Raw genomic sequence first — 54,381 nt, 5'->3', positions numbered from 1 at the left:
AAAAGGTCAACAGACCCTAAACAAAGCCTGTATGGTGTTGTTTTTATCAACAGCTAATAGCGCCGTATAAATATCAGTCCCCTCACAATTTTGAAGGAGTAAAAAATGGCAGATTACAGAGCATGGCTAAGCGATTTAACCGATTGGTTAAAAGATGTAAAAGAGCATGAAGTTAAAGCAGCAGTAAAGCGATTTATTGAATCCGAGCAGGCACTTAAAGATTTAGGTGAAGAAAAATATTATCTTTATCGTAATTACCTAATGCGTGACATTTCTCATCTACAAGAAAATAACAACTACTATAATTCGCTTGCATGGCAGGAGCTTAAAGAGTCATTGTGGTTTGAGCTTTCTCATATTGAAGACAAAACACAGCTTGAATGGCAGTCATTAAGTGAAGATTTTAAGCATAATGGTGTTTATCACGCAGGTGAATGGATAGCCATGGGCACATTAGTATGTAAGAATTGCAACCATAGTTACGATGTTTATCATGCAACGCAAATTATTCCGTGTACACAGTGTGATGGCATCTATTTTAGCCGCCAGGCTTTACAACCTTAAATATGAATATTGAGTGGCTTATATTGCCACTCAATACGTCCAAAACCTAGCAAATATGCTGGTAAAAAAAGAAGTTAGAATGACGAAAAAATTGCTGCCACTACCCGTATCAAATCTTGCACCGAGTATTTCATCGAGCCATGTAAACACTTGTATGAGTAATCCATACCCTGAGCAACTTACCTTTATAGGCCAACAACGTGCGCAAAGTGCATTGGACTTTTCTTTAGGAATGGACCTACCCGGTTATAATGTTTATGTAATGGGAGAGGCGGCACACGGGCGTTTTACTTTAGTAAAAGACAAATTAAAACAATACGCTAAAGAGCGCACAACACCGCATGAATGGTTATATGTTAATAACTACGACGATCACCGTGAGCCTATTGCCTTATTTATGCATGCAGGGCAAAGCAAACAACTAGCCGATGATATTGACTCATTTATTGATGAAGTACTCGACACTTTTCCTGCTGCATTTGATAACCCAGCCTATCAGCGCAAGAAAAAATCGATAGATCGTGAATTTAACGATGCTTACGACGGCGCAATTACCGCAGTAGAAATAGCAGCACTTGAACAAAGTGTGGCACTAATTGAAGAAAAAGGCGTAGTCGGCTTTGCACCGCTGATTGATGGTAAACAACTTACCGATAATGAGTTTTCTGATCTTGAAGATGACTTACGCGAGATGTTTTTTGAGCGTATAGAAAAATTAGAAGATGCCCTCATTGAGGCGCTTATTGAGTTACCGCGCTGGAAACGCGAGTCGAAAGAAAAGCTCCGCAACCTTAAAAAGTCTACTGCTGAGCAAGCCACTAAACCGTTATTAAAAGATTTAGAACATAAATATGCCAGCCATATTGGTGTACTGCGTTATTTAAAAGATATACGTGTAGAAATTATTGATGCCGTCCTTGAATGGCTTGATGATGAAGGTGAAAGCGAAGAAAACAAAGAAGACTTTGATCGTAAAGGCATGCTTACCGACTTTTTTGCGCCTAATATTTTGGTCGAATATAAAGAAGGCGATGCGGCACCGGTTGTTTACGAGCCAAACCCAACCTTTGGTAATATTTTTGGCAAAATTGAATATGCCACATCGCAAGGGTCGTTAATTACCAGCTATCGATCAATTCAACCTGGTGCATTGCACCGCGCGAATGGCGGCTATTTAATTATGGATGCTGAAAAAGTAATGGCTCAACCCCAAGTGTGGGATGGGCTAAAGCTGTCGCTAAAAACCCATCAAATTAAAAATGACTTACCTTATCAAGACAGTGTCGTTGGTAGTAGCTTTACGCTTCGACCGCAGTTAATACCGCTTGATGTGAAAATTATTTTACTCGGCTCACGTGAACTTTATTACACCATCGGTGAATACGACGAGGAATTTGCTGAGTTATTTAGAGTACTTGCCGATTTTGATTATTACTTACCAAGCAGCGATAAGCTGCAGTATCAGTTTATTACTAAAGTCAGTGATTACTGTGAGCAAACATTAAAGTGCACGTTAAACGAATCAGCAATGGTGCGATTGCTTAAGTTTAGTTATCGCCAAGCTGAGCACCATAATAAACTCTCAGCCCGTTTTGCTGATGTACTAGAGCTTGTGGCTGAGGCTAGTTTTTACGCTAAGCAAGATAAGCTGACGGTGATTGATGCTCGCCATATTGACGAAGCGATTGAAGGCAAACAATACCGTACAGGGCAAATTAGTGAAAATATGCTCAGCGATATAAAAGAAGGCCACACCTTAATTGCGACCGACGGGCAAGCCGTAGGTAAAGTAAACGGTTTAACGGTACTGCACATTGGTGATACTTCGTTTGGTACACCTGCACGCATTACCGCCACTGTTTATGCGGGTGCTGATGGCGTTATTGATGTGGAACGCGAAGCTGAGCTGGGTAAAGCAATTCACTCAAAAGGGGTAATGTTGCTTACCGGTTATTTAGGTAACAAATATGCGCAACACTTTAGCTTAACACTCAGTGCGAATATCGCTATTGAACAAAGCTATGGCTATATAGATGGTGATAGCGCCTCTCTTGCTGAACTTTGTGCGCTAATTTCGGCGATCACCAGTTTACCAATAAGCCAATCTATTGCACTAACCGGCTCTATTAATCAGCATGGTGATGTGCAAGCAATCGGTGGCGTAAATGAAAAAATAGAAGGCTTCTTTAAGCTATGTAAAATGCGTGGTTTAACGGGCGAGCAAGGCGTCATTATTCCAAAATCAAACCAAGTTAACTTAGTACTTGATGATGAAATACTGAATGCGGTTGAACTGGGTAAATTTAATATTTTCGCCGTTGAAACAGTTGACCAAGCGCTAAACTTACTAATGGATATTGACGCGGGTGACATGATTGATGAGCAGTACCCAGAAGATTCAGTGAATGGCATTGCATTAGCACGATTAAAAGATATTGCTGATATTGTTAACGGCGATAACAGCGACGATAAAGACGACTCAGAAGATGAAAAAGGGGAGTTATGATCAATATTATTTTATTGATTGTTATCGCTATTTTTTGCGTTTTGATTTTTAAAAACAGTAAAAAAGCCAAGCAGCAAGCAATCGCTAATGCGCAAATTGAAAGTGATTACTTAATTGCCAATGCAAAGGTAGAAGGCGTTCAAGAAACCGCGTCTGGCTTGCAATATAAAATAATCCATAAAGGGGATAGCGAAAATACACCTAGCCCAACGAGTATGGTGAAAGTGCATTATCACGGCACTTTAATCGACGGCACTGTATTTGACAGCTCAGTGGAGCGTAAAACTCCGATTAGCTTTGGCTTGCACCAAGTTATAAAAGGCTGGACTGAGGGTCTGCAACTGATGAGCCCGAGCGATAAATTTCAGTTTTATATACCGCACCAGCTTGCCTATGGTGAAAAGCGGGTAGGGAGTATACCTCCTGCGTCATTGCTTATTTTTGAGGTGGAATTACTGGCTATTGAGTCGTAATTTTAAGGTAAAAAATACTTTAAGCCCTACTTTAATCAAGTAGGGCTTTTTTATTTGCTCTTATTAGCCAATCCTACTCAAGAATTTAAATCGTCAGTCGATACCTAAAATAGTGACAAATTCATTTTAGGGATAAAATAATGAAGATTTCAACCGCCTCAATTCAATATCAAGCATCTAATTATAACAATCAGCCTTTAATAGAATCAGAACAGCAACACATTGATGATAAATCAGAGGAAGAGCCTGACTATGTTTTATCAGAGTTTTTAGATGCTAAGGTTCAAAAATACAGCGAAGATAACGCAACATTTGCTGAGCAATATCAAAATTTAGAAAAGGCATATAAATATTTCACCCAGCAAGTGGTTGCATTGCAAGAACAAGTAAATAAGCTTAAGCAGAGTACGGTACAACGCAGTTTAACCATTGATAATAGCCAATATGGGCCAGCTGAAGATGATAGTCGCTTAACTATGGATGCTGAGCATATGGGAGCTAAAAAGTATAAAACCGAGCAACAACAAGAAGAGATAAATAGATTGGAGCTGCAACTTAGTGAGGTACAGTCACAGCAGGCAGCAATAAAACAACAAATTATTGAGCTAGTAATCAACGAAATGAAAAGGCGAGGCGACGACTTTACTATTTAACCAAAGTCTAACTGTATTAGTTCAGGTTATTTAACCTTGTAATGTACGCAGAAAAGTTAGTTTTTAAACTCAATTTTTCCAACCTCAAGCCTAAATTCTCCCGCTTGTTTACCTGCAATCATAAACCCAAGCTGCTTTATATCTTTAAAGTTAATTGTAGGTTGTTGTTCAAGTAAGCGGCCGCGATAAGTAAGCTGAAAATCCTCAGGTAAAAACTCAATATTAAGCCACTCGCTCTTTGTGGTACTAAACGAGCGGGTATAAGCCGCCCCATCCATGTACTCATTGGTTCTTAAACGTAATTGATAGGTTTGACCATCGCCCTTAACACGTAGCATAATTTTAGTGATGTCTTGGCTTTGTAAATCCAATAGCGTTCGAATAGAAGCAAACCCTCCATTGTTTGCAAGCGATACATTGCCTGTAAACACTAAATTGTCGTTTTCATACAAAACCTGACTATTAGAAATGCCACCCATCACCGAATCATTCACTACATACCAGCGAGCATTGGCGTTTGCCTCGGTAGTGGCAAACAGTAAGTTAAAAACAAAAAGTGATGAGAGTTGTTTGGCGGTCATGAGTAATTCCTTAAAACCATTATTAATAATAATACGTTTTGATGTAATAATTGTTCACATAATTATTTTAATACTGGGATAAGGCAATCCTTGATTAAAATACTGACCAAATTAAAGACGTCATAAAATATAAGGATATTAATTTATATGACAAAAAAGCCTGTGATTCTCATTATCTTAGCATTTATTGTTATGATGATCGCGCCTGTTGGCCTATATGAGTGGTACACTTCAATCGACCCTTCGTTTATTCCTAACCGTTTTTATGACTTTTTAAGTCATTGGATTTTAAGCTTTATTACTATTTCTTTAGTGTGTGCCTTTCTATTTCATTTAATAAAAACGCCACATGCGAGAGAAGAGTTTAATACTTACTTTGATCAAGAGGGGATTATACTTAAGTATTTAAGCATCATTATGATACCCATTTTGCTTTATGCGTATCTTTGGGCTGTCATTTGTGCGCCGATTCAACTATGGGCGCATTATCATTTAGGCGATTATTGGTCTGAAGAATATACCTTAGTTGAGTCTGAAGCTTGTTATAGCGATTATGAGCCGAATTGCGTTCGTTTACTCTTTGAAGATACATCTACAAACAAACAGCACACCATCAGGTGGTATTTAGATAAGCATAAGCTTTTAAAACTTAAAAATACAAAAGTGAACTTAGTCGGTGAAAAAAGTTACTTTGGCTATGTTGTTAACGAAATACAATGGTAAAAACTAAAGGGAATTAAATGGACACTAATAATTTTAATGAGAGCATAAAGGGCTTTTTTTGGGGAGTTGGGTTTGTAATAGCAATGCTTGGTGGCATTAGTGTGTTCGCCCTAACAATCGCCGCTGATGTTGACAGTGGATTCAAAACAATGGTTTCAAATAAAGCATTAGAAACAAGTGATGAATTTAATAATGACTATAAACTTACTCTTTCTGAAATATACAAAGAAAATGGTCAAGTAAGAATAGCGGCTGAATTAAAAAATATTACTGATGAGAGCATTTATACGGGAACCGTTATTGCTTCTACATTTGACGAAAGTGGCAAGTTTATTGGTAACTGTGTAGGCAAAAGCACAGACAACTTTCTAGAGCCTAACCAAATTAGCTATATTGACATTAAATGCAATTTATTTAGATCACAAGCAAGTAAAGTTCACTCGACAAAGCTTAAAATTAAGTGGTTTTAGAGCATGTATTCGAGTTTTTTTAGAGTAATTATAGATGCCAAATAAGTTATTTAGTTGGGAACGTGGGCGACAAAAGTCAGGCTACGACAAAATGCTACTCTGCCGTATTTTCGCTCCGTTTAAGCTTGATGCCTACTTAATTAAATTCCCACAAGGGAGTGAAATAAAACCGCATACCGATAAAGTGAGAACTGGTAAGCACTTTAGACTTAACATTGTACTAAAACATGCGGTAGAAGGCGGTGAATTTATTTGTGAAAATCTGATAATAAATTACAGCCGTATTAAACTTTTTAGGCCTGATGTAGAACAGCACCAAGTATTAAAAATAAAAAAAGGGACTCGTTATATTTTAAGCATAGGCTGGATTAAAAAATAGATTTGCGTAGGTTGGTTAGATACCAGAGCAACCTTTCTCTTACTGATAGCTGACCACTAATAGCTATCAGCTATAATTTACTTCCTAAACCTAATCCCAAACCCAGCAACACCCAGCAGCAACACAAATCCCCATACAAACTTATTGCCGTATTGGCTGTATACGCTGTCTCCTTGTATGAGCTTTATATTGGCTTTAAGTGTTGTTGCTTCAAACTGTGGCATAGTTTGGCGTGTTTGGCTTATGGGGTCATATACACCGCTTATACCGTTGTTGGTAACACGTACTAGTGGACGTTGTAGTTCTAGGGCGCGCATGCGTGCAATTTGCATATGCTGGTGGGGGCCAATAGAATCACCAAACCAAGCATCGTTGCTTACGGTAAATAGTAAATCAGAGTCGCTTTTGTAGTTACCCCGCACTAAATCGGCAAAGACTATTTCATAGCAAATAGCGGGCAGTAGATTAAAGCCATTCGCGCGTAAGTTATTTTGCACTTTATCACCGCGAGAGAACGACGACATAGGCAAATCAAATAACGGAGCTATGGGGCGTAGTATGTCTTCAAAGGGGACAAATTCACCAATAGGCAATAACTGATGCTTTTGATAGCGGTTACTATCTAAGTAACGATAGTGGCCGTGTTCATCATTTTGCTCTTTATTTCCAACCACAATAAGTGTATTAAAAATGGTTCTTGTATCGCGTTGATAATCGACAATACCCGTTACTAGCGCGGTTTTATTAAATGAGGCGGCACTGTCTAAGCCCGCTAAGTATGAATCAGCGAGGGCTTCTATTTCAGGGACTGCGGCTTCAGGCCACACAATTAAATCGGCATCCCAATGTGGGCGTGTCATATCCTGATACTTACTCATGGTGGTCCAAAACTCACTGGGGTCAAAGCGCAAGTGTTGTTTTATATTACCTTGTACAAGCAGCACAGAAAGGTCTTTATTGGAGTAATGGGGTGCCTTTGTAAAATGTGCACCTGCAAAAGCTAAAACAACCACAGCAGCGGTAATAGCAGGCACTTTATATTGTTTTTGGGTTAAGCTGTACAATGCAAAACCAATGGCAATACATAATAGCGTGAGTCCAAATTCACCAATAAAAGGAGCAAGGGCATTAAGTGGACTGTCGGTTTGTGTATAGCCAAAGCTTAACCAAGGAAAACCGGTTAATAGCTTGGCTCGCAAATACTCACTAATCGCAAAACAAGGGAGTAGTAGCGCTGCAAAATTTATAGAGCCGTTTGAAAAACGAGTGGTTGCCCATAGTGCCAACGCAGGAAATAATGCAAGGTAGCTGCACAGCAATACCATTAACGAAATGGAAGCGATAAGTGGCATACCACCAAAGGTGGCAATAGATACATGCACCCAGCTAATGCCTGCACCAAACCAGCCTAGACCAAATATAAAGCCATATTTAGCCGCGGTTTTAGCGTGTTTTTTTCCAGTGAGGTTTGCAGGGATACAATAAAATAATGCGGCCAAGCTAAAAAATACAATTGGCCAAAGACCAAAAGGCGCGTAGCTAAAAGTCAAAACAAGGCCCGCAACCAGTGCGAGCCATGCTTTTTTATCTTTTGCTAGTAGGGTGAGGCTAGTTAGCAGTTTCTTCACTGTCGTTATCATCAGCCTTAGGAATGGTGACTTGCAGTTGTAATATACGACGGTTATCAGAATTAGTTACTTTAAACTGAAATCCGTCTATATCAATGGTTTCGCCACGACTCGGCATATGGCCAAAGGCATGTAATACGGTACCACCAATAGTATCGGCGTCTTGCGAACTATAGCCTGATTTAAAATGCTCGTTAAAGTCATCTACAGGGGTCAGTGCTTGCACAACGTAAACATGTTTAGCCAGTTGTCGAATATCTTGTTGTTCTTCTTCTTCATCGTGCTCATCTTCGATTTCGCCAACAATGATCTCAAGAATATCTTCAATGGTTACTAAACCCGATACACCGCCGTATTCGTCTATCACGATTGCCATATGGTAGCGTTGCTGACGAAATTCATTAAGCAGGGTATCCACCCGTTTACTTTCAGGCACTACCATGGCAGGGCGCAAATAGTCACGTAGCGATGGTAAATGCTCATCTTTATTTAAAATGAGAGGTAATAAGTCTTTTGCGAGTAAAATCCCTTCTACATGGTCTTTATCTTCACACACTACCGGAAAACGAGAGTGGGTAGAGTCAACCATCATAGGTATGTGCTCTTCAAGCGGGCTATCAATTTCCAAAGTGACCATTTGTGAGCGCGGGATCATAATATCTCGCACTTTGAGCTCAGACACGCCAAGCACACCTTCAATCATTTCTTTAGTTTCAGGATCGATTACATCCCGCTCTTGGGCATCGGCAATTACCTCAACCAGCTCTTCTCTATTCTGGGGTTCCCCTTGCAACATCTGGGTTATACGACCCAGCCAAGTTTTGCCAGAAGAACCCTGGCTAGATTGCGAGTTATCGTCGCTCATTACGTCTAATTGCTCCGTTTATTTAAATATCGTCCCGATATGGGTCTGCTATGTTTAGTTCAGCAAGTAATTGCTTTTCTATGCTTTCCATCTCTAACGCGTCTTCACTCTTTATATGGTCAAATCCAAGTAAATGCAAGCATCCATGAATAACCATATGAGCAAAGTGGTCATGAAATGACTTTTCTTGCTCTTGTGCCTCAGCCAAAACAATGGCAGGACAAATAATTAAGTCGCCCACAAGTGGGATATCAATACCCGGTGGCGCTTCAAATTCAAATGATAATACGTTGGTAGGCTTATTTTTACCTCGGTAGTCATTATTGAGCTGTTGCGACTGTTCTTCATCGCTGATAACAATGGTCAGCTCAGACTCATCACGATATTGACTAAGTACTTTATCGGCCCACATGGCAAACTGCTCAAGGCTGGGTAAGTTGTCAAACTCACACGCTATTTGTAAATCAAGTTCTGTTTTCACGGTATTACTCTTTAGTAGCAGGTTGCTCATGGGCGGCGAGCGCTTCTTTGGCTTGTTGTTTCTCTAATCGCTTAAGACGTTCACGCTCATCGTTGCGCTCATACGCTTCTACAATGCGGGCTACTACAGGGTGGCGTACCACATCGTGCGATTTGAAAAAGTTAAAGCTAATTTCATCAACGCCATCCAATACTTCAATAGCATGGCGAAGACCAGAGCGCGCACCTCGAGGTAAATCAACTTGGGTTATATCGCCGGTGATCACTGCTTTAGAATTAAAACCAATACGGGTTAAGATCATTTTCATTTGCTCTGTGGTGGTATTTTGGCTTTCATCTAAAATAATAAACGCATCATTAAGTGTGCGCCCACGCATGTAAGCCAATGGCGCAATTTCAATGATGTTTTTTTCAATCAGTTTTTCAACACGCTCAAAGCCAAGCATTTCAAATAAGGCATCGTAAAGTGGGCGTAAGTAAGGGTCTATTTTTTGGCTTAAGTCACCCGGTAAAAAACCGAGTTTTTCACCCGCTTCAACCGCAGGGCGAGTGAGCAATATGCGGCGTATTTCTTGGCGCTCTAGTGCATCAACTGCCGCTGCAACTGCAAGATAGGTTTTACCTGTACCTGCAGGGCCAATACCAAAGGTAATGTCGTGGTGCAAAATATTAGCAACATACAAGCCTTGGTTATCGTTTCGCGGTTTAATAACGCCACGACGGGTTTTAATCATCATTTCTTTGCCATAGGCGCTACTAGAGGTGTCTTGCTCAAGCGCTTTAGACTCAGTGATGGCTAAATGGACGTTGTCAGGCTCAATTTCGCCAATTTCCCCACGTACAGGTTGAGTATCAATATATAGGTTTTTTAAGATCTCTACCGCGCCGGCGCTACTGTGTAGTTTACCGGTTACTTTAAAAAAGTTATCACGATGAATAATTTCAACACCTAGACGGCGTTCAATTTGTTTGATGTTTTCGTCAAACGGGCCACATAATGAAGAAAGGCGTTTGTTGTCGGCAGGTTCTAAATAAATCTCTAATATTTTTAACTGATTACTCAAAATTACTTCCTATTACAGTGCGCCAGCGTTAACTGGCGCAATGAATTTTTGCAACTAAGGTACGAAAGTAGCAACGCCAATTTCGTTAGCTGTCTCGGTTTTTTGCTCACTCGCTGCTTTGGTTAAAATAGCAGAAGGCGCAATTTCGCGGCGTAAGTTCATTTCTGATTCTGTACGAATTAAATCGCCACGTAAAGAGTTTGGTAACGCTTCGGTAATACGTACATCAACAAACTGACCGATCACTGTGTGTGGGCCAACAAAGTTAACTACACGGTTATTTTCAGTTCGGCCACGTAGTTCCATCGGGTTCTTCTTAGAAGGACCTTCAACTAAAATACGTTGCTCAGTATCAAACATTTGGCGGCTAATTTGCTGTGCCATTTGCGTAATACGATTTTGCAATAAGTACAGGCGTTCTTTTTTCTCTTGCTCGGTTACGTCATCTGGCAAATCGGCTGCTGGTGTACCTGGGCGTGCGCTGTAAATAAAGCTAAAGCTCATATCAAAACCAATATCGTTGATAAGGTTCAGGGTGGCTTCAAAATCGGCCTTGCTTTCACCTGGGAAACCTATGATGAAATCTGACGACATACTTAAGTTAGGGCGAATTTTACGTAGCTTACGAATAGTTGATTTGTACTCAAGTGCAGTATGGCCGCGTTTCATTAAGTTTAAAACACGATCTGAGCCACTTTGTACTGGAAGGTGTAAGTGATCAACCAGCTCAGGCACATCGGCATAAGCGTCAATAATGTCAGGCGTAAACTCAACGGGGTGTGAAGTGGTGTAACGAATACGGTCAATCCCGTCAATCGCAGCCACTAAACGAAGCAGATCTGAAAAATAACAAATATCCCCATCGTGTGTATCACCACGGTACGCATTTACGTTTTGACCTAGTAGGTTAACTTCACGAACGCCTTGCTCAGCAAGCTGGGCAACTTCTAATAACACATCATCAACAGGACGGCTTACTTCTTCACCGCGTGTGTAAGGTACAACACAGAAAGTACAGTATTTAGAACACCCTTCCATAATCGACACAAACGCAGAAGGGCCCTCAGCTTTTGGCTCTGGTAAGCGGTCAAATTTTTCAATCTCTGGGAATGAAATATCAACCACTGATGACCCTTTATTACCTTGCACTTGTTTAATCATTTCAGGTAAACGGTGCAATGTTTGTGGGCCAAAAATAACATCGACAAACGGAGCACGTTGACGAATTGAATCGCCTTCTTGCGATGCAACACAGCCGCCAACGCCAATAATCAGGTCTGGTTTGTCATCTTTTAATAACTTCCAACGACCTAATTGGTGGAATACTTTTTCTTGCGCTTTTTCACGAATTGAACAGGTGTTAAGTAATATAACATCAGCATCAGCAGCTTCTTCAGTTAGCTGATAGCCGTTGGTAGCATCTAGAAGATCAGCCATTTTCTGTGAGTCGTATTCGTTCATCTGACAACCCCAAGTTTTAATATGCAGCTTTTTGCTCATTGAAATATAGCCTCGTGTTCAATTCGATAGTCGCACAAACATGTGCTAGAAACAGGTATAAGTGGCGCAATTATTAAATTTTGCTCGACTTAAAGGACGCGTATTTTAGCTGGATACACGCGCAAAACCAAGTATAGATTTCATGTTTGTGATCTGAAATCAATATAGTGTGGGTTTAATAAGAGAATTAAGCGTAGCGCTCGCACAGAGCAAACTAATTACGATACAATCAAAACAGAGTTAAGTCAGAATTTAAATGATGAAAAACATGGCTAAAAATAATGTAATAATAGTAGGCGGCGGCATGGTTGGCGCCGCTATGGCGATTAAATTAGCGCAACAAGGCAAAGCCGTTCGTGTGATAGAAAAACACCCAATAAACGCTTCACAAGTTCTCAGTAACAATGAAGTTGATATACGTGTATCAGCCATTAATCGTTTTTCTGAAAAACTGCTTGATCAGCTCGGTGCGATGACATTATTGCGAGCAAATAGATTGGCTCCCTATGAACAATTAGAAGCTTTTGAGCGTGGTAACGATCATTTATTATTTGATTGCCATGCTATTAATACCACTCATTTAGGTCATTTAATCGAGAATAAGTTAATTCAAGCAAGCTTATGGCAGCAATTTGAACAGCATCATATTGAAATAATTAATCCGTCATCGGCTTTAACTGCGATTGAGCAAAACCTTGATAGCATAACCTTACATTACAACGAACAAAGCTATACGGCCGATTTAGTAATTGCAGCCGATGGTGGGCAATCACAATTACGCAGCAAAGCTAATATTGGTATAACTGGGTGGCAATATCAGCAGCATTGTATGGGCGTGTTAATAAAACTCGATGCACCACAACAAGTAAAAACATGGCAGCAGTTTACCCCTTCGGGGCCGGTTGCGTTTTTACCTATGCAGGCACCTTACGCTAATTTAATTTGGTATGACGATGCAAATACCCTCAAGGCATTTAAAGACTTGTCATCGAGCGCACTAAAAGCACACATTGTTGAAAAGTTTCCTAAGCTTGCTGGTGATTTTGAAGTACAAAGCCATGCTATATTTCCTTTAGCAAGGCAGCATGCTAATACTTATTCACAGGGAAGACTCGTTTTAGTGGGTGACGCGGCGCATACCATTAACCCACTGGCAGGACAGGGCGTTAATTTAGGCTTTCAAGATGTGGCTGCCTTAGCTGAAGTGTTGCGTACAGCTGATGATGTAGGTTGCCCGCTAATGCTTAAAGAGTACGAACGTAGTCGTCGTAACGCTAATTTATTAATGATGAGTATGATGGATGCTTGCTACTTTGGTTTCTCAAACCAAATAGCCCCATTAAAATGGGCGCGCAGCACATTTTTAAAGTTAGCTAATAATACAGGGCCGGTAAAAAACTGGGTATTAAAATACGCAATAAGTGGTGAGCTTAGTTAGTTGATGAAAAGGCTCAAATTTGGGTCTTTTTTTATATCTGAAAAAATGTGGTATTGGATTATAAAAGTAAAAATATTAGTGATTTTGAAGCTAGTGTGGGGGGCAATCAAAAAAGTTTGCAAATTGGCTGGGATACCAGGATTTGAACCTGGGAATGCCAGGATCAAAACCTGGTGCCTTACCGCTTGGCGATATCCCAACGCTAAATTTGGATGAGTTTTAGTTCTAATTAAGAACATGGTGCGGAAGGAGAGACTTGAACTCTCACATCCTAAGATACTGGAACCTAAATCCAGCGCGTCTACCAATTCCGCCACTCCCGCAGTGCTTATTCTTATACAACATTCTTTGGTAGAAGAAGTTGGCTGGGATACCAGGATTTGAACCTGGGAATGCCAGGATCAAAACCTGGTGCCTTACCGCTTGGCGATATCCCAACTAAGAAATTGCTGATAATTTTAATTCTTATCAAGAATGTGGTGCGGAAGGAGAGACTTGAACTCTCACATCCTAAGATACTGGAACCTAAATCCAGCGCGTCTACCAATTCCGCCACTCCCGCATACAAATTTATGTTTATACTCCTAACAGAGTATTTCTTAATTCAACATTCTTTGGTAGAAGAAGTTGGCTGGGATACCAGGATTTGAACCTGGGAATGCCAGGATCAAAACCTGGTGCCTTACCGCTTGGCGATATCCCAACTAAGAAATTGCTGATAATTTTAATTCTTATCAAAGAATATGGTGCGGAAGGAGAGACTTGAACTCTCACATCCTAAGATACTGGAACCTAAATCCAGCGCGTCTACCAATTCCGCCACTCCCGCATTATTACTTTGAATTAATCAAAGAAATGGTAGTTATTTTAAACTCTTCATTGAGTTGCAATTTAATTCTTGCAGAGCCACTTCTATAAAAGAAATGGTGGCTAAGACGGGATTTGAACCTGTGACCCCATCATTATGAGTGATGTGCTCTAACCAGCTGAGCTACTTAGCCATTGTTGGCTGGGATACCAGGATTTGAACCTGGGAATGCCAGGATCAAAACCTGGTGCCTTACCGCTTGGCGATATCCCAACAATAAACAATTGATAGTTTTAATTCTTATCAAGAATATGGTGCGGAAGGAGAGACTTGAACTCTCACATCCTAAGATACTGGAACCTAAATCCAGCGCGTCTACCAATTCCGCCACTCCCGCATTATCACTTTGAATTAATCAAAGAAATGGTAGTTATTTTAAACTCTTCATTGAGCAACAAAAAATAAATGGTGGCTAAGACGGGATTTGAACCTGTGACCCCATCATTATGAGTGATGTGCTCTAACCAGCTGAGCTACTTAGCCATCTTTTTTGTTAACACTTCATCGCTGAGTGCGGGGCGTATTATGCTGATATGCCCCAAATTCGTCAACACCTTTTTTGCAAAAAAACACTTAAGTTGGTTTGTTTGCAGGAAAAATAGGCTAACCGGCTACTTTTTAATTAAAACGTTGCTTTTTTAACACTCTTTGTGGGCTTTGTATTGTAATTTTGGCTTTGCCTTACAATTCTAAGCCTATAGTAAGGGTAGACTAATTATTACTTTTATTCGGCTGAAAAATAAAAAGGCTCGTAAAAACGAGCCTTTAAAAAACAATGAGCCACTTAACGTGGTGCAATGTTTAATTATACGTTGAACAAGAAGTTCATTACATCGCCATCTTTAACAATGTACTCTTTTCCTTCTTGGCGCATTTTACCTGCTTCTTTTGCACCGCTTTCACCTTTAAATGCAATAAAGTCATCAAAAGCAATTGTTTGTGCGCGGATAAAGCCACGTTCAAAGTCGGTATGAATTTTACCCGCTGCTTGTGGTGCTGTTGCACCTACTGGGATAGTCCATGCACGTACTTCTTTAACACCCGCAGTAAAGTAGGTTTGCAAATGTAGTAGCTCATAGCCACCACGAATAACAAGGTTAAGTCCTGGCTCTTCAAGACCTAGGTCAGCCATAAACTCTAATTTGTCTTCTTCGTCAAGCTCAGATAGCTCAGATTCGATAGCTGCACACACAGGCACAACAACCGCATCTTCAGCAGCCGCTATTTCACGGACACGATCAAGTAGTGGATTATTTTCAAATCCGTCTTCAGCCACGTTAGCAATATACATAGTTGGCTTGATAGTTAAGAAGTTAATAGGCGCAATGGCTGCTTTTTCTTCTTTTGTTAGCGCTAAAGAACGTAAAGTTAAGCCTTCATCAAGATGCACTTTTACTTTTTCAAGTACCGCATTTTGCTCTTTAGCGTCTTTATCGCCACCTTTTGCTTTTTTTGCATTACGGAACATTGCTTTATCAGCACTGTCCATATCAGCAAGAACTAGCTCGGTGTTGATCACGTCAATATCGTCAGCAGGGTCGATAGTACCCGCTACGTGAATAACGTTTTCATCTTCAAAACAACGAACTACATGGCCAATCGCATCTGTTTCACGGATATTTGCTAAAAACTGATTGCCTAGGCCTTCACCTTTCGATGCACCTTTAACTAAACCTGCAATATCCACAAATTCCATACTGGTTGTAAGAATACGTTGTGGGTTAACAATTTTAGCAAGTTCGTCTAGGCGAGGATCTGGCACCGGTACCACACCTGTATTAGGTTCAATGGTACAAAAAGGAAAGTTAGCGGCTTCAATACCCGCTTTAGTCAATGCATTGAAAAGTGTTGATTTACCAACATTAGGCAAGCCAACGATGCCACATTTAAAACCCATAGTAAGATACCTTGTTTAGATTCGTTTAATACGTGCGACCGTATACCCAAAGATTAGGGTTTAAACGAATGTAGTCTGTTTTGTGCTTTTAACACACCGTCTTTAGCAAGTATTTCCATACAACGAACTGCTTCATCAACTGCGGCATCCATTTTTTCTTGATCGTCTTTGGCTGCTTTACCAAGCACCCAACCGGTGACCATTTCGCGATGTCCTGGATGACCTACACCTATGCGTAAGCGCATAAAGTCTTTTTGATTTGCCATTTTTGCAATAATGTCTTTTAAGCCATTATGACCGCCATGTCCGCCGCCTTTTTTTAATTTAGCAACGCCCGGGTCTAAATCCAATTCATCATGGGCAACAAGTATGTCTTCCACGGGGATTTTAAAAAAATTGGCTAAACTACTCACCGCTTTGCCACTTAAGTTCATGTAAGTGGTGGGGATCAGTAATTTGAATTCTTTGCCTTGAATAATCACTTTGCCAGTAAGGCCGTGATATTTAGGGTCGTGTTTTAGCGTGCAGTTGTAGCGTGCAGCGAGTTCTTGAATGAACCAAGCACCTGCGTTGTGGCGTGTATTTGCGTATTCGGGGCCTGGATTAGCCAGGCCCACAAGCATTTGAATAGAATTCAAGGTGCGAGACCTTAAATATTATTCTGCAGCGTCTGAAGCGTCGTCTTCAGTTGGAGCTGCTTTGTTAGCTTTGATAGTAACGATAGACTGATCGTGGCCTTCGCCTTTACCAAGCTCAACAGATTGAACACCTTTAGGGAACGCAAGATCTGTAAGGTGGATTGAATCACCAGCAACAAGATCAGATACGTCTACTTCGATGAATTCTGGAAGTGACTTAGGAAGACAAGAAATCTCAACTTCAGTTAACTGGTGAACAACAGTTGCACCTAACTTAGTTACTTTCTCTTCACCGATGAAGTGTAAAGGAACCTTAGTTACTAGTTTATGAGTTGCGTCTACACGTTGGAAATCAAGGTGAGTAAGCTTAGGCTTGAAAGGGTGACGTTGGATATCTTTTAAGATTGCTTCAACTTTCTCGCCACCTACATTTAATGTAAGGATGTGAGTGTAAAAGCCTTCGTCTTCTTGTGCTTTGATCATATCTTTATGAGCAAAAGTAAGCGATACCGCTTCTTTATCAGCTCCATAAAGGATTGCCGGCACTTTGTCTTCGCGACGTAGGCGGCGGCTCGCACCAGTACCAGTTTCTACGCGAAGTTCAGCGTCATAAGTATAAGTTGTGTTAGACATGATGTCTCCAATAATTAAAAGTGTTAGGGCCTTTGCGACCAAGGTCCCTAGCCAAAAGGCGCGCTATCATACCACTGCGGGTTTATAAAATAAACATCGCTTACAAAAAAAGCGCCAAAAGGCGCTTTTATACTCATTAATGTTTAACTTTAGTGTTCAAACATTGCCGAGATAGATTCTTCGTTGCTAATGCGACGAATAGTCTCTGCTAACATATCTGCAAGCGTTAATACTTTAACAATATCAAGCGCTTTTAGTTCGTCAGACAGTGGAATTGAGTCAGTTACAATCACTTCGTCAATCACAGAGTTACGTAAGTTTTCTGCAGCTGTACCAGAAAGAATAGGGTGAGTAGCGTAAGCAAATACACGTTTAGCACCATGCTCTTTAAGGGCTTCAGCGGCTTTACACAATGTACCACCGGTATCAATCATGTCATCAACAATAATACAATCGCGGCCTTCAACGTCACCAATAATGTGCATTACTTGAGAAACGTTAGCTTGAGGGCGACGTTTATCGATAATTGCTAAGTCGGTATCGTTTAATAGTTTTGCAATTGCACGGGCACGCACCACGCCACCAATATCAGGTGATACAACAACCACGTCATCAAAGTCGCGGTTTTTCATATCTTCTAATAGTACAGGGCTACCAAATACGTTATCCACTGGTACATCAAAGAAGCCTTGGATTTGCTCAGCGTGTAAATCAACCGTAAGAACGCGGTCAACACCTACACTTGATAAGAAATCCGCAACCACTTTAGCTGTAATTGGTACACGGGCAGAACGTACGCGACGATCTTGACGAGCATAACCAAAATAAGGGATAACAGCAGTGATACGACCGGCAGATGCACGGCGTAACGCATCAACCATAACGATAAGTTCCATCAGGTTATCGTTAGTAGGGGCACAGGTTGATTGCAAGATAAAAACATCCGAGCCACGAACATTTTCATTAATTTGAACACTGATCTCACCGTCACTAAAACGGCCAACAACAGCATCGCCTAATTCAATATATAAACGTTTTGCAACTTTTTGAGCTAGGTCAGGTGTTGCGTTACCAGCGAAGAGCTTCATGTCAGGCACGGTAGGGTTCCTCAGGCACTGAATTTTTGGACTAACTTACATTGAGTGAACAAAGTAGGTTAACTTATGATTACTTGTACGTTACTTCATTTATCAATGATGGCGGCTAACTCCGTATGAGCAGGAGAGGTACTAACGCTGGATGCGATAAAACCCTGCCAAGTATGGGGGAGGTTAGCAAGTACATCTTGTGCTTGAACTTGGCTAGCAAATTCAACAAAACAACATGAACCTGTTCCGGTCATCTTTGATGGAGCGTATTTTAGCAACCACTGCAGGGTTTTTTCAACCTCGGGGCACAGCTTTTTCACTAAAGGCTCACAATCGTTGGTTAAAATTTGCTGTTGCCAGTCGCCAGAAAGTTTTGGTGTATCACGTTTTAAATCTGGGTGAGTAAATATTTGTGCTGTGCTGACATGTTGATTTGGGAAGACAACACAATACCACTTCGGCGGCAGTTCTAGGTACTCTAATTGCTCGCCAATGCCATGTGCTATGGCACTTTTACCTTTAATGAATACAGGCACATCAGCACCGAGTTTCAGGCCTAAATCAGCCAGTTCATCTAAAGATAGGGCTGTATTCCAAAGCGTATTAAGAGCTAAAAGCGTTGATGCAGCATCGGATGAACCGCCTCCAACACCTCCCCCCATGGGTAAGCGTTTAGTTAAATTTATTTTTGCACCCATATCCACTTTACAGTGGGTTTGTAATAATAACGCCGCTTTGTAAATCAAATTGTCGGTTAGCGCAATGCCATTGGTGTCGCCGTTAATACTTATAAGAGTATCCGTGCTTAGTTTAAAATGGAGCTCGTCACCATAATTTAAAAACGTAAATAAAGTTTCTAATTCATGGTAACCATCATCACGGCGGCCATTAATGTGTAAAAATAAATTAAGCTTAGCTGGGGCAATCAGCGAAAATTCAGAGTGAGTATACATAGTTAGTTAAACTGCCAGTCATAGAGTTTGATTTTAATTTTAATCTTTTCATGGGTTAAGGTTAAAGCATTCGGTAACCAAAAACCGTATTTTTGGACGTAACTTGTGTAACTTATTTGCCACTTTTTACCATTATCATCAAACCATAACACGCTTTTAGCACGCCCTAACTGATCAATTTCTAAGGTGTGATCGTCAATGGTAGCTTTTAACCATGGGCCTGCGTTATTAACCGGTAAAGTAAACCCTGTTAAACGTTGTAAAAGTGCACTGGCGTTACTATCAAAATACGGTTGGTCATCAAAGATTAATTCGGCGCCGACTGCGGTTTGTTTAAGCGATAAAATCCGTGTGCCAATAAACGTGGTTAACACTAAATGATTACTATTTTGTGTTTGTTGCCAATTTAAGTTGGCAGATTGGCGCTCATCTGGGCTAATAAACGCAAGTTTACCGTCTACTTGCCAAGTTTTTTGCTCGCCAAGGCGTAACTTCCAGTCTTCGTAAGGCTCTGTTTTGTAATTGTTTTTACTTGCGCAGCCGGTTAAAAATACAAATAGCAGTGTTAAAATCAAATATTGTCGAGTCAAATGTTGTTCCTTACTTTCCATATTCCTGAGATTTTTGATAAAATTGCCGCCTATGTAGTAGGGCTCAGCAATATTTGGCAGATATGACCATAATAGCACTTGGTATTAATCACAAAACCGCATCCGTAGAATTACGAGAAAAAGTGGCCTTTTCGCCTGAGCAAATTTCAGAGGCGCTACAACAATTAAGTGGCCATGCCGACTTTAATGAAGCGGTTATTGTCTCTACCTGTAATCGCACTGAGGTGTATTGTAGCCTTGCACAGCAAAATTCCCAAACATTGTTGCAATGGTTGGCCAGTTTCCATGGTTTAGATGAACATGAACTGAGTAAAAATATCTACTGTCATGAAGACAGCGCTGCAATAAATCATTTGATGCGTGTAGCCTGTGGGCTTGACTCGCTGGTGTTAGGCGAACCACAAATTTTAGGGCAAATAAAACAAGCCTATAATAGTGCCAAAACCCATGATGCGGTGGGCGTTACGTTTGATCGTTTGTTTCAAAAAACGTTTTCGGTGGCAAAAGAAGTCCGTACCGAAACCAACATTGGTGCCAGTGCAGTATCGGTTGCCTTTGCGGCAGTTAATTTAGCAAAGCATATTTATGGAAAGCTGGATAAAACCAAGGTGTTACTTATTGGTGCCGGTGAAACCATAGAGCTGGTAGCAAAACATTTATACCAAAATGAGCCGCAAAAAATTACTGTTGCCAACAGAACAATAGAAAGAGCGCGCAGTTTAGCCGATGAAGTATCAGCAGATGTTATTGCGTTGGCACAATTGCCTGAACGTTTGCATCAAGCTGATATTGTGATTAGCTCCACCGCCAGCACTTTACCTATTATTGGTAAAGGTGTAGTTGAGCAAGCACTGAAACAACGCCGCTATAAGCCGATGCTGTTTATTGATATAGCTGTACCACGCGATATTGAAAGCCAAGTCGGTGAACTCGACGACGCCTACTTGTACTCGGTCGATGACTTACAAGCCATTGTTAGTGAAAACATGGCTGCTCGTGAGCAAGCGGCAGAGCAAGCACAAATTATTATTAGTGAGCGCACCAAAGAGTTTTTTATGTGGTTGCGCTCGCTTGATTCAGTGGATTTAATTCGCCACTACCGTAATGATGTACAAACAACAAAAGCAGAACTTGTAGATAGGGCGCTTAGTCAGCTAAATACAGGTAAAGACGCAGAAAAAGTAATTTTAGAGCTGGCCAATAAATTAACCAATCGCTTAATGCACGCGCCTACCCGTGCCATCCAAGATGCAGCGAAAAAAGGTGAAGTGGCTCAGTTAAACCAATTGAAAAAAATGTTAGGTATAGATCAGGAATAACAGTTAAATGAAAGAGTCCGTTTATCGTAAATTAGAAACCTTAGTTGAGCGCTATGAAGAAGTTCAAGCGCTACTAAGTGACCCATCGGTCATTAGTGATCAAAACCGCTTTCGTACTCTTTCAAAAGAATACTCTGAGCTTGAAGAAGTGGTGAAAACGTTTTTAGCATACCAGCAAGCACAAGAAGACTTGAGTAGCGCTGAAGAAATGCTAAAAGATTCAGATCCTGAAATGCGCGAAATGGCACAAGAAGAATATAAAGAAGCAAAAGCACAAATTTCGACTTTAGAAGACGACATTCAAGTGCTTATGTTGCCTAAAGATCCGAAAGACAATAACAACGTGTTTTTAGAAGTTCGCGCCGGAACAGGGGGCGACGAGGCCGCTATTTTTGCTGGCGACTTGTTTAGAATGTACAGCCGTTACGCAGAAACAAAAAAATGGAAAGTAGAAGTTGTGACGACCAACGAAGGTGAACATGGCGGCTACAAAGAAGTAATTGCTAACATCAGCGGTGAAGGTGTGTATGGGCAATTAAAATTTGAATCAGGCGTGCACCGTGTACAGCGCGTCCCAGAAACTGAGTCACAAGGGCGCGTACATACCTCAGCCTGTACTGTTGCTGTCATGGCAGAAGTGCCAGAAGCCGAAGCCATAGAAATAAATACCGCCGATATTAAAGTTGATACCTTTAGAGCATCGGGCGCGGGTGGTCAGCACGTTAATAAAACCGACTCTGCCATTCGTATTACCCATTTACCAACCGGTGTTGTGGTTGAGTGTCAAGATGAGCGTTCTCAACATAAAAACCGTGCAAAAGCGATGTCGGTATTGGCGGCGCGTTTGCAACAGGCTGAAGATGAAAAGCGTCATGCTGCTGAAGCGTCAGAGCGTCGTAATTTAGTGGGTAGTGGCGATCGTTCTGAGCGTATTCGCACATACAACTATCCGCAGGGGCGTATTACCGATCACCGTATTAACTTAACGCTTTATCGTTTAAACGAAGTGGTAGCCGGTGATTTAGGGGCTGTGGTTGAGCCGCTAATGCAAGAGCATCAGGCCGACTTATTAGCAGCGATGGGCGACGATTAATCGTGAACCTCACTGTTGAAAACGCTATTATTACCGGTGCTAATTTATTAGCATCAAGTAGTGATAGCGCAAAGTTAGATGCACAAGTTTTACTGCTTAATATTTTACAAAAGCCACGAAGTTATTTATTTACTTGGCCTGAAAAACAGCTCACAGATGAGCAGTATCAGGCATTTCAACGTGCCTGTGAACGTCGCTTACAAGGCGAACCTGTTTCGCATATTACCGGCTGTCGTGAATTTTGGAGTTTGCAGTTTGAAGTGAACCCAACAACACTTATCCCTCGACCTGATACGGAAACCTTAGTTGAACTTGCGCTTGAGTGCGAAGTGCCTAAAAACGCGAAAGTACTTGATTTAGGCACGGGCACGGGAGCTATAGCACTGGCACTTGGGAGCGAAATGCCCTCATGGGATATTATTGCTGTTGATCGTATTGATGATGCGGTAGCGTTGGCAAAGCGCAACCAAGAGCGATTAGCTATTAATAATGTGACTGTTGAGCAGAGTAACTGGTTTAGTGCGTTAAAAAACAAAAAATTTGATCTAATTGTAACCAACCCTCCCTATATAGAACATGACGATGTTCACTTACATCAAGGCGATGTGCGCTTTGAACCTTTGTCTGCATTAGTTGCGGATGATGCAGGATTAGCTGATATTAAACAAATAATTACACAATCACGTGACTATTTACATTCTAATGGCTATCTTTTAATTGAACACGGATTTGAGCAAAGTGCAGCTGTACGTCACATTTTAAATAAAATGGCGTTTATAAATGTAAGCACAGTGAAAGATCTTGGTAATAATGACCGCGTAACGTTCGGACAATGGCCTTAAATTATTTTTAATAGCTCCGTTGTTTGTTTGCATATGGTTTAAGGAATTCTATGTGATGGAAGATTTTTTATTTTCAAATGAACAACCACCTGAAGTAGCATGTGAAGAGCAAGGGACATGGAAAGTTTTAATAGTTGATGATGAGCCTGAGGTTCATGCTGTTACGCGTTTAGCGTTGAGTGATTTTAAGTTTCAAGATAGACGCTTGGAATTTATAAGTGCTTATTCAGGCGCAGAAGCGAAAAAGTTGATTGATGATCATCCCGATGCGGCAATCATCCTACTCGATGTTGTAATGGAAACAGATGATGCGGGTTTGCAAGTAGCAAAATACATTCGTGATACCGTTAAAAATAATTATATCCGCATTATTCTACGAACCGGTCAGCCAGGCCAAGCACCCGAGCGCCAAGTAATCGTAAATTACGATATTAATGACTATAAATCTAAAACAGAACTTACCGCACAAAAATTATTCACCGTTATGATGGCAAGCCTTCGCTCGTACCGCGATATTATTTCGATTGAGCAATCGCGTGAAGGGCTAGAAAAAATAATCACCGCTTCGCGCAATATTTTTGCAACCCATTCAATGGATAACTTTATTGAAGGCGTGATGCAGCAGCTTACTTCTTTACTAAACGTTGCTGATGAAGCCATGTATGCCACCACCTTAGTTGCACAAAATCCGTCAGAGGAGATGAATAAAAAACTGATTGTTTGCTCTGGTACCGGCGATTTTGCTAAGCGCGAAGGAGAAGAGCTAGAAACCGTACTAGCAGAAGACCAACTGTTAGCGTGCCAAGAGGCCCTTGCTAACAAAGCAATTGTGTACAGAGATGATTATTTGTTTGCTTATTGCAGCAGTAAATTTAACCATAATTCAATGTTGTTTGTATCAGGTGTGCCGTCAAAGTTGACGGATACACAACGAAACCTAATTGAAATCTTTTCTCAAAATGTGCAGTTGGCATTTGAAAATGTGCAGTTACATACTGAAGTTGAAGCCACGCAACAAGAGCTTGTTTATCGTTTAAGTGAAGCCGTTGAACAGCGCTCGTGCGAAACGGGTAATCATGTAAAACGGGTTGCTTATATTTGTTATGAATTAGCATTAGCCTACGGGTTATCTGAAGAACAAGCGAATTTAATTCGCTTTGCATCGCCATTACATGATGTGGGTAAAATAGGTATTCCGGATGCAATTTTAAATAAGCCCGGCAAGTTAAATAGGGAAGAGTGGGAAGTTATGAAAACCCATGCTGGAAAAGGCTATGCTATTTTGAAAGATTCACCGCGTAAAATAGTCAGCGCAGGGGCATTAATTGCACAGCAACATCACGAAAAATGGGATGGGTCTGGTTACCCTTGCGGCTTAAAAGGCGAGAGTATCGATATTTTTGCTCGCATAGTGGCATTGGCTGATGTGTATGATGCACTACGCCATAAACGTTGTTATAAAGGTGCGTGGACACTTGAAGAAGCGGTTGCGGAGATCAACGCAAATAAAGGAACGCATTTTGACCCTAAACTTGTTGATGTATTTAATGATAAACTTGAAGACCTCGAAGCGGTACTTTTACGCTTTCCTGACAAAACACATAACTAAACAGAAGTAACAATACATATGGATTATTTAGCATTAAAACACTCACACATGGCCATTGCGCTAGTGAGTATTATTTTATTTTACGTACGTTCTTTTTCTCGTATGGGCAGTGGCAGCCTTGCCAAAAATAAATTGGTTTTTATTGGTAGCCACAGTATAGACACTTTATTGATTGTCTCAGCCATCGGTTTAATGGCAATGGCTAAAATAAACCCATTAGAGCAGCTTTGGTTATTAGAAAAAATTATTCTAGTTATCGTTTATATTGTTGTGGGTATTATTAGCGCTAAACAAACGACAACCGTTCCAAAAATCGTATTTTTAGTACTTAACACCGCTGTTATTTTAGCTATTGGTTACTTAGCAACAGCTAAAGCCCCGCTGTTGTTATAATTAACAATGCCTATTTAAGCTTTGCACACCAAAGGTGTAAAGCTTACCTCTTCAATTCATTTCTGATTATTGGTATCTAGCTTTAAAATTAGGTAAACTACGTCCTCGTTTTCTAGAATGTTGTAGTATGAATGACCACCCTCGGGTTTGATGAACACGATGAATCTTATATAGAAGATGCTTACGATGATTTTTTGCCGCCGGCTATATATCGTTGTATCAAAGCGGAAGCTAAATGGGACCCTCAAATAGACTTAACACCAAGTCTTGAAATACTCACTGCGTTTGAGCAGCAAATAGAGTCTATTTGTCAGCAGATGCCGGACGAACACGATCGCCTAGATAAACTACTTGATAGCTTTTATAGTGAGTGGCTATTTAGTGCATCAAGCTTGAAAGTTCCTGAGTATAAGTTAAATAGCATCAGCTACACCTTGTCTATGCGCAGTGGCACACCGACAACCTTAGCTATTTTGTTATGCCACTTTTTACAGCATGCTAAACTCGATGCTAGTGTAAGCATAACTCAAGGCGAAGTGGGCATTCACGTCGCAATGAGTGATGAAGAGGGTTATCTTGTCGACCCTAGCAGTGGCCAACAAAGTTGGTACATCATTCCTGAAAATATTGATGAAGAAAACCCTCAAGAACAAGAGCCTTTAGAGCTTATTTTTGAAGACGAAGTGTATAAATTATTTTTAGCGCAGCAAAAATGGTCTTTCATTAGTGAAAATAAATTTGGTCATGCATTAACTTGCGTCGATTTATTAATGGAAATGTTAGGTGATGATCCCTATGAGCGACGCGACAGAGGTTATTTACTAAATCAGCTTGGCTGCCCTAAAATGGCACGAGATGATTTACAGTTTTTTGTTGATGAATGTCCTGATGATCCTGCTATTGAAATCATTCTACATCAAATTGAAGAACTTGAAGACAATCATAAAACTCACCACTAAGAATAAAAAATAGGAAATGTTATGGCTGATCCCCAAACTGCATTAATTACGAATGATGCCGTTGTACTTGGTTTGTTGGCAATTATTTTAGGGTTTGTTTTTAAAACCTCAAATAGTCAACGCCCAGGTCTTGTGGCATTTTATAAATATGTACCGGCATTATTGCTGTGTTATTTTTTGCCGTCATTGTTAAATACCTTTGGTATTGTTGATGGTTCTCAATCTAACGTATATTACGTCGCTTCGCGATATTTACTGCCAGCGTGTTTAATTTTGCTTACCATCAGTATTGATTTAAAAGCGATTATTAATTTAGGTCCTAAAGCATTAATTATGTTTTTAACCGGCACCGCAGGTATTGTGATTGGCGGCCCATTAGCTATTTTAATAATGAGTGCTGTTTATCCAGAAGCGGTAGGTGGACATGGCCCTGACGCTGTTTGGCGTGGTATGACAACCATTGCAGGTAGCTGGATTGGTGGCGGTGCAAACCAAGCATCTATGAAAGAAATGTTTGAAGTGGGTGGCGATATTTTCTCAGCCATGGTCACCGTGGATGTGATAGTGGCTAATTTATGGATGGCAGTATTATTATTAATGGCAGCTAATCATAAAGCGATTGACGCTAAAGCCGGTGCAGATACCACTGCGATTGAAGACTTAAAGCAACGTGTTGAAAAATACCATGCAGAGCATGCGCGTATGCCAACGCTAAATGATTACATGATGATTATTGCTATTGCCTTTGGTATTACCGGTTTAGCGCACTTTTGTGCAGATATTTTAGGGCCCTTCTTTGCCAATAATTATGCGTGGGCAAAAGAATACAGTTTAAACAGTAAGTTCTTTTGGCTTATTGTTATATCAACGACGATAGGTATTTGCTTATCGTTTACCAAAGTACGCCATATTGAGGCGTTTGGTTCATCGAAAGTGGCGTCAGCCTTTTTGTATATTTTAGTGGCATCGATTGGCCTGCATATGAATGTAATGGCGATTTTTGATTCACCGATGTATTTTGTTATTGGTGCAATTTGGATGTTAACTCACGCAAGCTTAATGCTCATTGTGGCTAAATTAATTAAAGCGCCGTTATTTTATATGGCTGTTGGCTCACAGGCCAATGTAGGTGGCGCAGCGTCTGCCCCTGTTGTGGCCGCTGCGTTTCATCCGTCACTGGCACCGGTCGGCGTATTATTAGCTGTACTTGGCTATGGTGTAGGTACATATATGGCGTATATTTGTGGATTAATGATGCAAGCAGTTGCACCATAAGGAATTAAAATGAACAACCAAGTTATTAATATCAATGAAATAGAACTGGCAAATAATAAACCTTTTGTTTTATTTGGTGGCATGAATGTGCTTGAATCACGCGACTTAGCGATGCGTATTGCCGAGCATTATGTTGAAGTGACCACTAAATTAAATATTCCTTATGTATTCAAGGCGTCATTTGATAAAGCCAATCGCTCGTCCATCAATTCTTACCGTGGTCCAGGCATGGAAGAAGGCTTAAAGATATTTGAAGAGATTAAAAATACCTTTAATATTCCGCTTATCACCGATGTGCATGAACCTCATCAAGCAGCACCGGTTGCAGAGGTTGTTGATGTTATTCAGCTACCGGCGTTTTTGGCTCGTCAAACAGACTTAGTGGTTGCAATGGCTAAAACAGGCGCGATCATTAATGTGAAAAAACCACAGTTTTTAGCTCCGCATGAAATGCGTCATATCATTACTAAATTTAATGAAGCCGGAAATAATAATGTGGCCTTATGTGAACGTGGTTCAAGCTTTGGCTATAATAACCTGGTGGTTGATATGCTAGGTATGGATGATATGAAAACCATGGCTCCCGTTATATTTGATGCAACTCATGCACTGCAGCGTCCTGGCGGTCGAGCAGACTCAGCCGATGGTCGTCGTGCCCAAGCTGCCGAACTTGCTCGAAGCGGTATGGCACTGGGTATTGCAGGCTTATTTATTGAAGCGCACCCCAATCCAAATGAAGCAAAATGTGATGGCCCCTGTGCATTAGCATTGAGCAAGTTAGAAGGGTACTTATCGCAAATGAAAGCGGTGGATGATTTAATCAAGAGCTTTGCCCCTCTTGATACCAGTGCTAGCGATTTATAAAGTTGATTAGCACTTTAAAAAGCGACTTAGGTCGCTTTTTTTATGGCTTGAATATACTCTTTCCTAGCATAGGTATATAATTCACCGCATAAGAAAAACTAATTCTAAGCTTGGTTGCCATGTCAAGACGAGTTCCTCCATTAAACGCGCTGAAAGCTTTTGAAGCTGCAGCACGTCATTTAAGCTTTACTAAAGCCGCAGAAGAGTTGTATGTCACGCAAGCTGCGGTGAGTCATCAAATAAAAACGCTTGAAGAGCATTTAGGCTTAAAGCTGTTTTTACGTAAAAATCGCTCGTTATTATTAACCGAAGAAGGCCAAGGTTACTTTTTAGATATTAAAGAGATTTTTACTCAGCTAATAGATGCAACTGAAAAGCTACTAGCCCGTGGTGCCAAAGGCTCGTTAACCGTAAGTTTAACCCCCAGTTTTGCGATTCAATGGCTCATTCCTCGATTGAGCTTATTTAACGAATTACACCCAGAAATTGATGTGCGAATTAAAGCCCAAGATCAGGATGAAAACTCGTTAACAGACGATGTTGATATTTCAATTTATTATGGTCGCGGTCATTGGAGTGGGGTGCAAGCCTATAAACTGCACACTGAGTATTTAGTGCCGTTATGTAGCCCGTTACTGTTAAATGGACCCAGAGCGCTTAACCAACCCAGTGATTTAGCAAACCATACCTTGCTACATGACACCACCCGTAAAAACTGGAAAACCTGGATGAAAACCGCCGGCGTACGTAATGTACAAGTTAACCAAGGACCTATATTTAGTCATTCTTCTATGGTGTTACAAGCTGCGGTACATGGCCAAGGTGTTGCAATTGGTAACAGCGTACTAGCAAAACCAGATATTGATGCAGGACGTTTAGTGATCCCGTTCAATCACAGTTTAGAGAGTAAGAATGCCTATTACTTAGTGATCCGTGAGTCACAAAATGAGTTAGGCAAAATTGTATCGTTTAAAGACTGGATGTTAAGTTTAGTTGAGCAGGAGCAAGAATATTAATGAGCATCGAATGGGTTAGAAGTAGTCAGCAACCGGCAATCGCACAGTTTATATTTGCTCATGGCGCAGGGGCTGGCAGTGATTCTGAGTTTATGCAAATCATGGCTAAACAACTTAGTGAGTACAGTATTGACGTTGGCTTGTTTGATTTTGAATATATGCAAATTGCTAAACAAACTAACAAACGTCGCCCACCAGAGCGAGCGCCTAAACTACTTACTTATTTTGAACATATAGTGACTCAAGCTGATGCAAATTTACCGCTATTTATAGGGGGTAAATCAATGGGCGGGCGCATGGCATCGATGCTTGCCTGTTCGACCTCTCATCCTGTTTTAGGTGTGCTTGCGTTTGGTTATCCGTTTCATCCTCCGGGCAAGCCAGAAAAACTGCGTACAGATCATTTTGCAGACATACCGTGTCCTTTTTTAGTATTACAGGGGGAAAGGGATACCTTTGGCACCCGCGAAGAGCTTGCCACAATGGCCATGCCAAAGCAGCCAAAGTATGTATGGTTAACGGATGGTGACCACTCACTAAAACCGCGTAAAAAAAGTGGCGTGACTGAGCAGGAAAACCTGAATGCTGCGGCAATACAGGCAGCAAGCTTTATAATGAATACGCTTGAAAATTTAAAAGAGGATAAACATGATTAAACTATTTTTATTAGCAGGCAGCTTTTTTTGCATGCTTTCAGTGATACTGGGCGCATTTGCTGCTCATGGTCTGAAAAGTCGTTTATCAGAGTACTCCATTGGTATTTTTAAAACCGCCGCTGAGTATCAAATGGTACATGGGCTGGCGTTAATTGCAGTGGCTATTTTAATTAAGTGGGGTATGCACCTCAGTATGGCGGGTGGTTTTTTTATTGCCGGTACATTGTTATTTAGTGGCAGCTTATACTTATTGGCCTTAACAGGGTTGAAGTGGCTGGGCCCAATTACCCCATTGGGTGGGCTGTGCTTTATTATTGGTTGGATAGTTATTTTAGTGCAAGTTGCACGATTTAAGTTTTAAAGAGTTTAAGGGTTAATATGTCTAGTGTTGTGATTTACTGTCGTAGTGGTTTTGAAAACGATGCCGCTGCTGAAATAACGTTTCACGCTGCCGAACAAGGATTTGGTGGGTATGTAAAAGCAAAACCAAATACCGGTTATGTTATTTATGAATGTTTTGAAGCGCAGCACAGCGACGAAATAATCAAAAAAGTTGATTTTAAAAATATGGTGTTTGCACGCCAATGGTTTGCCGGTAACCTAATTGAAAATATGCCCGTAGAAGATAGAGTAGGCGCTATTGTAGATGCCGCAAAAGATTTTACTTTATGCTCTGAACTACGAGTAGAAACACCCGATACCAACGAGGGCAAAGAGTTACTGACTTTTTGTAAAAAAATATCGACCCCGCTTAAAAAAGCCCTCGAGAAACAAAACACTGTATTGCGTGAGCCAAAAGCAAATCGCCCAGTAATGCATGTGCTGTTTTTAGCTAATAATACTGCGTATGTGGGTTACTCATATAGTTATAACAACTCTCCTTTTTTTATGGGGATCTTACGTTTACGTATGCCAAGCGATGGCCCAAGTCGTTCAACGCTTAAGTTAGATGAAGCGTTTAATGTGTTTATTCCTGAGCAACAGCGTGAGTCACGCGTACAAGCTGGGATGCGCAGCGTTGATTTAGGTGCATGCCCAGGTGGCTGGACTTATCAGTTAGTTCGCCGTGGTATGTTTGTTAGCGCGATAGATAACGGCCCAATGAACGAAAGTTTAATGGAAACGGGTCAGGTAAAGCATTTTAGAGAAGATGGTTTTAAATACCGTCCAGAAAAAAGAAACATCACTTGGTTGGTTTGCGATATGGTAGAAAAGCCAACTAAAGTGACTAACTTGATGATTGACTGGGCAGTAAATGCTTATGCAAAAGAGCTTATTTTTAATCTGAAATTACCGATGAAAAAACGCTTTGATAGTGTGTATGAATGTTTAAAAATGATCAGAGAAGAAATGGCGAAGTACGGCATAAGCTATGAACTTCAAGCTAAGCATTTATACCATGATCGTGAAGAAATAACGGTGCACTTAAATGTCACTAAAGTGCCACAGAGCTTATATAGTTAATCTATTAGCGAGTATAAAAAATGGGCCAAGTGGCCCATTTTTTATTTTAACTACGGTATTGTGGTCGGTAATTTTCAACCCATAATCGTGTGGCACCACATACCGCCACAGGCATAACAATTAAATTTACAAATGGGATAGCGGTTAGCAGCATCACGGCAAAGCCAAACCCATAAGATAACCCTTGTTTGCTTTTTAAGTCATTTTTCATTTGTGTAAAGCTAATTTTGTGATTATCAAAAGCATAATCTTTATATTGCACCGCATACATCCAGCAGGTAAAAAGCACCCATAGCACTTGGCCTATTACAGGTAGTACCCACAATAAAATAAAAAAGCCGATAGCGCGTGGGAGGTAGTAGCAAAGCTTAGTCCATTCCCGGCCCAGCATTCGCGGAACATCTTTTAGTAAATCAGCTAATCCGTCGTCGTTAATTTTTTGACCAGTTAAGTAAAGCTCTACCTTTTCACTTAGTAAGCCATTGAAAGGTGCGGCGATAAAGTTAGTAATAACGGTAAATAACATACTGTAACTAAACAGCACCACCAGCACAGCAATTGGCCACATTAACCATTCGAGCCAACTTAGCCATTCTGGGAGCATGGCGTTTACGGCATTAAAGCCATCACTAAGCCAGCCAAATAAAAAGAATAAGGAGCTACCAAATAATAAAATATTAATAAGTAGGGGTATAAGTACAAAGCGTTTTAGCCCTTTTTGACTAATTAACTTAAACCCTGAAAAAAAATATTCCATACCTTGTGTTATTTGCACACTAACCTCATCGATTATTTATGTTTTAGCTATTATAAATAGCTTGATGATTTTAAACAGTACTTTTAAGTAACAAAGTATTTAATAAAGGGTATTTACAGATGGTATGTAAATAAATGATTTGTTGATAAGTACATTTCAAATCGCCACCTTGTATTGAATGGCAAACGCTCGTGAAATAGACGAAAATAGCATAGATGCTGATTTCAATATTATGTATAGTCAAAAGACTATAATAAATTATTATAAACAGGCCCTAAAATAGAGCGACGCATTTAGCGTTAGTGATTGTTGAGGAATATAATTTGATTGAAATAATGAGAGTCAGAAAGCTGCTTTCTCAGCAACAAAGTATATTATCGAAAATAGCACTCGGTGCGCCACTTGATGAGGTACTGGAAAATATTTGTTTATCTATTGAGGAGCTTATTGAAGACTCTTCTGCAAAGTGCTCTATATTAACGCTCAAAGGAGAGCAGCTATTTCATAGCGCGGCTCCTAATATTGCACAGGGTTATTGCCAAGCAATTAATGGTGTGAAAATAGGGCCAACTGTCGGTTCATGCGGTACTGCAGCCTATGAAAAAAAACGCATTATAGCCGCAGATATTTCAACATCGCCATTATGGGATGATTATAGAGCATTGGCGTTAAGTTATGGTTTAAGGTCATGTTGGTCTACCCCCATTATTTCAACAAAATCAGACATATTAGGCACTTTTGCAATTTATCATGACAGCGCAAAGTCACCGACACCACAAGATTTAGAATTAATAGATTTTTTTGTTGATTTCACCAGTATTGCTCTTGAAAAGCACACCGAGTCACTAAGATTAAACGCGTTGCTTTTTGAATTACAGCAAAGTAATGAAAAGTTTAAAGCCTTTACAAAAGTGCTTCCTGATCTAACCCTCATTTTGAGTGAAGAGGGGGAGTATACCAATGTTTACGGCACAGCTAATGAAAGTTTATATTTAAGCCAAGAGCACGTTATTAATCAAAATGTCAGAGATATTATGCCTCCTGAAGATGCAAATCCTATTCTGGCGGTGATTGACAAAACGCTGCAAACTAATGAAGTTCAAGTGTTTGAATATCAGCTCAATATAAAAGGTAAGCAGCTTACATTTGAAGGGCGAACAGCTCCCCTTGAAAGTTACCAGCCTAATAACCCGTCACTGAGACATGTGGTGTGGATGGCCAGAGATATCTCTAATCGCAAAGCTGCCGAAGAAGAAGTACAACGGTTAGCATTTTTCGATCCGCTCACTAACCTTCCTAATCGCAGAATGCTCAATGATAGGCTCAGTATGTATGTGGAGCGAATTAAGCAGTCTGATCATTCTGGCGCACTCTTATTTTTAGATTTAGATAATTTTAAACGCATAAATGACTCACTAGGTCATAATGCAGGCGATGAAATACTGGTTGAGTTATCACAGCGATTAACAGCTATTTTGAACCCGGCAGATACCCTCGCACGAGTCGGTGGTGATGAATTTATTATTCTTATCGAGCATGTCGGTGATAGCCACATGCAAGCTAATAGTGAATCTGAGTTGATTGCTAAAAAAGTACAAAGTGTCTTTTATGAAAAATTTGAAGTGGGCGATTTAGCGTTTCAGGTCAGTTGTAGTATTGGTATTTGTTTGATTAACACGAGCAATGCCATAACCGCTAATATTTTAAAATTTGCAGATACCGCTATGTATCGCTCTAAAATGAAAGGCGGTAATAGTAGTAGCTTTTACGACCCCGCACTGCAAACCTTACTGGAAAATCAAACTGAGCTTGAAACTGACATTGTTAGGGCTATCGCGTGCGATGAGTTTTGTGCTTATTTTCAGCCACAATTAGCAATTGATGGAACCCTTGTGGGTGCTGAGGCATTAATAAGGTGGAATCATCCAACCAAAGGACTTATCCCCCCTAATGCATTTATTCCAATTGCCGAGCAATTTGGCTTAATTCAAAAGTTACAAAATATTGTATTAAGAGATATTTGTATTTTACTTGAAACACTTCGAGATAATAACTTACTCGATGACAGTTTTAGCGTATCAATTAACATTAGCCAGTGTCAGTTTAATTCTTCCACTTTAAAAGGTGAGCTATTTAAAGCAATTGAAACGTTTGACGTCTCGCCAACTCGAATTAAATTAGAGATCACTGAATCAATGTTAGCGGGTGACTTGATGGGGACCGTAAAGCAAATGGAAGAATTAAAATCGCAGGGATTTGTGTTTTCAATTGATGACTTTGGTACGGGCTACTCGTGTTTAAAACATTTAAGCGTGTTTCCTATTGATGAGTTAAAAATTGATAAAAGCTTTATTGATAAAGTGCTCAATAGCGCATCGGGTCAAAGTATTGTGCAATCTATTATTGGCTTAGGTCATAGCTTAAATATTAACATTGTGGCCGAAGGGGTCGAAAGTGCTGAGCAACTAACAATATTAAAGTCGATGGGCGTGAATGCAGTGCAAGGTTATTTATTTGCAAAACCATTAACCCACAGCAACTATTTAACATGGCATAAACAGCATCAATAACCCTGTATTTATCACTAACAGAGCGACAGGTTTAGTTGCCCTAATCGATAAGCCGCGTTGTTTGCGTACCCACTGCGCAGCAACGTTTAATAACGTACCGCGCTTTTGCTAAAGCAAAAATGTATATTTTTTGTTTGTTTGATACCGTGATGTAATTTATCTTTTATTATTGTGTAACTACTACACAAATCATTCCTGAGGCATTGGTTTAGCGTTTTTAACACGTTAAACTAGTCAGGAATTGGCAATAAGTCTACTTGTTGTGACATTACCTAGACGTGAACATGACAAGTACTTAAAACTCGCTTTTGAGTTGCTTTGTCGTTTGTTGAAACTAGGGTTTAGTGTGATGTCATGGTGTGTCGCTATGTCGGTAACTTTAAAGAACCATTAGGAGCGATAAATGAATACCACTAAAGCAACTTTAAAGTCGGGTGAAACACATTCTTCCCGAGTTAAGTTTCTGGATGGGGTTGATATACCCGTATTTTTAATCAGTGGCGGTATATTAGTTTTATTTGCCGCGCTGGCCCTTTACGACATTAAACTGATGTCTGATTGGATAAATACGGCCTTTGCCTTCTCAACCAAAATATTTGGCGCCTTTTGGCAAGTCCTGCTTTTATTAACCTTTGTGATTGGCATTTTCTTAGCTATCGGCCGCACTGGCTCAGTGGTACTGGGTGGCTTAAAAACCCCTGAAATTTCTACCTTTAAGTGGATAAGTATTATTATGTGTACTTTGCTTGCTGGTGGCGGCGTATTTTGGGCCGCAGCAGAGCCAATGGCACATTTTATTTCTCCGCCACCGCTATTTGGTGGTGAAACAGGCACTAACGATGCCGCTTATAACGCACTTGCACAAAGCTTTATGCACTGGGGATTTTTAGCCTGGGCTATATTAGGCAGCTTAACGGGCATTGTTTATATGCATCTCCATTACGAAAAAGGCTTACCGCTTAAACCTCGTACTTTGCTTTATCCCGTATTTGGCGATCGTGTTATGAAAGGGGCGCTTGGTACAATTGTTGATGCATGTTGTGTACTCGCTGTGGTTGCTGGCACTGTAGGTCCAATTGGTTTTTTAGGCTTACAGGTGAGTTTTGGCCTAGATAAATTGTTTGGTATTCCTGACACCTACACCACACAAGTAGTTATTTTATTTAGTTTAATTGGCATTTACACACTTTCAGCGGTAAGTGGCGTTACTAAAGGTATTCAGCTGTTAAGTCGTTTTAATGTTGTTTTGGCTGTAGTGCTGATGTTGTTTATATTACTGATGGGGCCCACTGCGTTTATTATTGATAGCTACATCCAATCGTTTGGCTTGTACTTAGATAACTTTATTCCTATGGCTACGTTTCGTGCCGATAAACCATGGTTAGACTGGTGGACCGTATTCTTTTGGGGCTGGTTTTTAGGTTATGGCCCTTTAATGGCGATGTTTGTTGCGCGTATATCGCGTGGCCGAACTATCCGTGAAATGATTTTACTCATCTCTGTGGTTGCGCCAGTGATCACCTGCTTTTGGTTTACCATTGTGGGTGGCTCAGGCATATTTTTTGAGTTAAATAATCCAGGTGTTATATCAGAACCTTTCGCAGGGCTTAATTTACCAGCGGCATTGTTAGCCATTACTGAGCAGTTACCCATGGGGTTTGTTGTGTCTGGATTATTCTTAGTACTGACCACTATTTTTGTGGCAACAACCGGTGATTCAATGACGTACTCGGTATCTATGGTGATGACCGGTACCGATCATCCGCAAACATCAATTCGTGTGTTTTGGGGGATCATGATGGGGGTAATGGCTGCATTACTCATCTCAATTGGCGAGGGCGGAATTTCAGCGCTACAGTCCTTTATTGTGGTGACCGCGGTGCCAGTTTCTTTTGTGTTACTTCCGTCACTGTGGACGGCACCACAAATAGTTAAAAAAATGGCAGATGAACAAGGGCTTTAATAATTGATAAAGAGCGCTAATAAGCGCTCTTTTTCTGGGTACATCATGTTCTCACCTTGTTATTGAGCTATTTATTATCCTAGCAATAAACTAAACCACTAAAAATAACTTAGCCTAAGTAGGTTGTTCATTCCTATCGATACGGTATAGTTTAAATATATTTAAGCATAACCTTGAGATAAACCATGCAGTTAGTCGACTTAGACCCTTGTGATCAGGATGTGATCAACGTATTTGCTGACATAGATCGACTTATTAGCTCATTATATCCTGTAGCAACTTCACAAGCGCTTACAGTTAATGAGCTTGGTTTACCGGGCGTTTACGCTGTAGGGTTAAAAAATCAAGACGGAATAGTTGCCTGTGGCGCAATAGTAAAGCAATTTGATGGTAGCTGGTATGGCGAAATTAGACGGCTTTACGTAAAACCTAGCTATCGCGGAAAAGGCTTATCGCGGCGTATTATGCAAATTTTATTGCACTATGCAGGCGAAGAAGAAATCCCAATCATAAAACTAGAAACAGGACCAAAGCAAATACAATCAATCCATCTTTATGAGAATTTAGGGTTTGTGCAATGTGCCCCTTTTGGTGAATACACAGAAAACCCGAACAGCCTATTTATGGAGCTTGCGCTCAGCTAATAATACGCTATTTACTGTTTTTCTTTATCAATTTTAATCCTCACTCGTTACGAGTAGAAATACTTGTTGGACATGAATCGCTATTTTTCTTTTAATGCGCGCAACTAGCCGGTTTGGCATTCATAAATAAAAGAGAAAGATAAATGAAAGAGACAACATCACTTGAACAAGCTCGTACGAGCTACAACGTTCGTCATTGGAGCCAAGGTTTTTTTGGTATTAATGATCAAGGTGATGTGTATGTTGCGCCTAAGGCTGATGCCCCACAGCAAACCATTGCATTAACAGACATTGCTAAGCAGCTTGAAGAAAAAGGCTTAAGCTTGCCGGCGTTAGTTCGCTTTCCACAAATTTTACACCATCGCGTGCATAGCTTATGTGGTGCATTTAATACTGCTATAGAAAGCTATGGTTACCCAAAAGACTATTTATTAGTTTACCCAATTAAAGTTAACCAACAACGCGAAGTAGTTGAAGAAATTGTTGCCAGCCAAGCACAAGTAGAAAAAAAACAGCTGGGTTTAGAAGCAGGCAGCAAGCCAGAGTTATTAACCGTATTAGCGCTGGCTGAAAAAACCAGTGCGGTGATTGTGTGTAATGGCTACAAAGATAAAGAATATGTGCGTTTAGCGTTGATTGGCGAAAAGCTGGGTCATAAAGTGTATATCGTACTTGAGAAACTGTCTGAGCTGGATATGGTACTTAGCCAAGCTAAAGAATTAAATGTAAAACCACGCATTGGTATTCGTGTGCGTTTAGCATCGCAAGGCAAAGGTAAGTGGCAAGCCAGTGGCGGAGAAAAATCTAAGTTTGGTTTATCTGCTTCTCAAGTGCTGTATGTAGTAAACCGTTTAAAAGAAACAGATCAGCTAGATTTAGTCCAACTGGTGCATTTTCACTTAGGTTCGCAAATGGCCAACATTCGTGATGTGCGCTTAGGTGTAAGCGAGGCTGCGCGTTTTTATTGTGAATTACGTAAGTTGGGTGCACACATAGAGTGTCTTGATGTAGGCGGCGGTTTAGCGGTTGATTACGACGGCACGCGCAGTCAATCACACAACTCAATGAATTACAGTTTAGCTGAATACGCAAATAATATTGTGTACACCATAGGTGATATTTGTAAGCAGTATGAACAGCCTTTCCCTACCATTATTTCAGAGTCGGGAAGAGCATTAACGGCGCATCATGCAGTGCTTATTTCCAATGTAATTGGCACCGAAACGTATACACCAGAAGAAATAGAAGCACCAGCTGACGAAGCTCCGCAGCTACTTAAAAACATGTGGACGTCATGGCAACAACTGCATGTGCTTACTGATGACCGTGCATTAATTGAAATTTTTCACGACAGCCAAGGTGATTTAGCCGAAGCGCATAGTCAGTTTGCGATGGGATTATTAGATTTAACCCAGCGTGCATGGGCAGAGCAAATAAACTTACGCGTTTGTTATGAACTCAATAAATTAATGGATAACAAAAACCGTTTTCATCGACCGATTATAGATGACCTAAATGCGCGTTTAGCGGACAAGTTTTTTGTAAATTTCTCATTGTTTCAGTCATTGCCAGACGCGTGGGGAATTGATCAAGTGTTTCCAGTATTGCCATTAAGTGGTTTAACGCAAGCACCGCAAAAGCGCGCGGTGTTATTGGATATTACTTGTGACTCAGATGGCGCTTTAGAGCATTATGTAGATGGCCAAGGTATTGAAAGTACGTTACCAGTACCTGAATACTCAGCAGATAAACCGTATTTAATGGGATTTTTCTTGGTGGGTGCCTATCAAGAGATTCTAGGCGATATGCATAACTTATTTGGTGATACGCACAGTGCTATTGTCAATATGGATGAGCAAGGTGTTGCCAGCATTACAGAAATTAACCTCGGTGATACTGTTGCTGACATGATGCGTTATGTACATTTAGATGTTGAAGGTTTTCAGCAGTCTTATGCGCAGTTAGTCAGCGCAAAAATTGCAGTAGATGAACAGCAAAGCGTCCTCGACGAATTGCAAAGCGGCCTTGACGGCTACACTTATTTAGAAGAGTTATAAGCAATGTCTAGCTTGTTTGGTCATGTTGACCACTCATTATACTCAAATGGGATGACGTTTTTACGTCGTCCTATGGTACAAAACATTAACGCCATAGACGCCGATGTAGTAGTACTAGGTTTACCGTTTGATTTAGCCACCTCTGGGCGCCCTGGTGCCCGCTTGGGGCCAGATGCAATTCGCAGAGCGTCGGTGCATTTAGCATGGGAAGATACTAAATATCCGTGGACGTTTCCTTTGTTTGAACGGCTAAAAGTAGCGGATGCTGGCGATTTTACCTATCCGGTAGGCGATCCTGAGTATTTTACTGCCCAGCTAGAAATGGCGGCAGAGCAAATACTTCGCCAAGGTAAAACATTATTAGGCTTAGGTGGCGATCATTTCGTAACGTTACCACTATTGCGCGCACATGCAAAAATTCATGGCAAAATGGCATTAGTTCACTTCGATGCGCATACCGATACCTATAGCAACGGCTCGCGTTTTGATCACGGCACCATGTTTTATCATGCGCCAATGGAAGGGTTAATTGATGTTAATCACAGTATTCAGCTCGGCATTCGTACTGACTTTGATCAAAGCAGGCATGAGTTTGCAGTGATTGATGCCATGCAAGCCAATGATCTGCATGCGAATGATATTGCAGCTCAGATTATTGAGCGAGTGGGTGATTTACCGGTTTACTTAACCTTTGATATAGATTGTTTAGACCCCGCCTTTGCACCAGGTACGGGCACACCCGTGTGTGGTGGCTTAACCTCTGATAAGGTGCTTAAAATCTTACGCGCACTGAAAGGGGTTAATATGGTGGGAATGGATGTGGTTGAAGTATCCCCGTCGTACGACCAAAGTGAGCTTACCGCCATTGCCGCTGCAACGATTGCCAGTGAATTACTGCATTTGTGGGCATTTAAGCATAAATATTAATATGTGTTAATGCAGTTTAAAAAGCGCCAATTTGGCGCTTTTTTTGTATAAAAATAAGAGTACTATGAAAACTGCATATTGTGCTTTTTAGCATAAATAAAAAACACCGGAATTTCGATTATTACGTAAGTTAAAAAAGTAAACCAAAACCAATTAACTTCAAATAGTAACCAGCTAAATTGCACGCCCGAGTTGTAATAAAGGCGAGATGCAATTAATAGCGTAATGCCTGTTGCAAATAAATCTTGTACCGATACCTTTTTAAAGCTGCTGCCTGCAAAGCGCGGATAAATAAACCCGTAGCCAAGCGTTATCATAATGATGACTAATAACAATAAATTCAGTTCAGGGGTCATAGTGGTTTATATTGCCTCGCATATTCTATTCGCTCTTGAGAGCTTGGGTGCGTTGATAAATACTTTAACCAAGTATCATCAAGGGTCGCCTCTTGTGCTTTTAAACTATTTTCCAGTGCTTCAATTGCATCAGCAAAGTCGTGGTTAGAATATCCTAATTTTAAAAGATTTTTAATAGCATATTCATCGGCCTCTTGTTCCATATCTCGTGAAAACGCTTGTTGTAAAAAAGATGAACCAGAGCCAAGCACGACCTCTAATATCCCTTCTAAATCACCAAAAATAACTGCAAATACAACGGTGCTCGCTGCAGCTTGTGCTGCAAGGCGAATGCTGTGATGGTGCTGAACATGACCAATTTCATGAAGTAAAATAGCACGCAGGGCATCAGGTTCATTCTTTAATAGCTCAACAAGTTCGTCAGTCACAACAACCCGCCCATTAGGAAGAGCAAACGCATTAGCTGAAAAATAATCTGACTGATAAAAAGAGAGTCTAAATTTTGCACTGTCTAAATTGAGTGAGTTAAGCATTAAACGCCATTGCTGCTGTATTTCTGATTGCTTTTTAGTAGAAAGTTGAGAAGGTTCTAATGCGACTTTTTCTATCACACTGAGGGTGTGTTCCCCCATCGTTTCAATTGTCGAGGTAGGTGCTAAATTAACGCTATAAACGGCTGCTGACGGTATTAAGCGATACAAAATTAACCAAAGCAATAGGGGAATTAGCAGGACCGATGCAACAATAAGAATCTTATTTTTTTCTAAGCGTTCACTCAGTCCATGCTTTTTAAGCGCGAATGGCCACCTAAATTCTACATCTTGAGGAATAAATCGACCACCGTTAGCAAAAATTAACTCAGACGCCATGCCCGGTAGCGGACTATCAAGCTGGCAATCGTCTAAAGTTGATGAAAGTAACGTCGTATTCTCAGAGTCAACAAGTGTTATTTGCTCATCGGAAAGGTGTGTATAGCTTTTAATATGTTGGCTGCTATTAGGGTAATAATAACAGCCAAAAATAGGATAATTACCCATTAGGTGAGTGAAATATCAATATCAAACACATTGGCAGCTTCTTCAGCAAATGATGACTGCTCATTTTGTGCCACATCAATCAACGAAAGTGCACCGCTATAAATAGTGACGTCAGTAACCGATGCTAACAGCTTTGCTCTACGTACTTTAGCCCACGGGTAGGCAAGTCCTAAGGTAAAAATAATTGCCAGTACATTGGTAAATAGTAAAATTGCATAGTCAATGGCTTTTAAGTTCGATTCAAAGGTAGCGACCTCTGTAAATTCGCTGTTATTAAAAATATGATTTCTAATAAGCGAATGGTAAACAGCGCCTACCAGTGTTAAAAACGCAACATACAACACAGCAATTAATAGCGGCACTACAATTGTCGAAAGGCTAAAGTTTTGTGTGTTTAAGTTATCGATAGTTAAGGCACTTGCACCAGCAAAGAAGCCAAAAATAACTAAGCCACCTATTGCAACTCCTAGGGTAATAAGTGCTGCGATATAATAGCGTTCGCCCTGAAGATTTACTGTAAGTGGTTTATTTCCATAGCTGATGTTTTCATGCATATATTGATCAATTCGCTTTAATACATACGGCAGCAATAGGTGTAATGTGAATACACTTGCAATAGGCAATAAAACAAAGTTAATAAATGCATCGCCGTAATTACCTGAAAAGGCAAAGCGCACATTACGATGGCGAGTCATACGCATATTAAAACGCAGACCTTGGTTGATGATCCACGGCAATAAAAATAAAAAGCCAATAGCAAATAAAAGGCCTATCGCCGGTGCGAGGCTGCTAAGTAAGGTGTAAATTAAAAATGCGATGACCGCTAAAATGCGCCCTTTTAAAATTTGTATCGGGGTCGCTAGATAGTCAAAGCTATGGCCGTCGATACACGTATGACCGTAAAAATAACGGTAGGTGCGCACTTTTGCCCATGCCGAATAAATTCCGAGAGTAATAATACTCAGCAGTATATTAACAATCCATATACCAAAAAATTCGCCGGCTTTGCCGCTAAATTGTACTTTACCGCTAAAAATAGCAGGGGGTGTTTGATTTGACTCAGATGAAGTTGGGTGTATTGATTCCATTTAAAAAAAGTCCTTGTAATTTTTTGTAAATTTACCCTTTTTAGAGAATAAAAACAATCTTTATGATTAGCTAGCTTATTGTAAGTAGGCTAATTTTATTGCTTTTACTGTTTATGGGGCTGCACTTTAAGTCACCTCTGGTATACTGTGCAGATAATTTAACGGGACTGTCATGATTTCAAAAAACCAACTTAAACTAATTCGCCAGCTTGGCCAAAAAAAGTATCGCAAGCAACTTAATCAATATCTTGTACAAGGCGAAAAAAACGTACTGGAGTTATTAAATAGCCCATTAAAAGTAACCGATGTGTTTGCAACGCAAAACTTTATTGATACTAACCAAGCGGCATACCCCAATACGCATTTTATTGTTGCTGATGAAGAGCAGTTAACAAAGGTAAGTACTTTAGTCAGTAATAATGCGGCGATTGCCATTGTTGATATGCCAAGCACCACATTACCCGATGAAAGCAGCTTAATATTGGCCTTAGATGGCGTATCTGATCCTGGGAATTTAGGTACCATCATTCGCGTGGCTGATTGGTACGGTATAAAACATATTGTTGCTAGCACTGACAGTGCCGATCCGTATAACCCAAAAACAATTAGCGCCACAATGGGGTCGTTCGTTCGCGTATCGGTAAGCCAAGTTGAATTGCCTGAATACTTATCTACATTAAATATGCCTATTTATGGTGCATTTTTAGATGGCCAAAGTGTGCATAGCACTAAATTTAGTGGCCAAGGTGTATTGCTTATGGGCAGTGAATCACATGGAATACGCCAGCAGTGTGCCGCGCTTGTGAGTAATAAAATTACTATTCCCGCCTTTGGCGGTGCTGAATCGCTTAACGTGGCAATGGCAACGGGCATTATTTTAGATAACTTTAAACGCCAAGCTTAACCTTTTGCCTAAAAATAGGTTAAATTGTAAAAACTAACAAAAATAATAAAAATTGGTAAAACAAACAGATGCGCTTAAGCACTATAAAATTAGCGGGCTTTAAATCCTTTGTAGAGCCCACTAAAATTCCATTTCCGGATCAAATGACGTGTGTTGTCGGCCCTAATGGCTGTGGCAAATCGAACGTGATTGATGCGGTGCGATGGGTGCTTGGTGAAAGCTCAGCTAAAAATTTACGTGGCGATGCCATGACAGATGTTATTTTTAATGGCTCCACTAACCGCAAGCCCATCTCACAAGCTTCTGTTGAACTCATATTTGATAATACCCAAGGTAAATTACCTAATACCTTTGCTGATCGTAACCAAGTGGCTATTAAGCGTTTGGTAACTCGCGATGGCCAATCGCTGTACTTTTTAAATGGAAGCAAATGCCGCAAACGTGATATTACCGACATATTTTTAGGCACGGGGCTTGGGCCGCGAAGCTACGCTATTATTGAACAAGGGATGATCTCACGTTTAATAGAGAGCAAACCGCAAGAGCTACGTGTTTTCTTAGAAGAAGCCGCAGGGGTCTCTAAATACAAAGAGCGCCGCCGTGAAACACAAACACGCATAAAAAGCACCCGAGAAAACCTAGAGCGACTCCTCGATGTTCGCCAAGAGCTACAAAATCAACTCGATAAACTGGCGGTACAATCGGTTGAGGCTAAAAAATACCGCGAATTTAAAACCCAGGAACGCACCTTAAAGGGGCAAATAGCGGTATTAAAATGGCAAAAGCTGCATCAGCAACAGCTTGATAAAAGTGCGCAAATCAAAAAGCTGGATGAACAAATCAGCTTTTTTAAAACGGCGCATTCAGGCCATGATGATGTTCTGGCAAGTCTTGAAGCTCAAGTACAAGTTCAGCAAGATAAACTTAATGATGCACAGCAACAGCAGCACCATACACATACAGAATTGACTCGCAGTGAACAGCAGCAAATTAGCATTAAACAACAAACGCTGTCACTGAAACAAAATTTAGCCAAGTTAGAGCAACAAAAAAATCAAAGTGAAGAAGTCAAAACGCAGCAACAAAGTCTCTGCCAAGAGTTAGATGACAGCTTACAACAGGCTGTAGAGCATAACTTAATGTGTAGCGAGCAGGTTATAGAGCTTACCGATGAGGTTAATCGGCTGCTGGAGATTAAAAATATCGACACATCACAGTGGCAATCGCTAACAGAAGATTATCAACAATTGCATAATCAGCAGTTAGCGCATACCAACGCAGTAAAACATACAGAACAGAAAATCAGTTATGTTAAGCAACAACTAACGCAGCTTGATGAGCAAATAGATGAGTTAAAACGCAGTGAGATAGAGCAGCAATTAACTCAGCAACAACAGCACAGACAAGCCCTGACTGAGCAGCTAGCGAAAGCGCAAACGGCTCACAGTAAAGGCCAAACTGCGCAAACTGCTCAGCAGCAACAGCTAGATGATGCACAGCAAGATTGGCAGCATTTATCTCAGCAAGTAAATGAATTAAAAGCCGGTATAGCGGGGCTACAAACTACTCTTGGGCTTGAAAAAAGCAGCGATGAAAGTTTAACCTTATTTAAGCAGTTAACTGTTCAGTCGGGTTATGAGTTTTTAGTCGAGCAGGCGCTGTCATCACTTGAGCATATTCATATATCACAAGGTAAAGCAGAAAATAGCACGTGGGAAATTGCATCGCAGTCTGCAGCTAAGCACAGTATTGCCGCGTTTATTACCTCAGGCGTGTATCCTGAGTTATTAAATCATATTTCTTATGATGAAGCCGGTGATATAAGCGCACTTAACGACAATAGTTATATTGCGGTTATAGATAAGCAAGGGGCATTACACGGTCGAAACTGGCATGTAAGTGGCGATAAAAATGCAGAAAATTCCTTATTATTAATGCACAAAAAACTCAAGCAGCAAGAAACCTTACTTGAGCAACAACAACAGGTATTGACGAACGCACACTCCACACTTGAAGATCATCAAGCGCAAGCTGCATTAATAACCGAGCAGCAAAACGAGCGAAAAGACACTATTCATCAATTAGCACAACAGTTAGCCGTAGCAACAACGCGTGGTGATATGCTTAAAGCGCAAGCTGATCAACATCTGCAGCAGGTGACGAAATTACAACAACAGCGTCAGCCTCTGCTAGAACAACAACAGCAGTTAAGCGAATTATTGAGCGAAGAGCTCGATAAAAATGAACAGCTTGCACAGCAGTTACAGGCCTTAGTTAAAGAGCTTAGCCAAGCAGACACCACACGCACAAATAGTGATGAGCGTTACAAACAAGCTATTAATAATGCAGAGCAATATAAAACACTAGCGCATCAAGCAAGCTTAAACGAACAAAAGGCACGCAGTGAGTGGCAACTTAGTCAAACAAAACTGAGTCATGCTGTACAGGCGCTTGCAACTGCTGCAGAGGGTGCGCAAGAGATAATAGAGCAGATTGAAGCGTTACTTATTCCTGAGCAAGAGCTTGCAGAGAGTATTGAGCAATTATTAGTACAGCACCAACAAGGCGAACAAACCCTTGTGGATACCCAGCAGCAGTTAGCTCAAGCAAAACAAGAATTACAAAACAAACAAGCGAGTTTAAAAAGTTCACAGACTGAGCTGGTGGCATTGCAAGAGCAGCATCAAAAACTGAGTATTGAAGAGCAAAGCTTACTAATAAAAGCGCAAGCGGTACTAGAGCCACTTAGTGAGCTTAATCAAAATTTAAAACAGGTATTAGCAGAGCTTCCTGCAGAGTTGTCATTAAATGCGGCGCAAAATCAACTTGCTGGAGTAAGTAATCAGCTAGAGCAATTAGGAGCCGTTAACCTTGCAGCCATTGATGAATTTGAACAAGCGAAGCAAAGAAGTGATTATTTAAATAATCAGCTGGACGATTTAACCCAAGCATTAACAGCTTTAGAAGGCGCTATTCATAAAATAGATCGTGAAACAAAAACGCGCTTTAAATCTACGTTTGATCAGGTAAATCACGATTTTGGCCAGCTTTTCCCCAAAGTGTTTGGCGGCGGCAGTGCTTACTTAGAATTAACCAGTGACGATTTACTCGAAAGTGGTGTTAGTATAATGGCAAGGCCACCAGGTAAAAAAAATTCGACAATTCATTTGTTAAGTGGTGGAGAAAAAGCGCTGAGCGCATTATCATTGGTGTTTTCTATATTCAGGCTCAATCCAGCTCCATTCTGTATGCTGGACGAGGTAGATGCCCCATTAGATGATGCCAATGTGGTTCGTTTTTGCCGTTTGGTTGAAGAAATGTCACAATCTGTGCAGTTTATTTATATTAGTCATAATAAAATTGCAATGGAAATGGCGGGTAGATTAACGGGTGTAACCATGGCAGAGCCCGGCGTGTCGCGCATGGTTGCTGTAGATATTGAACAAGCGGTGCAACTTGCACATGCATAATTTTATAGTCATTTGCTAGTTGTTTTGGGTAAAATGATGGCTGTTAGGCATATTAATAATAAAAGGTGAGGGGATGGCCGAAGAATTAAGATGGGTTTTAATTGTGATCAGTGTATTTGTCATTGGTGGCTTATTAATACACGGTTTGTGGTCAGTAAGAAAAAAAGAGAATGCTGAACTCCCTGCAAATGAGCGAGTCGAGCCTGTTCAAGAACAGCAGCCTTCATCTGTACATACTGAGCCACAAGAGCCAACGTTAGCGCAACGAGAAGAGCCACAAATGAGTGAGTTAAACTTCAGCGCTGATGAACCACAGATAGACGAAAGCCCAGTAAATACACCTATCGAGGATGACCTTGAAGTGGTAACAGAAGAAGCCGCAGACACACAACAAGATGCCCCTAAAGACGTTGCAGACTTTGTCATTGTGCATATTCAAATGCCAGAAGGGCTCACTATGCAAGGCAGTAAATTACTGCCTGCTGTTAACACGCTAGGTTTTAAATATTCAGAAGAAGGCTTTTTTAATCGCCATCTAGACCCTGCAGGCCAAGGGCCGGTGTTATTTAGACTGGTAAATATGTATAACCCTGGCACGTTCGATATTGATAATATGGAACAGTTTAGTACCGCAGGCGTGAGCTTATTTATGACTCTACCATGTGATGGCGATGGCCTTGCTGCGTTTAATATGCTGCACAGCGCCGCTAAGAAGCTAGCAGATGAATTTGGAGCTGAAATCTTGGATGCTGAGCGAAACGAAATGACGGTAGAGCGTATTCGTCAATATGTTGAGCAGGTTCGCGCATTTTCTGCGTAATATACGCATAAGTTAAATTTTGTAAGCCACTGGGCGTTCACTCGTCAAAGTGGCTTTTTTTATGTTTTTGAGGTCTACATGGCAAGCAGCATTAGTGAGCAAATTAATCATCTTCGTACCACGCTTGAGCAACACAATTATAGTTATTATGTGCTTGATACACCCAGCATACCCGATGCCGAATATGATCGCTTATTACGTACTTTGAGCGAATTAGAAACCCAGCACCCTGAGTTTTTAACCGCCGATTCACCTACTCAAAAAGTAGGTGGGGCGGCGCTTGCCAAGTTTGAGCAAGTAGCACACCAAGTGCCTATGTTGTCGCTTGATAACGCTTTTGGTGAAGACGAATTCAATGGTTTTAATCGTCGTATTAAAGAGCGTTTAATGAGCACCGACGAGCTTACATTTTGCTGTGAGCCTAAACTGGATGGCTTAGCGGTATCGATTATTTATCGCGATGGGGTATTAGTGCAAGCAGCAACTCGTGGCGATGGTTTTACTGGCGAAAATATTACTCAAAATGTAAAAACAATTCGCAATGTGCCATTAAAATTGCGCGGTGATGATTACCCTCGTGAACTTGAAGTGCGCGGTGAGGTATTTATGGATAGCGCGGGCTTTGAAAAATTAAATGCAGAGGCAGAAAAACGTGGCGATAAAATCTTTGTTAATCCACGTAATGCGGCGGCAGGAAGTTTACGCCAGCTCGACTCAAAAATTACCGCAAAACGGCCATTGATGTTTTATGCCTACAGCACCGGATTAGTTGCCGATGGCACCTTACCTGAAGATCACTATCAGCAACTTGCTAAGCTTACCGATTGGGGATTACCGCTGTGTCCAGAAACCAAATTAGTTGAAGGCCCAAAGGCTGCGCTTGCCTATTACAATGACATTTTAACGCGTCGTAGCGAGCTAAAATATGAAATAGATGGCGTAGTAATAAAGGTAAATAAAAAAGCCTTACAAGAGCGCTTAGGCTTTGTAGCTCGTGCACCGCGTTGGGCAATCGCTTATAAATTTCCGGCGCAAGAAGAAATAACGCAATTATTAGATGTTGAATTTCAAGTAGGGCGCACAGGGGCAATTACTCCCGTAGCACGACTAGAGCCGGTATTTGTTGGGGGTGTTACGGTATCAAATGCAACGCTGCATAATGCCGACGAAATAGCTCGTTTAGGCGTTAAAGTGGGTGATACTGTGATTATTCGCCGCGCAGGGGATGTTATCCCGCAAATTACTCAAGTGGTACTTGAGCAACGCCCAAGCGATGCAAAAGAGATTGTGTTTCCAACTATGTGCCCCATTTGTGACTCGCATATTGAACGGGTTGAAGGTGAAGCCGTTGCACGTTGTACCGGTGGTTTAGTATGCCAAGCACAGCGTAAGCAAGCGATTAAGCATTTTGCATCGCGTAAGGCATTAGATATTGACGGCTTGGGCGACAAAATTGTTGATCAATTAGTTGACCGAGAGCTGATCAAAACCCCCGCTGATTTATTTATTTTAAAGCAGGGACATTTTGAATCACTTGAACGAATGGGGCCTAAATCAGCTAAAAATTTAGTTGCGGCGCTTGATGATGCTAAAACCACTACCTTAGCAAAATTTTTATATTCACTGGGTATTCGTGAAGTCGGTGAGGCAACCGCGCAAAACTTAGCTAATCATTTTTTAACGCTTGAAAACGTAATCGATGCCAGCATTGAACAGCTGATTGAAGTAAGCGATGTAGGTGAAATAGTGGCAAAGCACGTGCGTGGCTTTTTTACTGAAGAGCATAATTTAACCGTGGTGAACGAATTAATAGCCCAAGGCATTAACTGGCCACAGTTAACAGCGCCATCAGAGCAAGAACAGCCGCTAGCGGGTTTAACTTATGTGCTAACTGGGACGCTTAATACGCTTAATCGCAATGATGCGAAAGCGCGCCTACAACAATTAGGTGCCAAGGTATCTGGCAGTGTTTCAGCCAAAACGGATGCGCTAGTGGCGGGCGAAAAAGCCGGCTCTAAACTAACTAAAGCGCAAGAACTCGGTATAGAAATACTGACAGAGGATGATTTAATTACTTTGTTAGAGACTCATAATGGCTAGTTTTACAAATATACTTAATACCTTGTTAATTGACCTAGGCCAGTGGCTGCAAGGCTATTTGTCGCATTTATCATTGCTTTTGATGGTGTGCTTAGTGTCGCTTTATGCGGATGACATTTTAAAGCTCACCAAAGGCGTGGTAGCTAGGCGTCACTTTATTATAAGAGTGGCATGTTTTGTGTTGATCACCGCGTTTGGGTTTGGTTTATTAGTGGTGTGGTTAAGCCCACTGCTAACTAAAGCCTTACTGTTTTTTGGTACTAAGTGGTTAGGGCTCACATTATTAGCTGCATTTTTTATTTTGGGCACTATTGCCGATAGGAAAAACCAGTTGTGAGCCGTTATGGACCTGAATACTGGGATAAATATGGTAGCTATCGTACACCAATAGCGTTTCATTTGAGTATTTTAGTGTTACTGCGGGCCTATTTTATTTGGGTGATTGCCGCGCTGAGCCGTCGTCCTGAACTTGATCTAATGTCATTGTTTTTTAAATCAAAAAATGATTTTTTTATTGCCATAGCAATTGGAGCCGTGGCAATTGTACCCACTATTTTGTTTTGTTTACGCAGACCCAGAGACTCGCATCAAGCTACGAAACGGTTAGCGCGTATTTGGCGATACATGCGTTGGCCGCTTATTGCTTGCGCGCTAATAGACTTGTCGTGGTTAAGTATCCAGGCGGCCCATAGTCATTATCGCTTTTCACTGTTTTTAGCCATACAAATGGTGATTGTATTGTGGGTATTGTGGTATTTGGCAAAAAGTCGTTATTTAAGTGTTTTTTTTAGTGATTGGCCCGAGCCGACAGAACAAGCAACCGATAAAAAGTAAGAGATTATGCACACTATTAATAAAAAAATAGCGCAAGTAGTGGCCTTTATAGGGCTGATTCTTATCTGCGTTGGCTATTTTTTATCATTAGGCGAACATATTTGGTTTAAAGGGATATTGCTATTGTGGATAGTGGTATTTTGTTCGTGCTGTTACCGGTTAACGCCGTTATTTAAAATGCGTAACCCGCTGCGTAACTTTATTCAGCGTGATGCGCAGCATTTGTTTGTTTTTAGTTTAACCGGGTTGTTTGATAAAAAGAATGGTCCGCATTGGTTAGTCATCAGCAATATTGAGTCAATAGAGATAAAAAACGATGAGCTAATAGTGCATAGTAATAATGACAGACAATTAAGCGTGAGTATTCCTGGTAGTCAAGCTCAATTACACGCTTATGTAAGCCGTATACTTACAGCAACAGAGAAGCACCGTATAGTGTTTAAATAGCGTTGATCGTGGTATTAGCCACGGACGTAATGATAGGCTGTCAGCCCATGATTGTGGCTTAGTATGAAGCAAATTAATAACGCAATGAGGTTGTTATGTTGAAATGGAACGATATTGTTAATTTTGCCAACCATGGCAATCCGACACCGGTTCAAAAAGTAGTTAAAACAGATCAGCAATGGCGTGAACTGTTAAACGAAGAGCAATATTACGTGACCCGTAAAAAAGGCACAGAGCGACCAAATAGTTCAACTAGTTGCACACTATTAGAACCGGGAAAGTACGTATGTGTGTGTTGTGACAACCTACTGTTTGATGCGGATGAAAAGTTTGATAGTGGCACAGGATGGCCTTCATTTACACAACCTGCAATGGTTGATGCGATAGGGTATGTAATGGATAACAGCCATGGCATGGAGCGAGTTGAGGTTGTTTGTAATGTGTGTGATGCGCACTTAGGGCATATTTTCCCTGATGGCCCACTTCCTTCAGGCTTGCGCTACTGTGTAAACGCACTGGCAATGAAAAAGCTCTAGGGCCTGTTGGCCTTTCAAGGTTAAATTTGCAGCAGTCTGTTTGGTATTTAGGCAAGGCAGAGCCTATGTGGTGTGGTTATTCCCCATAAATGGGCGATAACGTAGCATCAATTCCAAACAGGCGCTGCCCAAAGGGTTCTGCCAAGGGACGATTAACTCTTTGTTGCCTACATGGATGTAGGTAAGGGGCGTGAGCAGGACGCGGAAGCTTTGCTCGGCTTTTACTTATTTTTACATGGATGTAAGCCAGTAGAATAACGCAGGAGCAGTTATCGAGCCCACTAGGTTACAAACCTCACGCCGCGATTAAATCGTCCCTTGCTTGAACAAATTTTAATCCGCAAATGTCAACAGGCCCTAGCTAATCTCTAGTTTCATTTCTTTAGCAATCTGAAGTAGTTTATCGAACCGCTCTGATTGCTCTTCTGCTAAGGGGGATTTTTTTAATAGTTTAAAGCACTTTTGAGCCAATAGACTATTGAAAGAGCCCCCCTGTTTTTTTGATTTATCCACTAAACACTGCAGTAAATTAAGTGCGATACTTGGGTTGTGTGGCATGACCCTAAAGGCTTGACTAAATACCTCTAAAGCAACATTTAACTGGCCACGCTCAAACTGTTTAACTGCATGATTGTTAAGTTCCTTCGGCCCCATTTTAATATCACGTCTTTCACTTTGCTGTTGCTGTATATAACGCAAGTACGTCGCGTCGCTCCTACTTGGGTGGCGTTCGCAATGATCAATAATTTGACTAAATAGCGCTTGCGCCTTCTGATGAAAACCTAATTCATGTAATGCTTTTGCTTTATCTAGGGCACCATCGACTGAACGTATTTGAGTATCGCTGTCATCAAGTTGTTCAATTAACTGTTTCGCTTTTTTATGTTCATCTTTTAAATAATAAAGGCGTGCATTGAGCACATCGATTTGAGTTTGTGCATTACTGGTTGGGAATTGTGTTTTTAGCTCATTAATATATTTATTTGTTTGACGGGAGATTCTGTTTATTTGGTCAGTTTGATCTGTGGTTAGTGCAAAATCAATCCCAGCACGAGCCGCATTTAAATAAATGTCTGGGCTATCATGTATAGAGTACTTAGCGTAGTTCGCAATATCTTTTTGAGTTAAGTAGCTGGTTTCATAATCTCTATTAATGAGCGATACGCTGTTCAGTGACTTTTGACGGTCAATATTACGCGGGGCAATATGGGCTGCTTGACTTAAAAACTCTTGAGCTAACTCAAACTGGTTTAGTTTTATTTCTAAACGCCCTAATAAGTCTAATGCAACTAGTCGTGTTTCATTACGTTCAAGCATTGTTTTAAGCATGCGTTGAGCTAAAATATGCTCATTGTTAGCAATTAAGGCTTCTACCAATCCTACTTTTGCCCATGCAAACTTTTGAATATTCAAAACTGATTTAAAAAAGTCTTTCGCTTCTTGGTTTTGTTTTAGCGCCAGTAAAATATTACCTTTTAATCTAAGCAGAATAGGGCTGTATTTATTACTTTTATCAAGCTGAGCATTAATTTGTTTTAATGCTTTAGACTGGTTATCGTCATCAATTAAAGTGTATATAGCTTTTAAGTCGCTTTTGCGTTTGAGAATACGCTCTATGCGCACTCTTAGCTCTTGTACAGAGAAAGGTTTTACTAAAAAGTCATCGGGTTGAAGTTCTAACACACTGTGAACTAACTCTCCGCTAGTTTCCGCAGATGTAAAAATAAACCCAGTAGAGTGTTTTATTAATGCTTTAGCGCGTAATTCTTCATAAAGCTGGTAGCCATCTTGGCGTTTGCTTAGATTAAAAGAGCAAATTACCAAGTCAAATTCTTCATGTAAGCATTGTTCTTTTGCCGCTAGAGCATGATCTGCAAAACGCATATGTCCAAAGCCAATTTTTTCGAGCGACTGTTTCATGTAGCTTTGAGCAAGTGGCTGCTCTTCTACAATCAGTATTTTTGCTTCATTAAAAATATTTTTAGACATTGGCTTAAGCGTAATTGAATTTAACACAGACTATAATCAACAGTTTAGACGCTTACAAGGTAATTTAAAGATTCGCCTCGAAGATGAGAGCTTATTAAGCAAATTAATTCTAAAGGTTTATATTTTTACCTTAAAAGAGCTAAAAACCCATTTAAAGTAAATGAATAGCACGCGTAATAAAGTAAGTTTAAACAAAATGATTTTGGAGATAATAAAACTCGAAAGATAAATTTTTGGTATGTGATTGGAATACTGATTTTTTGAAACCGAAGAATTACTTGGTAACGAATTTCTAAATGGTAATTAATACTGAACTTGAACTAAAAGAGTGGAGGATAATGAATATTAAAATGGAAGGTGGTACTGGAGGATTTAGATTT

The 54,381-nt window shown here is 40.6% G+C and carries 50 protein-coding genes and 10 tRNA genes; 33 read left to right on the top strand and 27 right to left on the bottom strand.

The window, feature by feature from the left end; genetic code table 11:
* Nucleotides 1–105 precede the first annotated feature (105 nt).
* The 4 genes from ACTRWE_RS11355 (at nt 106) to ACTRWE_RS11340 (ending at nt 4,196) form a co-directional block, all read left to right on the top strand.
* A complete protein-coding gene (locus tag ACTRWE_RS11355; RefSeq protein WP_016898941.1) occupies nt 106–564 on the top strand; it encodes a zinc ribbon-containing protein in 459 nt (152 codons plus the stop codon).
* Nucleotides 565–643: 79 nt separating this feature from the next.
* On the top strand, nt 644–3,070 hold the full coding sequence (locus ACTRWE_RS11350; protein WP_462880032.1) for a Lon protease family protein: 2,427 nt from the start codon (nt 644–646) through the stop codon (nt 3,068–3,070).
* The gene (locus ACTRWE_RS11345) at nt 3,067–3,543 is read left to right on the top strand and encodes an FKBP-type peptidyl-prolyl cis-trans isomerase (protein WP_462880031.1); all 477 of its coding nucleotides are present in this window, start codon (nt 3,067–3,069) and stop codon (nt 3,541–3,543) included. The genes ACTRWE_RS11350 and ACTRWE_RS11345 overlap by 4 nt, the downstream gene beginning before the upstream one ends.
* Before the next feature lie 140 nt (nt 3,544–3,683).
* Nucleotides 3,684–4,196, top strand: a complete 513-nt coding sequence (locus tag ACTRWE_RS11340) for a hypothetical protein (protein WP_462880030.1) — start codon at nt 3,684–3,686, stop codon at nt 4,194–4,196.
* 56 nt (nt 4,197–4,252) lie between these two features.
* On the opposite strand, the gene ACTRWE_RS11335 is transcribed toward ACTRWE_RS11340, so the two are convergent.
* On the bottom strand, nt 4,253–4,777 hold the full coding sequence (locus tag ACTRWE_RS11335) for a CIA30 family protein (protein WP_462880029.1): 525 nt from the start codon (nt 4,775–4,777) through the stop codon (nt 4,253–4,255).
* A gap of 147 nt (nt 4,778–4,924) precedes the next feature.
* On the opposite strand from ACTRWE_RS11335, the gene ACTRWE_RS11330 reads away from it, so the two are divergent.
* Genes ACTRWE_RS11330 through ACTRWE_RS11320 form a run of 3 tightly spaced genes read left to right on the top strand, consistent with a single transcriptional unit; the run spans nt 4,925 to nt 6,349 of the window.
* On the top strand, nt 4,925–5,500 hold the full coding sequence (locus tag ACTRWE_RS11330; protein ID WP_462880028.1) for a hypothetical protein: 576 nt from the start codon (nt 4,925–4,927) through the stop codon (nt 5,498–5,500).
* 17 nt (nt 5,501–5,517) lie between these two features.
* On the top strand, nt 5,518–5,970 hold the full coding sequence (locus tag ACTRWE_RS11325) for an FxLYD domain-containing protein (protein ID WP_462880027.1): 453 nt from the start codon (nt 5,518–5,520) through the stop codon (nt 5,968–5,970).
* Nucleotides 5,971–6,004: 34 nt separating this feature from the next.
* A complete protein-coding gene (locus ACTRWE_RS11320; RefSeq protein ID WP_350314723.1) occupies nt 6,005–6,349 on the top strand; it encodes a 2OG-Fe(II) oxygenase in 345 nt (114 codons plus the stop codon).
* Nucleotides 6,350–6,426: 77 nt separating this feature from the next.
* On the opposite strand, the gene lnt is transcribed toward ACTRWE_RS11320, so the two are convergent.
* From lnt to miaB, 5 genes are read right to left on the bottom strand one after another with little or no spacing between them, the layout of a single operon-like run.
* The gene (lnt, locus tag ACTRWE_RS11315) at nt 6,427–7,977 is read right to left on the bottom strand and encodes an apolipoprotein N-acyltransferase (protein ID WP_462880026.1); all 1,551 of its coding nucleotides are present in this window, start codon (nt 7,975–7,977) and stop codon (nt 6,427–6,429) included.
* Nucleotides 7,958–8,842 carry a CNNM family magnesium/cobalt transport protein CorC gene (corC, locus tag ACTRWE_RS11310; protein WP_462880025.1) on the bottom strand — a complete coding sequence of 295 codons (885 nt, stop codon included), beginning with the start codon at nt 8,840–8,842 and terminating at the stop codon, nt 7,958–7,960. Before corC ends, lnt begins: the two co-directional genes overlap by 20 nt.
* Before the next feature lie 22 nt (nt 8,843–8,864).
* Nucleotides 8,865–9,323, bottom strand: a complete 459-nt coding sequence (ybeY, locus tag ACTRWE_RS11305) for an rRNA maturation RNase YbeY (protein WP_010388332.1) — start codon at nt 9,321–9,323, stop codon at nt 8,865–8,867.
* Between the two features lie 4 nt (nt 9,324–9,327).
* Complete coding sequence (locus ACTRWE_RS11300; protein ID WP_462880024.1) at nt 9,328–10,386, bottom strand: PhoH family protein; 1,059 nt, start codon at nt 10,384–10,386, stop codon at nt 9,328–9,330.
* 54 nt (nt 10,387–10,440) lie between these two features.
* Nucleotides 10,441–11,886 (bottom strand): tRNA (N6-isopentenyl adenosine(37)-C2)-methylthiotransferase MiaB, encoded by a 1,446-nt coding sequence (gene miaB, locus ACTRWE_RS11295; protein ID WP_462880023.1) that lies wholly within the window; start codon nt 11,884–11,886, stop codon nt 10,441–10,443.
* 256 nt (nt 11,887–12,142) lie between these two features.
* Here miaB and ACTRWE_RS11290 point away from each other — a divergent pair, with 256 nt between their 5' ends.
* The gene (locus ACTRWE_RS11290) at nt 12,143–13,324 is read left to right on the top strand and encodes an FAD-dependent oxidoreductase (RefSeq protein WP_462880022.1); all 1,182 of its coding nucleotides are present in this window, start codon (nt 12,143–12,145) and stop codon (nt 13,322–13,324) included.
* Between the two features lie 124 nt (nt 13,325–13,448).
* Here the strand turns inward: ACTRWE_RS11290 and ACTRWE_RS11285 are convergent.
* From ACTRWE_RS11285 to lolB, 16 genes are all read right to left on the bottom strand, one after another.
* A tRNA-Gln gene (locus tag ACTRWE_RS11285) sits at nt 13,449–13,523 on the bottom strand.
* Nucleotides 13,524–13,562: 39 nt separating this feature from the next.
* A tRNA-Leu gene (locus ACTRWE_RS11280) sits at nt 13,563–13,647 on the bottom strand.
* A gap of 39 nt (nt 13,648–13,686) precedes the next feature.
* A tRNA-Gln gene (locus ACTRWE_RS11275) sits at nt 13,687–13,761 on the bottom strand.
* 40 nt (nt 13,762–13,801) lie between these two features.
* Nucleotides 13,802–13,886, bottom strand: a tRNA-Leu gene (locus tag ACTRWE_RS11270).
* A 66-nt stretch (nt 13,887–13,952) separates the two neighbouring features.
* Nucleotides 13,953–14,027, bottom strand: a tRNA-Gln gene (locus ACTRWE_RS11265).
* Between the two features lie 41 nt (nt 14,028–14,068).
* Nucleotides 14,069–14,153 (bottom strand) — tRNA-Leu (locus tag ACTRWE_RS11260).
* A 95-nt stretch (nt 14,154–14,248) separates the two neighbouring features.
* Nucleotides 14,249–14,325 (bottom strand) — tRNA-Met (locus ACTRWE_RS11255).
* 5 nt (nt 14,326–14,330) lie between these two features.
* A tRNA-Gln gene (locus ACTRWE_RS11250) sits at nt 14,331–14,405 on the bottom strand.
* A 39-nt stretch (nt 14,406–14,444) separates the two neighbouring features.
* Nucleotides 14,445–14,529, bottom strand: a tRNA-Leu gene (locus ACTRWE_RS11245).
* A gap of 69 nt (nt 14,530–14,598) precedes the next feature.
* Nucleotides 14,599–14,675: transfer RNA gene (locus ACTRWE_RS11240), tRNA-Met, on the bottom strand.
* 322 nt (nt 14,676–14,997) lie between these two features.
* Entirely contained in the window at nt 14,998–16,089 is a 1,092-nt protein-coding gene (gene ychF / locus ACTRWE_RS11235) for a redox-regulated ATPase YchF (protein WP_008467970.1), read from the bottom strand.
* 53 nt (nt 16,090–16,142) lie between these two features.
* Complete coding sequence (gene pth, locus ACTRWE_RS11230) at nt 16,143–16,727, bottom strand: aminoacyl-tRNA hydrolase (protein WP_008467968.1); 585 nt, start codon at nt 16,725–16,727, stop codon at nt 16,143–16,145.
* Nucleotides 16,728–16,745: 18 nt separating this feature from the next.
* The gene (locus tag ACTRWE_RS11225; protein ID WP_013465331.1) at nt 16,746–17,360 is read right to left on the bottom strand and encodes a 50S ribosomal protein L25/general stress protein Ctc; all 615 of its coding nucleotides are present in this window, start codon (nt 17,358–17,360) and stop codon (nt 16,746–16,748) included.
* Between the two features lie 149 nt (nt 17,361–17,509).
* Complete coding sequence (locus ACTRWE_RS11220; RefSeq protein WP_008115168.1) at nt 17,510–18,457, bottom strand: ribose-phosphate pyrophosphokinase; 948 nt, start codon at nt 18,455–18,457, stop codon at nt 17,510–17,512.
* A gap of 86 nt (nt 18,458–18,543) precedes the next feature.
* Nucleotides 18,544–19,401, bottom strand: coding sequence for a 4-(cytidine 5'-diphospho)-2-C-methyl-D-erythritol kinase (gene ispE / locus ACTRWE_RS11215; RefSeq protein ID WP_462880021.1), 858 nt, complete (start codon nt 19,399–19,401; stop codon nt 18,544–18,546).
* A 2-nt stretch (nt 19,402–19,403) separates the two neighbouring features.
* On the bottom strand, nt 19,404–19,991 hold the full coding sequence (gene lolB, locus ACTRWE_RS11210; protein WP_462880020.1) for a lipoprotein insertase outer membrane protein LolB: 588 nt from the start codon (nt 19,989–19,991) through the stop codon (nt 19,404–19,406).
* Between the two features lie 83 nt (nt 19,992–20,074).
* Here lolB and hemA point away from each other — a divergent pair, with 83 nt between their 5' ends.
* The 12 genes from hemA to rlmM all read left to right on the top strand — a co-directional run bounded on the left by hemA (nt 20,075) and on the right by rlmM (nt 31,502).
* Entirely contained in the window at nt 20,075–21,331 is a 1,257-nt protein-coding gene (gene hemA, locus ACTRWE_RS11205) for a glutamyl-tRNA reductase (protein ID WP_024602657.1), read from the top strand.
* Nucleotides 21,332–21,338: 7 nt separating this feature from the next.
* On the top strand, nt 21,339–22,424 hold the full coding sequence (prfA, locus tag ACTRWE_RS11200) for a peptide chain release factor 1 (RefSeq protein ID WP_008115176.1): 1,086 nt from the start codon (nt 21,339–21,341) through the stop codon (nt 22,422–22,424).
* 2 nt (nt 22,425–22,426) lie between these two features.
* Entirely contained in the window at nt 22,427–23,266 is an 840-nt protein-coding gene (prmC, locus tag ACTRWE_RS11195) for a peptide chain release factor N(5)-glutamine methyltransferase (protein WP_462880019.1), read from the top strand.
* 55 nt (nt 23,267–23,321) lie between these two features.
* Complete coding sequence (locus ACTRWE_RS11190) at nt 23,322–24,875, top strand: DUF3369 domain-containing protein (protein WP_462880034.1); 1,554 nt, start codon at nt 23,322–23,324, stop codon at nt 24,873–24,875.
* Nucleotides 24,876–24,893: 18 nt separating this feature from the next.
* Nucleotides 24,894–25,268, top strand: coding sequence for a SirB2 family protein (locus tag ACTRWE_RS11185; RefSeq protein WP_013465325.1), 375 nt, complete (start codon nt 24,894–24,896; stop codon nt 25,266–25,268).
* 131 nt (nt 25,269–25,399) lie between these two features.
* Nucleotides 25,400–26,227: a tetratricopeptide repeat protein gene (locus ACTRWE_RS11180; protein ID WP_013465324.1), complete on the top strand. Its 828-nt coding sequence runs from the start codon at nt 25,400–25,402 to the stop codon at nt 26,225–26,227.
* Nucleotides 26,228–26,248: 21 nt separating this feature from the next.
* A complete protein-coding gene (locus tag ACTRWE_RS11175; RefSeq protein WP_462880018.1) occupies nt 26,249–27,502 on the top strand; it encodes a DUF819 family protein in 1,254 nt (417 codons plus the stop codon).
* A gap of 9 nt (nt 27,503–27,511) precedes the next feature.
* On the top strand, nt 27,512–28,366 hold the full coding sequence (gene kdsA / locus ACTRWE_RS11170) for a 3-deoxy-8-phosphooctulonate synthase (RefSeq protein ID WP_013465322.1): 855 nt from the start codon (nt 27,512–27,514) through the stop codon (nt 28,364–28,366).
* A 119-nt stretch (nt 28,367–28,485) separates the two neighbouring features.
* Entirely contained in the window at nt 28,486–29,382 is an 897-nt protein-coding gene (locus tag ACTRWE_RS11165; RefSeq protein WP_013465321.1) for a transcriptional regulator GcvA, read from the top strand.
* Nucleotides 29,382–30,038, top strand: a complete 657-nt coding sequence (locus tag ACTRWE_RS11160) for an alpha/beta family hydrolase (RefSeq protein WP_462880017.1) — start codon at nt 29,382–29,384, stop codon at nt 30,036–30,038. Before ACTRWE_RS11165 ends, ACTRWE_RS11160 begins: the two co-directional genes overlap by 1 nt.
* Nucleotides 30,031–30,399, top strand: coding sequence for a DUF423 domain-containing protein (locus ACTRWE_RS11155; RefSeq protein ID WP_016900429.1), 369 nt, complete (start codon nt 30,031–30,033; stop codon nt 30,397–30,399). Before ACTRWE_RS11160 ends, ACTRWE_RS11155 begins: the two co-directional genes overlap by 8 nt.
* Before the next feature lie 17 nt (nt 30,400–30,416).
* Complete coding sequence (gene rlmM / locus ACTRWE_RS11150; RefSeq protein ID WP_024602652.1) at nt 30,417–31,502, top strand: 23S rRNA (cytidine(2498)-2'-O)-methyltransferase RlmM; 1,086 nt, start codon at nt 30,417–30,419, stop codon at nt 31,500–31,502.
* Nucleotides 31,503–31,548: 46 nt separating this feature from the next.
* Here rlmM and cysZ read toward each other — a convergent pair whose 3' ends face one another.
* Nucleotides 31,549–32,259, bottom strand: coding sequence for a sulfate transporter CysZ (gene cysZ, locus ACTRWE_RS11145; protein ID WP_462880033.1), 711 nt, complete (start codon nt 32,257–32,259; stop codon nt 31,549–31,551).
* 323 nt (nt 32,260–32,582) lie between these two features.
* Between cysZ and ACTRWE_RS11140 the strand changes: the two genes are divergently transcribed.
* The 5 genes from ACTRWE_RS11140 to speB all read left to right on the top strand — a co-directional run bounded on the left by ACTRWE_RS11140 (nt 32,583) and on the right by speB (nt 40,420).
* Complete coding sequence (locus ACTRWE_RS11140) at nt 32,583–34,829, top strand: putative bifunctional diguanylate cyclase/phosphodiesterase (protein ID WP_462880016.1); 2,247 nt, start codon at nt 32,583–32,585, stop codon at nt 34,827–34,829.
* A 403-nt stretch (nt 34,830–35,232) separates the two neighbouring features.
* Nucleotides 35,233–36,792, top strand: a complete 1,560-nt coding sequence (locus ACTRWE_RS11135) for a BCCT family transporter (RefSeq protein ID WP_462880015.1) — start codon at nt 35,233–35,235, stop codon at nt 36,790–36,792.
* A 185-nt stretch (nt 36,793–36,977) separates the two neighbouring features.
* Nucleotides 36,978–37,436 (top strand): GNAT family N-acetyltransferase, encoded by a 459-nt coding sequence (locus ACTRWE_RS11130; RefSeq protein WP_008467955.1) that lies wholly within the window; start codon nt 36,978–36,980, stop codon nt 37,434–37,436.
* Between the two features lie 143 nt (nt 37,437–37,579).
* Complete coding sequence (gene speA / locus ACTRWE_RS11125) at nt 37,580–39,493, top strand: biosynthetic arginine decarboxylase (RefSeq protein WP_013465311.1); 1,914 nt, start codon at nt 37,580–37,582, stop codon at nt 39,491–39,493.
* Between the two features lie 3 nt (nt 39,494–39,496).
* On the top strand, nt 39,497–40,420 hold the full coding sequence (speB, locus tag ACTRWE_RS11120) for an agmatinase (protein ID WP_462880014.1): 924 nt from the start codon (nt 39,497–39,499) through the stop codon (nt 40,418–40,420).
* A 62-nt stretch (nt 40,421–40,482) separates the two neighbouring features.
* On the opposite strand, the gene ACTRWE_RS11115 is transcribed toward speB, so the two are convergent.
* The 3 genes from ACTRWE_RS11115 to ACTRWE_RS11105 are packed head-to-tail and all read right to left on the bottom strand — an operon-like array spanning nt 40,483 to nt 42,901.
* Nucleotides 40,483–40,776, bottom strand: coding sequence for a hypothetical protein (locus tag ACTRWE_RS11115; protein ID WP_013465309.1), 294 nt, complete (start codon nt 40,774–40,776; stop codon nt 40,483–40,485).
* On the bottom strand, nt 40,773–41,813 hold the full coding sequence (locus ACTRWE_RS11110; RefSeq protein WP_462880012.1) for a M48 family metallopeptidase: 1,041 nt from the start codon (nt 41,811–41,813) through the stop codon (nt 40,773–40,775). The genes ACTRWE_RS11115 and ACTRWE_RS11110 overlap by 4 nt, the downstream gene beginning before the upstream one ends.
* Nucleotides 41,813–42,901 (bottom strand): YjgN family protein, encoded by a 1,089-nt coding sequence (locus tag ACTRWE_RS11105; RefSeq protein WP_462880011.1) that lies wholly within the window; start codon nt 42,899–42,901, stop codon nt 41,813–41,815. The genes ACTRWE_RS11110 and ACTRWE_RS11105 overlap by 1 nt, the downstream gene beginning before the upstream one ends.
* A 172-nt stretch (nt 42,902–43,073) precedes the next feature.
* Here ACTRWE_RS11105 and ACTRWE_RS11100 point away from each other — a divergent pair, with 172 nt between their 5' ends.
* From ACTRWE_RS11100 to msrB, 8 genes are all read left to right on the top strand, one after another.
* On the top strand, nt 43,074–43,805 hold the full coding sequence (locus ACTRWE_RS11100; protein WP_462880010.1) for a TrmH family RNA methyltransferase: 732 nt from the start codon (nt 43,074–43,076) through the stop codon (nt 43,803–43,805).
* Nucleotides 43,806–43,873: 68 nt separating this feature from the next.
* A complete protein-coding gene (locus ACTRWE_RS11095; RefSeq protein ID WP_462880009.1) occupies nt 43,874–47,275 on the top strand; it encodes a chromosome segregation SMC family protein in 3,402 nt (1,133 codons plus the stop codon).
* A 73-nt stretch (nt 47,276–47,348) separates the two neighbouring features.
* A complete protein-coding gene (gene zipA / locus ACTRWE_RS11090; RefSeq protein ID WP_462880008.1) occupies nt 47,349–48,095 on the top strand; it encodes a cell division protein ZipA in 747 nt (248 codons plus the stop codon).
* Between the two features lie 78 nt (nt 48,096–48,173).
* A complete protein-coding gene (gene ligA, locus ACTRWE_RS11085; protein WP_462880007.1) occupies nt 48,174–50,195 on the top strand; it encodes an NAD-dependent DNA ligase LigA in 2,022 nt (673 codons plus the stop codon).
* Entirely contained in the window at nt 50,188–50,532 is a 345-nt protein-coding gene (locus ACTRWE_RS11080) for a DUF3392 family protein (protein ID WP_028834947.1), read from the top strand. Before ligA ends, ACTRWE_RS11080 begins: the two co-directional genes overlap by 8 nt.
* Entirely contained in the window at nt 50,529–51,029 is a 501-nt protein-coding gene (locus tag ACTRWE_RS11075) for a DUF2919 domain-containing protein (protein ID WP_462880005.1), read from the top strand. Before ACTRWE_RS11080 ends, ACTRWE_RS11075 begins: the two co-directional genes overlap by 4 nt.
* A gap of 6 nt (nt 51,030–51,035) precedes the next feature.
* Nucleotides 51,036–51,476 carry a hypothetical protein gene (locus tag ACTRWE_RS11070; protein WP_462880004.1) on the top strand — a complete coding sequence of 147 codons (441 nt, stop codon included), beginning with the start codon at nt 51,036–51,038 and terminating at the stop codon, nt 51,474–51,476.
* Nucleotides 51,477–51,571: 95 nt separating this feature from the next.
* Entirely contained in the window at nt 51,572–52,012 is a 441-nt protein-coding gene (msrB, locus tag ACTRWE_RS11065; protein ID WP_462880003.1) for a peptide-methionine (R)-S-oxide reductase MsrB, read from the top strand.
* Between the two features lie 357 nt (nt 52,013–52,369).
* Here msrB and ACTRWE_RS11060 read toward each other — a convergent pair whose 3' ends face one another.
* Nucleotides 52,370–54,001 (bottom strand): response regulator, encoded by a 1,632-nt coding sequence (locus ACTRWE_RS11060; protein ID WP_462880002.1) that lies wholly within the window; start codon nt 53,999–54,001, stop codon nt 52,370–52,372.
* Nucleotides 54,002–54,381 lie beyond the last annotated feature (380 nt).

This window comes from Pseudoalteromonas sp. G5_S1_54_S4, from assembly GCF_054968565.1.
This window is presented reverse-complemented; position numbering and strand designations above follow the sequence as displayed.

What these genes read in the sequence shown, in the direction of transcription:
- ligA (WP_462880007.1), top strand. Translation starts at nt 48,174, where the DNA reads ATGGCAAGCAGCATTAGTGAGCAAATTAATCATCTTCGTACCACGCTT.
- ACTRWE_RS11290 (WP_462880022.1), top strand. Translation starts at nt 12,143, where the DNA reads ATGATGAAAAACATGGCTAAAAATAATGTAATAATAGTAGGCGGCGGC.
- ACTRWE_RS11350 (WP_462880032.1), top strand. Translation starts at nt 644, where the DNA reads ATGACGAAAAAATTGCTGCCACTACCCGTATCAAATCTTGCACCGAGT.
- ACTRWE_RS11340 (WP_462880030.1), top strand. Translation starts at nt 3,684, where the DNA reads ATGAAGATTTCAACCGCCTCAATTCAATATCAAGCATCTAATTATAAC.
- ychF (WP_008467970.1), bottom strand. Translation starts at nt 16,089, where the DNA reads ATGGGTTTTAAATGTGGCATCGTTGGCTTGCCTAATGTTGGTAAATCA.
- ACTRWE_RS11070 (WP_462880004.1), top strand. Translation starts at nt 51,036, where the DNA reads ATGCACACTATTAATAAAAAAATAGCGCAAGTAGTGGCCTTTATAGGG.
- ACTRWE_RS11115 (WP_013465309.1), bottom strand. Translation starts at nt 40,776, where the DNA reads ATGACCCCTGAACTGAATTTATTGTTATTAGTCATCATTATGATAACG.
- msrB (WP_462880003.1), top strand. Translation starts at nt 51,572, where the DNA reads ATGTTGAAATGGAACGATATTGTTAATTTTGCCAACCATGGCAATCCG.
- ACTRWE_RS11110 (WP_462880012.1), bottom strand. Translation starts at nt 41,813, where the DNA reads ATGGGTAATTATCCTATTTTTGGCTGTTATTATTACCCTAATAGCAGC.
- ACTRWE_RS11185 (WP_013465325.1), top strand. Translation starts at nt 24,894, where the DNA reads ATGGATTATTTAGCATTAAAACACTCACACATGGCCATTGCGCTAGTG.
- prfA (WP_008115176.1), top strand. Translation starts at nt 21,339, where the DNA reads ATGAAAGAGTCCGTTTATCGTAAATTAGAAACCTTAGTTGAGCGCTAT.
- ACTRWE_RS11325 (WP_462880027.1), top strand. Translation starts at nt 5,518, where the DNA reads ATGGACACTAATAATTTTAATGAGAGCATAAAGGGCTTTTTTTGGGGA.
- ACTRWE_RS11335 (WP_462880029.1), bottom strand. Translation starts at nt 4,777, where the DNA reads ATGACCGCCAAACAACTCTCATCACTTTTTGTTTTTAACTTACTGTTT.
- ACTRWE_RS11225 (WP_013465331.1), bottom strand. Translation starts at nt 17,360, where the DNA reads ATGTCTAACACAACTTATACTTATGACGCTGAACTTCGCGTAGAAACT.
- ACTRWE_RS11095 (WP_462880009.1), top strand. Translation starts at nt 43,874, where the DNA reads ATGCGCTTAAGCACTATAAAATTAGCGGGCTTTAAATCCTTTGTAGAG.
- ACTRWE_RS11330 (WP_462880028.1), top strand. Translation starts at nt 4,925, where the DNA reads ATGACAAAAAAGCCTGTGATTCTCATTATCTTAGCATTTATTGTTATG.
- cysZ (WP_462880033.1), bottom strand. Translation starts at nt 32,259, where the DNA reads ATGGAATATTTTTTTTCAGGGTTTAAGTTAATTAGTCAAAAAGGGCTA.
- ACTRWE_RS11355 (WP_016898941.1), top strand. Translation starts at nt 106, where the DNA reads ATGGCAGATTACAGAGCATGGCTAAGCGATTTAACCGATTGGTTAAAA.
- ACTRWE_RS11060 (WP_462880002.1), bottom strand. Translation starts at nt 54,001, where the DNA reads ATGTCTAAAAATATTTTTAATGAAGCAAAAATACTGATTGTAGAAGAG.
- speA (WP_013465311.1), top strand. Translation starts at nt 37,580, where the DNA reads ATGAAAGAGACAACATCACTTGAACAAGCTCGTACGAGCTACAACGTT.
- corC (WP_462880025.1), bottom strand. Translation starts at nt 8,842, where the DNA reads ATGAGCGACGATAACTCGCAATCTAGCCAGGGTTCTTCTGGCAAAACT.
- miaB (WP_462880023.1), bottom strand. Translation starts at nt 11,886, where the DNA reads ATGAGCAAAAAGCTGCATATTAAAACTTGGGGTTGTCAGATGAACGAA.
- ACTRWE_RS11190 (WP_462880034.1), top strand. Translation starts at nt 23,322, where the DNA reads ATGGAAGATTTTTTATTTTCAAATGAACAACCACCTGAAGTAGCATGT.
- ispE (WP_462880021.1), bottom strand. Translation starts at nt 19,401, where the DNA reads ATGTATACTCACTCTGAATTTTCGCTGATTGCCCCAGCTAAGCTTAAT.
- ACTRWE_RS11155 (WP_016900429.1), top strand. Translation starts at nt 30,031, where the DNA reads ATGATTAAACTATTTTTATTAGCAGGCAGCTTTTTTTGCATGCTTTCA.
- ACTRWE_RS11080 (WP_028834947.1), top strand. Translation starts at nt 50,188, where the DNA reads ATGGCTAGTTTTACAAATATACTTAATACCTTGTTAATTGACCTAGGC.
- kdsA (WP_013465322.1), top strand. Translation starts at nt 27,512, where the DNA reads ATGAACAACCAAGTTATTAATATCAATGAAATAGAACTGGCAAATAAT.
- ACTRWE_RS11135 (WP_462880015.1), top strand. Translation starts at nt 35,233, where the DNA reads ATGAATACCACTAAAGCAACTTTAAAGTCGGGTGAAACACATTCTTCC.
- rlmM (WP_024602652.1), top strand. Translation starts at nt 30,417, where the DNA reads ATGTCTAGTGTTGTGATTTACTGTCGTAGTGGTTTTGAAAACGATGCC.
- ACTRWE_RS11180 (WP_013465324.1), top strand. Translation starts at nt 25,400, where the DNA reads ATGACCACCCTCGGGTTTGATGAACACGATGAATCTTATATAGAAGAT.
- ACTRWE_RS11100 (WP_462880010.1), top strand. Translation starts at nt 43,074, where the DNA reads ATGATTTCAAAAAACCAACTTAAACTAATTCGCCAGCTTGGCCAAAAA.
- ACTRWE_RS11175 (WP_462880018.1), top strand. Translation starts at nt 26,249, where the DNA reads ATGGCTGATCCCCAAACTGCATTAATTACGAATGATGCCGTTGTACTT.
- ACTRWE_RS11130 (WP_008467955.1), top strand. Translation starts at nt 36,978, where the DNA reads ATGCAGTTAGTCGACTTAGACCCTTGTGATCAGGATGTGATCAACGTA.
- ACTRWE_RS11345 (WP_462880031.1), top strand. Translation starts at nt 3,067, where the DNA reads ATGATCAATATTATTTTATTGATTGTTATCGCTATTTTTTGCGTTTTG.
- ACTRWE_RS11160 (WP_462880017.1), top strand. Translation starts at nt 29,382, where the DNA reads ATGAGCATCGAATGGGTTAGAAGTAGTCAGCAACCGGCAATCGCACAG.
- speB (WP_462880014.1), top strand. Translation starts at nt 39,497, where the DNA reads ATGTCTAGCTTGTTTGGTCATGTTGACCACTCATTATACTCAAATGGG.
- zipA (WP_462880008.1), top strand. Translation starts at nt 47,349, where the DNA reads ATGGCCGAAGAATTAAGATGGGTTTTAATTGTGATCAGTGTATTTGTC.
- ACTRWE_RS11105 (WP_462880011.1), bottom strand. Translation starts at nt 42,901, where the DNA reads ATGGAATCAATACACCCAACTTCATCTGAGTCAAATCAAACACCCCCT.
- ACTRWE_RS11165 (WP_013465321.1), top strand. Translation starts at nt 28,486, where the DNA reads ATGTCAAGACGAGTTCCTCCATTAAACGCGCTGAAAGCTTTTGAAGCT.
- hemA (WP_024602657.1), top strand. Translation starts at nt 20,075, where the DNA reads ATGACCATAATAGCACTTGGTATTAATCACAAAACCGCATCCGTAGAA.
- ACTRWE_RS11320 (WP_350314723.1), top strand. Translation starts at nt 6,005, where the DNA reads ATGCCAAATAAGTTATTTAGTTGGGAACGTGGGCGACAAAAGTCAGGC.